This is a genomic window from Glutamicibacter sp. NPDC087673, assembly GCF_044743255.1.
Taxonomy (GTDB): domain Bacteria; phylum Actinomycetota; class Actinomycetes; order Actinomycetales; family Micrococcaceae; genus Glutamicibacter.
The window spans coordinates 115,054-159,441 of sequence record NZ_JBIUWB010000007.1 but is presented as its reverse complement, the minus strand read 5'-3'; the positions used below and the strand labels follow the sequence as shown (position 1 = coordinate 159,441).

Sequence of the window (44,388 nt, the reverse complement as noted above, 5' to 3'; positions counted from 1 at the left end):
GCTACGGCGCGTTCACGAACTTCGGCAGGGTATTTCTTGGGCATGGTTGCTATCTTTCTCTCGAAAGACAGCGGCATCAAATCAGGGACGGTTCAAAATGGGCATAGTGTGGGATGTGAGCGAGGCTGCGACTGACTCATCGACGGTGACTCGACTCGTCTTCCAATTGCGAAAGAGGGAAACCGAACGTGAGAACTTATGTCGTTACTGGCGCTGCTTCCGGTATTGGCGCGGCCACTGCAGAATTGATTCGAGAACGTGGGCACAAGGTCATTGGAGTTGATCTACGCGATGCCGAGGTCACTGCTGACCTATCGACGCAGGCGGGCCGGCTAAGCGCCATCAGCCAGACCCTAGAGCATTCCGAAGGCAAGATTGACGCGGTCATCGCGGCCGCAGGCATCTCGGCTCCTAAGGCGATTACCGTCTCGGTAAACTACTTCGGCGTAACCAGGTATCTGGAAGGCCTGCTGCCTGCATTGGGACTCTCGCAGTCACCACGCGTGGCCGTGGTTTCCTCGATGGCCTCGATCCAGCAGAATTCCGCTGAACTCGTTGATGCGTTGCTTGCAGGCGACGAGGAAGCAGCCCTGGCCATTGGTGCAGCCTTGGAAGCCGCTGGCCCGCGATCCGGTTACCTGAATTACCCGTCCTCCAAGCGTGCGCTGAGCCGCTGGGTTCGCCGCGAGTGCATCTCGGAGAAGTGGGCCGGCGCAGGGATCCCATTGAACGCTGTGGCTCCTGGCACCGTGATCACCAACATGACTCGGGACCTATTGGCGACAGAAGAAGGCAAATCGATGGTTGACCAGAATGTGCCGATGCCATTGAACTACCACTCTGAAGCCGTGGTAATTGCCAAGCTACTGCTGTGGCTAACGAGTGCAGAAAATACTCACGTCACCGGGCAAACGATTTACTGCGATGGCGGTGCCGAGGCTACGTTCCGCGGGGACGATATCTGGAGCTAGCCCAATTAGCCGGGTATGGCGAAGGACACTATTGGTAACGCGTTCTGAAGTGGCGCATCCACTGCGTGCTTGATATAGTTATGGAGTTGTCGCAATCGCGAATGACACCGTAGTTTTCCCATGGCTAGCCATGAGGTATAGAGTTACGGCGATCATAGCGTGGGGGAAACGCCCAGATCCATACCGAACCTGGAAGCTAAGACCCACAGCGCCGATGGTACTGCACTCGGGAGGGTGTGGGAGAGTAGGTCATCGCCGGGCATAATTTGCCGAAGGCCCCGAACTTTTGTTCGGGGCCTTCGATGTTTAACCGGACTCTCGCGCAGCGGACTTAAAGCCAATGGCGGCTTGGAGTTCAATTTCCAAGCCGCCATTGGCGCTAGCCAGTATTAGGCGTTGTCCAAGCGCAGACCGCTTTCCGTATCAAACAGGTGCGCGTGCTGCAGATTTGGTGCAATATTGATGCGCTGTCCACGTGCGGGAGGCGTACGGCCGTCAACACGAACCACGACTATCTGAGTTTCGCCGCCTAGCTCTGCCGAACCGTAGATGTAGGCATCTGCGCCGAGCTCTTCAACAACGTCGACAACAATCTCCACACCTTCGCCGGCACCGACAATCTCGATGTCCTCTGGACGGAAGCCCAAGGTGACTCCACCCTGTGCCCCAGGCGCATCGATAACAGCTGAACCGAAAGCAACCTGTCCATTGGCAGACTGCAACTGCACCAGGTTCATGGCAGGGGACCCGATGAAGCCTGCGACGAAGACATTGCGTGGGCGATCGTAGAGCTCACGAGGAGTGCCTACCTGCTGCAACTCGCCGTCCTTGAGTACGGCAACGCGGTCACCCATAGTCAAGGCTTCCACCTGGTCGTGGGTCACGTACACGGTCGTGACACCGAGTCGGCGGGTCAGCGACGCAATCTGGGTACGGGTCTGCACGCGCAGCTTTGCATCGAGGTTGGACAGCGGCTCGTCCATCAAGAACACCTGGGGTGAACGAACGATGGCGCGACCCATGGCCACACGCTGACGCTGGCCGCCAGACAAGGCCTTGGGCTTGCGGTCCAAGTACTTCTCCAGATCGAGAAGCTTGGCTGCTTCCAGCACGCGCTTCTTGCGTTCCTCCTTGTCGACGCCGGCGATCTTCAAGGCAAAGCCCATATTCTCGGCAACGGTCATGTGGGGGTACAGCGCGTAGTTCTGGAAGACCATGGCGATGTCGCGGTCCTTAGGCGGAACGTTGGTCACATCCTTATCGCCAATGAGAATACGACCGGAGTTTACTTCTTCCAAGCCCGCGAGCATGCGCAGGGTGGTGGACTTGCCGCAACCCGACGGGCCGACCAGGACAAGGAATTCTCCATCTTGGATTTCCAAGTCGATAGCGTCGACGGAAGGCACAAGTGCGCCCGGGTAGATGCGGGTGGCCTTTTCAAAGGTCACAGTTGCCATGATGACAATCCTTTCACGGGCAGGTACGTGCCCGACGATCCGTAGTGAAAGTGAGTTGGGACACTTCAGTGTCGCATGGAAATCAGACTTTTCAAAAGGTGTGGTAATTCACTTGGCGAAAGGATATTATGCGCGGCCGCAGTTGGTCCAGGTCCCACCTTGATGCCCAGATCCGCTGCGCCAAGAACCTTGAATCCGTTCTCGTCGGTCACGTCATCACCGACAAAAAGGACCGCTTGGACGTCGAGTACTTCACGCAACCACTGCAGGCTCTGGCCCTTATCGCCGTGATGCACGGTGGCCTCTAGCACCGCTTTGCCTTCAAGCAGTTTGATGCCGTCCAAATCACGTAGCGCCTGCCGCGCCTGTGCCAGGGCCTTGGCGGCAACTTCAGGTGTTGCCTGGCGGACGTGCAGGACCGTGGCCGACGGTTTGTACTCCACGCTGGCGTTCGCGTGCATCGCAGCAACTCGTTCCAGGCGCTTGGTAATTTGCCCGAGCAGCTCGGACTGCCTAGCGGTCAGCGGCTCATCGTGCCAGATCGCGCCCAGCTGTGGCGGAACCAAGCGCTCGGCACCGTGCGAACCAATGCGAATCTCTGGACGAGGTTCAGGATAGACCTCGCTCAAGGACTGCAGGTTACGCCCCGACACCACCGCGGTGTATACCCCGGGACTGGAAGCCAGCTGCTCGAAGGCAGCAGCAGACTCTTCCAGCGGCCGGGCCTCTTGGGGCCGGTCAACCAGCGGGGACATCGTTCCATCAAAGTCCAAAGCAACTAGTACCCGCTGATGGGCAGCAAAATCAGCGAGCGCGGCCTGCAGGGCAGGGTCAAGGTCAGGCAATGGTATTCCTCATCGGAGATCAGGATTCCTGTCGGAATCTTCTAGCGAACGATTTCGTGCACGGAGGTGGCCGCGTTGATCTCGGCCAGCTCGGCTAGGAAATCCTCGGACCACTTCGAGACGTCGTTGAGCGCCAAGTGGCGGTTCATGCGTTTCATCCGGCGTTCCTGCTCTGCCTCATTCATCTGAACCGCTTCAACGATCTTGGCCTTCATCCCGTCGATGTCGTGCGGGTTGACCAGGACAGCCTGGGTCAGCTGATCGGCAGCGCCGGTGTACTCCGAGAGCACCAGTACGCCGCGACCATCCTGGTGCGCAGCGACGAACTCCTTGGCCACCAGATTCATCCCATCGCGCAGGGCCGTGACCAGCAGGACATCGGCTGCCAGATACATGGCGATCATTTCGCGCAGCGGATAGGACTGGTGCAGGTAGCGCAGGGTGGTGTGGCTCAGGGTGTCATGCTGGCCGGTGATCTGCCCGACCATGAGCTCGACCTGGTCACGCAGCTCGATGTAGCTGTCCACATTTTCCCGGCTGGGGCTGGCTACCTGGATCAGGCAGACATCACCGGCGCGCAGAGTCTGGTCGGAGAGGAGCTCGCCATAGGCCTTCAGGCGGTGGCGAATGCCCTTGGTGTAGTCCAAGCGGTCCACGCCCAGCATGATGGTTTTCGGATTGCCCAGCTCATGGCGGATCTGGGCGGCACGGGCAATGATTTGCGGATCGCGCGCGAGCTTGGCGATTTGCTCGGTATCGATGGAAATTGGATGCGCATTGGCGCGGCAGAGATTCTGCATGTCGTTACCGGCTGGGGGCGAAGCCACATCCCCCTTGGTGGAGTAGTCGGTGAACCGGCGCAAGCAGCGCAGGAAATTGCTCGCATCGGTTTCGCGCTGGAACCCGACCAAGTCCGCGCCGACCAGTCCCTGCAAGATCTGGGTGCGCCAGGGCAGCTGCGAAAACAGGCTGGCCGCCGGGAACGGTATGTGCAGGAAGAAGCCGATTTTCAGATCGGGTCGCGCCAGCCGCAGCATCTGCGGAACCAGCTGCAGCTGGTAGTCGTGGACCCACACGGTAGCGTTCGGGGCCGCGATTTCCAGTACGGCATCGGCGAATCGCTGGTTGATCCTCTTGTAGCGGTCCCACCAGGTGCGGTGGTACTCCGGTGGCACGATGACGTCGTGGTAGAGCGGCCAAAGCGTCGAGTTGGAGAAGCCCTCGTAGTAGAGGGTCAGGTCATCCTCATCCAGGGGGACCGGAACCAGATGGATGTCGTCCTTGTCGAAGCTCTCCAGCTTCTCGCCGATACCGCCATGCCAGCCTACCCAGGCACCTTCGGACGCAGCCATGACCGGTTCCAAGGCGGTAACCAGACCGCCGGGCGAACGCTGGAATCCTTGCGATCCGTCAGGGTTGGTGATGCGGTCCACCGGAAGGCGGTTGGCTACAACCACAAAATCGTAGGAATTTTCGGTCTTTGTACTCGGCGCTGGGGTACCCACTGCAAACCTCCTGGTTTGTTCAATCTGGTTCACCGGCGTGGTGCAGATTCGTCGGTTCTGAGTGAATGACATCTCGTCAAATTTCCTCGCTCTTGCTATTTAGCCTAGTGAAAACTGACTGCTAAGGGAACGAAGGGACGGATTTCTCCGTCATATGGGCTACTTCTGCGCATGTGCCGCGTGGTCAGCAAAGAACCGGCAGCAAAGAAACGATATCCGCCGATGACTTGGTTTAACGCTCAACTTAAGGTTTTCGAAGCACTTTGGGTGCTGTATGCGAAAGATATGTGAGTCCTGTGAAGGTGGGGGAATCTTGAGTTTTCAAGGATATTGGCGCTCGGAGTTGGCTAAGCTTGACTCCAGATGATAGTTGTCCGCTGACCAAGGAACCGCCAAATTTATGTCTACAAATAACCCGCGCCCATCGAAGGCAGAGCGAACCGCGAGTGCCCGAGAGAAGGCGGCGCAGATGCGTGCCGCTCAAGATGCCGCTCAGAAGCGCAAGTCGCTTTTCGTGAAGCTGGGCGTATTGGCCGCAGTCATTGTGGTCATCGCACTGGTAGTTACCTTGATCGTGCAGAACAACAACGCAAAGGTGGCAGACTCCGGCGCCGTGCCGCAGGGCGCTACCGCAGCCGGTGGCATCATGGTCACCTCGCCGGACACTGTCGCAGAGAAGTCCATCGAGAATGTGGATATCAAGACGCTCGAAGCACCTGCCGAGGCGCCATCGCCTGCTACCCCACGCGACCTGACGGTGGCTGAAAAGGGCGAACCGATCAACATCGCCATGTACGTTGACGCCAACTGCGTTCACTGTGCAGACTTCGAGGCTACCTACGGGGACCAGATCGAGGAATGGCTGGCCAACGGCGACGTCACCGTTGAATACCGCAACGTCGGCTACCTTGACCGTGGTTCAGCAACTAACTTCTCCTCGCGCGGCGCCAACGCATTGGCTTGCGTCGCCGACGAAAGCCCAGAAGCCTACATGGGCTTCGTCAAGGCGCTGTGGGGCCACTACCCAGAGGGCGAGATGAAGAACGCCGAGCTGGCCGATCTGGCGATCCAGAATGGCGCTGCGCAGTCCGTTGAAAGCTGCATCGCAGATGACAAGTTCCGTCCATTCGTCCAGTACACCACTACTGCCGGCCAGTACGATGGCGTGGCTGGCACCCCATCGATCTTCGTCCAGGGCAAGGTAGTCGATCTGGCAAAGGAAGACTTCCCAACCGCAGTGAAGGAAGCAATCGCTGCCAACAAGTAAGTCGAACCGGTAGCCTCTGGACAATTGTTCGGGATCCGGTAGTATCCTTATTGATCTCGCACCCCGACCGATGGGAAGGAAGCCAATGCTGGCTTCCTTCCCATCGGCATTTAACTCGGAGCATCGCCAATTCGCAGTGCCGCAGGGTTTTCGGATATTCTTATTCGGTACGCCCCCTTAGCTCAGCTGGCCAGAGCGTCTGTCTTGTAAACTGAAGGTCACCGGTTCGAATCCGGTAGGGGGCTCCACTCTTTCACCCTCGCCTACGGGCGGGGGTGTTTCGTTTAACTGGCCGGTTAGCAGCCACTCGGCAGGAACCCCGGTAATTAGGGCAATTTGGCGCACCTTAGCAAGCGACGGCTCGACGGCATCATTAACCCACCGGCTCACGGTTAGGCGCTTCACTCCCATTTTCTCGGCTAGATCCTGGGCTTTCATGTCCGATGCATGAAGCGCTTTCCTAATGCGGTCACCGAGTGTGAACCGCAACATTTCATTGTGTATTGGTTGTGTGCTCATGCATCAAAATATACGCGCGGTGTCACTTTCATGCAATAAGTGATACATAGAAACATCTCACAGTCACGAAATGATAACTTGCATCATTTGTTGCGATCCGGTAAAACTTAGATCATGCAAACATGCAATGTATCTTTAGAGCCTCGATTGATATCACCTGGTGATCTAATCGGCGCTAGCACCGTAGCTGAGATCCTGGGCATTAGCCGCACTCAAGTAGTTCGCCGTGTGCAAACCGGCGCGTTGCTGGCTTTCGCCAAGCTGGACACCTCACGCGGGGCTTATGTATTCGATCGCAACGACATTCAAGCCGAGGCCAAGAAATGACCGGGCCTCGTTATGTCACGATCTCCCAAGCGGCCGCCATGGTGCGCCGATCTATCGACACCATCCGCCGCTGGGATAAGTCCGAGCTGCTCCCGAACACTCGCCGAGGGCCGGGCGGCCGCCGCCTGATCTATACGGCGGATCTCGATAAGGTCATGGCCCACAAGGGGGCGACCGTATGAGCCTCGTGTTTGCTCTCGCTGCGGATCTCCACCGCGAGATCCAAGCCGCCTATCGTGCGCAGATCGAAAACGACTTTCGCGCCGCCGATGATGCTTGCCATGGCTACCTGCTGAACAAGATGGGCAAGGCCCTCGATCTCGACGCTTTCAGCCTCTTTACTGGCTCCGAAACCCGAGCTTACAAGTATGCCGCCCCCGAGCTCGTGAAGCACTGGGCCGAGCGCGGCCGACTCACTCGCGCCGCTTTCGAAGCGCAATACCTCGCCGCCCTCGGCGAAACCATGGCACTCGTGGAGAGGAACTACTAATGAGCGTTCAAGCTATGACCTGGGCGCTATACGAGGCTCCCGGCATCGACCCGACAGCACGCCTCGTGCTGGCCGTGCTGGCCGATCACGCGCACATGGACGGCACCGCCGCGTTTCCATCGAAGCAAACCATTGCCGACGTCGTGGGGATCGCACCGGGCAACGTAAGGGCGCACCTGCGCAAGCTCGAAGCACAAGGCCTGATCCGCAAGGGCAATCAGCTCCACGTGGAATACATCCGCAAAGACAAGCGGCCTACCGTGTACGACCTCGCAATGAGTGACGGCCAGCGCGTCGCAAATATCGCTAAAAATATCCACCAGAACAAGCTTCCCGGCACTAATCCACGCGGGGGGACGCCAGCGACCCCCCGCAAATCTGTGGATAAAACTGTGAACAAATCGTCCGAAACTGTGGATAAGACTGTGGATGAAAATGTGGACAACTTTGAGCGGGGGTACGCACAGGGCCCTAGCGGGGGTACGCACGGGGGTATGCCAGCGTACCCCAAACCATTAACCCAAAAGATAACCCATGGTGGCGGCGGCGATTACGAGAACTGGGCGACTTGTCACCAGTGCGACGTTGCGAAGCCCGATGACCAGATGACCACGGGCGGTGTCTGCCGCGATTGTGTGATGCACGGGCCAAGCACTGCGGGATCTCCCGGCAAGGCTGCGCTTGATGCAATGCGGGCCGAGCTCAAGGCAAAGCGTGAAGCTAAAGAGCAACGAGAGCGAGCCGAGCAAGCGACGCTACAGGCCAAGCTCAAGGAACGTCGTGCAGGGCTCAACGCTTCACGGCCCACTGACACGGTGCCAACTCAAAAGATGGCCTATGACGGTGAGACATACCGGGGCGGCTCTCATGTCCAACCTGCGGGGGTCTGGGGCCCATGAGCGCACAAGAAACCCTGTTCGACCTCGGAGGCGCTGAGAGCTCCGCTAAGCCACGTAGAAAGCGCTGGGGCGGGAATAGGTCAACCGAAGCGCGCAAGCGCGTGCGGGCCATGCTCCCGGCCCCGTGCCGAAGCTGTGGCGGGATCATCACACCCGAAGATCCCGAGAGCACATGGCACGCGGGCCACGACCAAGACCGAGTAGAGACCGAGGCGCTCGGCCTCCCCGAGGCCGGGGTATTCCCCGAGCACGCAACGTGCAACACCTCGGCAGGTGGCCGGGTAGGGGCCGCAATGACCAACGGCGCGAAGCACGGCACGCCAGCAACACAAGTAACCCACGAGCAACGAGAGAGAGAACCGCAATGGTGGTAACAAACTACGCCCCGCAATTCGGAGAGCTTGACCCGATCCGCCTGGATCTGCCCGTCTTGACCGTGGCACGACTCGAAGATGATCACGCCCGGCATGATGCGTGCTACCCCGTGGACGGCGACGGGCTGGCCCGCCGACAGGCTGAGCTACAGCACCGCCGAGCCGAAGACGCCAGCATGACCACACTGCCCCTCGTGCCCTGGGCACAACATCAGCTAGAGATCGACAAGTGCGGGGCAACGGGGCTTTGGCTCCACTCGTGCCGCATCACCGAGAGCGACGGGGGCACCAAGGTAGCTCTGCCCCTTGGCCCGGTCATTCACTCGTATCGACGGTGGGCAGACCAGTGAGCCAAGAGTATAAAGACCTGCTGATCCTGCTCGGCACCTCGGCCCTGGCCTTGGCCCTCTGCTGGTGGCCTCGTGGCAAGGCCCGCCGATGACGTGCATCTACTTCCCGCCGCCCGGCCTCGGCCCCTTGGCCCCGGCCTTGGCCGCCGTGCTCTCGGCTTGGTGCTGGCTCAACACTTGGCTGTGAAGTTCCCCGGCTCGGCCGCCCGGCTCCGGCCCGCTAGCTCGGCCGCTCGGCAAGCCGCTCGCAATAATTTTTTGCGAGCGGCATCAAAGCCCACGTTTACCGTCCGCTCCCATTTTCTGCGTAGATTCACGCACTGACTAGCAATTAGGAAAAACTGACATGGCAATGAACACCTATTCCGAGACCTCTTTCACCTGCGATATTCCCTGGTGTGAAGCGCGTAGTGACGGCGCGGCCGACGAGGCAGCGGCCCGCGTTCAAGCTGCCGCCGAGGGCTGGATCTCACAGCCGGGCCTCGACCTCTGCGCCAAGCATCACGCGGTCATGGTGGGGGAGATCTCTAGAGATGCGTAGCGACTTCCTGGAGGTGTCGCCGCCTCGGTACTGCTCGCCGATCCCCGAGGGCACCGACCTGAGCAACGCCGAGCGCGGGGCCGAGCTGCAACGGCTGCCACTGACCCCGCAAGGCCGCATTGTTGCGGGCGTGCTGGAATCGAAGCGGCCGAGCGGGCTGCCTAGTCACCGCTCTGTGGTGGTAGAAATCCCGCGCCGTGCGACTAAGACCACCTCGATACAAAATGTGCTCCTGGGCCGCTGCGTGAATATCCCCGGCTATTTCGTGATCTCCACCGCGCAGGATGGAACCCGCGCTAGTGAGTTCATGGCGGATCTCATGGACTTGCTCGAAACTCACGCCGAGGAAATCACCGACGAGCATAACGCCGAGATCGAGGCGGCCTGGACTGACCCCGATAAAGATCCACCGTTGGAAGATCCGAAAAAGTGGGGGCTCCTACAGCTCGGGATCAAGCAGCTTTACCGCTCGCAAGGCCGAGAACAAATCAAATTCAGCAACGGTTCAAAGTGGAAATCTGTGCCGCCTGAGCCCTCGAAACTGCGTGGCAAGGGCGTCCGCGCTCTCTGGATGGACGAGGGCGGGGAGCTCGACCCGGACGAGGGGCCGAAACTGCTGGGCGGTGCGCTCCCGGTGCTGGACACCTCGCCCGATGCGCAATTCATCATCTCGGGTACGCCCGGCGAAGAACGGCGCGGCTCATTCTGGGAATACCTCACCAAGGGCCGGGAAGATGAAGAAAACCGTGGCATCGTGGATTACTGCGCCGATGACCTCGCCGACCCCGAGGACGAGGGCGAGTGGATGCGGAATCATCCCGGCCTCGCGTGCGGGCTCACGAGCATCGAGATTATCCGCGAGCGTTTCCATGACATGGATCTCGCCGAGTTCAAGCGAGAGTACATGTGTATCTGGCCCGTGGACGCCAAGAGCACTGCCCTGGATCTGCGCAAGTGGGAGGTCACCGGCCGAGATCCGAGGATCGAACCGCCCGCGCTCACCTGGGCTATGGGTTTCGACGTTGACCCGGCCGGGAAAAGTGGCGCTGTGGCCACGGCCTGGATTGACGAGCACAACGCGCCACACGTTCAAATTATGCGGCACCGTTCGGGCGGTGTCTCGTGGATGAATGAATATATAACCCGTGGATTATTAAAGTTCCCCCGTGTCAAGCTTGGGTATGACAGCATCGGGCAGAATGTGGCTATGGCCGATGACCTGCGGGCCAAGCCTCGCATCCGCTCGAAGCAAGTCCAAGCGCTCACCATGAAAGATGCGGGATCGGGAACCGCGCTGATCTCGCGCGGCGTGGACAACATGAGTATCTGGCATGGAACGCATCCGATACTTGATAAGCAAATCAGCACGGCGACATGGCGCGAATCCGGCTCTACGATGCTCTTTCGAGCCTCGGCCGGGGAGATCACTTGCTTACGCGCTGCGCTGGCCGCGCTCGCCCTGGTGAACAAGGAACGCCGCCCGGCGACCCCACAGCCCGCCGATGCGGTACGCACCTCCCGAGTCCGAACGTTCTAGGCGGATGCCTAGCAATGCATAGGCATTGCTAGGCAAAAACCCGAAAAACTAGGCGATGGCCAGCGCCAACGGGTTAGCTGTGAGGCATGGGAATCGCTAATTTGTTCCGCAAGTCGGGGCCGGTCTACAACGCTACAACGGGCGTTTCATCGGGCTACACCTCGATATCTTCCCCCTGGGCAAATTCCGCCCGCCTCGCCGTCGTGCAGACCCCCGAAGCGATTGGAGAGGGGCTCGTCACCCTGGGCGAAGCCATGAAAGTTCCGCCCGTAGCTCGCGGCCTCGGCCTCGTTACCACCGTGGGGGCCTCTTTCGATCTGGTCACCGATACCGGGGCCGGTGGCCCGGTGTGGCTCGATAGCACTTTCGGGGCGATCACCGCCCGGCATCGAACCGCTTTCACATTCCAAGATCTCATGATGACCGGGGCCTCCTGCTGGTGGATCTCACAGCGCGGGGATGACGGTTACCCCTTGGAGCTTGAACGGATCCCCCGAGAGCTGTGGTCACTGGATGAAGCATTCAACGTGCAGACCATCGACGGTACGACCCTCGACCCGCGCCGCGTCGTTTATATACCGGCCTTGGTTCCTGGTGGTTTCCTCGAATACGGGGCCGACTCGGTACGCGAATACGTGTATCTCGGCAAGCAGATCCGCAACCGCGCCCGCGTCGGCAAGCCGCTGCTGAATCTTCACATCGCGGATCAATACGAGCCGACCGATGAAGAACTAGACCAAGTGGCCGATGAATGGGCCGAGGCACGCCAAGCGCCCAACGGTGCTTTTGCGTTCACGCCTTGGTGGCTCGACGTCAAGGAACTGGGCAGCGACGAGGTAAGCCCGCTAGCCGACGCCCGAAACGAGGTGCGCCTGGACGTCGCTAACTTCCTGAACATCAACGCCGCGCTACTTGACGGCAACAACGGCACGAGTGACACCTACTCGAACACGCTGCAGAACATGAATGAGTTCCTAGTCCTGACCATGGGCGCATTCATTACCGCCGTTGAGCAACGCCTAAGCCAAGATGACGTGACGCCGCCGGGCATGAAGATCCGCTATGACACGGCCGGTTTCGATCAAGCCGAGGACGCCAAGGGCAACGCCGGGGCCGCCGTATCCACTCCACACGTAGGGGCAAACAATGAGTAATACAATCAAGCTTTCATCCGAGGGTAGCCTGACCCTGGCCATAGCGCCCGAACCGGCAACCGTGGACATGGAGCGCCGCACCGTCAAGGGCAAAATTGCCGCTTACAACAAGACCTCAACCACGGCCCGTATCCGCCTCGCCGCTGGATCGCTCCGCCCCCGCATGCCATTGCGCGGCGTCAAGATGCTGATCGAACACGACATGAAAAAGAGCGTCGGATACATGCTCTCGTATGATCCCGACACCCTAGAGGCCGAGTTCAAAATCCCCGAGGGCCCCGAGGGTGACGAGGCGCTCAAGAAAGCCGCCGACGGAACCCGCGACGGCCTGAGCATCGGCGTGCACCCCGAGGCCGTCACCGCCCTGGAAAACGGCGACCGGCAACTCGATGACGGCGAACTGTACGAGGTATCACTCGTGGCCGTACCTGACTTTGCAGATGCCCGCGTGCAATCTGTGACCGCCTCGGTCAACGCAACTGACCGACCAACCGAAAAGGAAAAGACCATGGATCTAGACGAAAAGACCCCCGCCCCGGCCGGTTTCGGCGGCATCACGCTCGGCGCTCTGCTGGAGCACGGCCCGGACGCTTTCAAGACGGCGGGCAACGGCCCGGCGCTCAAGGGTTTCCCCACCGGCAAGGAGGGTGTCAAGCTGGGCGCGGTCGAATCGTTCCGCGCCGACCTGAGCTCGAAGAAATCTCTGAGCCTCGCCCTTGACCCCATTATCCAGTCCGACGTGTACGACGCCACGAGCGTACCGCAGTTTGTCGGAGAGCTCTGGGCCGGCCGGGCCTACGTGGAACGTTTCGCGCCACTGACCACCGCCCGCACCTTGACCTCGCAGAAAATCGAGGGCTGGGGCTGGGAGGCCGGTTTCACCCCGGACGTAGGCGATTACGAGGGCAACCTGACCGAGGTTCCTACCAATGAAGTCAAGGCCAAGCCGGTAAGCAAGACCGCCGCCCGCCTCGCCTCGGGCCACAAGGTAGACCGTATTCACGTCGATATGCCTAACGGCGGTTTCTGGGAATCGTTCTACCGCGAGCGGGCGAAGAACTACGCCCGCAAGCGTGATGCCAAGGTACTCGCACACATGCGAACCGCTGGCAACCACACCGCCAAGACCGTAGCGCTTGGTGTCGATGACCCATGGGCCAAGCTGGTACGCGGCGCACTCTGGGTACTCGAGGTGGGCGTACCCCAGTGGGCGATCCTCGGGGCCGACGAGTGGGAGAAACTCGCGTTGACCGTGGACTCCGACAAGCTCGCCTATCTTAATGCCTCCCTGGGCCTTGAGGCCGGGCAGCTTGCAGACTTCAAGTTAGTGCCCGCTCCGATCTCCGACACGGCCAGCAATGGCCGCGTGACCGTGGGCGTCAACGAAGCGACCGAGTTCTACGAATTGCCGGGCGGCCCGATCCGTGTTGACGCGCTCGACGTGAGCAATGGCGGCGTTGACGCGGGGCTGTTCGGTTACTACGGCCTCTTGACCACCGACGCCCGAGGCGTCGTGGACGTCACCACGGCAACCGCCTAAAGGAGGTGTGAAGCATGCCTAAAAGCAACCAGACCAACGCTCTAGACCAGTTGGCGACGGAGATCAAGGCGCAAAACACGCTGCTCTCTGGAATCGTTATCAAGCTGGATCTCGCCCTTGAGCTGCTGGGAGATCCCACCGAGGACGCGCTAGGCAACGATCCCACCGAGGACGTGCCACCGCTCGATCTAGGCGACTAGTCCAATGGCTCTGACCATCGGATATGTCACCTATGACGAGGCTGTGACTAGCGGAACGCTGTATGTCCAATGGCAAGACGCGCTAGACCTCCCTGACGAGCTCTTGCAAGAGATGCTCTGGGCCGGTTACGACGCGGTGCAGCCTATGGCCCCGGCCTCGATGCAAGTCGCGCCAATCTCCGAGGATGACGCCCGCAAGCTCTTTCGGGCGCAAGTGCTCTTAGCCCGCTCGGCCCTGGCCCGCATGCGGCCGAGCGAGCAAGGGGGCGGCGACGAGTTCCAACTACAGGATCTCTCCCGCCGCCTATGGCTCGAAGCGCGAACCCTGCTGAGGCCCCGCCGAATGAAAGGAATCCGCTAGTGAGTGGCGACAGCGTACGAAGCCAAATAGCCGACCGGCTGAAAGAGTTCCTCCCTGATTACGTGATCGACGATTACCCTGCAGATCCTGACCAAGTGCTCCGAGGCCGCCCCTATGTGGACGTCTACGGAACGGAGATCACGGGGCTGGGAGAAAACCAACTCGCACACACCGTAACGATCAACGTTATGGCCGTGGCTGGCACCCCGGCCCTGACCGAGGACGCCCTGGAAACAGCGCGGGATAACGTGCTCATCGTGCTCACCCAACACATGCCCGGTGTGTTCCCGCAACGCGCCGAGCGTCAAACATTCCTTGAGAACACCTATAGCGGTTACGGAATCACTGTGACCGCTTACAGTTCCAACGCATACAAGAAAGCTGAGGTTACACCATGATTAGTCCATTCATCAAAGAGGCCCACGTGGTCATTGACGGCGTGCAGTACCGTGACGAGGTAAGCAACGTTACTTTCACGCCGACCACCGCGAACCAGTCGTGGAATCCGCTCTCGGGCAACTCGGTAAGTACCGCGCAGGTGACCGCGTGGAACGTGGCATTCACCTACGGGCAGGACTACGACACCGCCGACTCGCTGGCCAGCTACGTTCAAGCCAACCAAGGCCAGCCCTGCGATATCCAGTTTGTTCCCACCGACGGATCTACCAAGGCATGGGCTACCACGATCTCCGCCCTTATGCCGGGCAACATCGGCGGCGCTGCGGGCGTGGCCGAAGCGACAAGCACGAGCCCCTGCGTCAAGCCGGTGCACGAGGCTTACACCCCGCCAGTGGGCTAACCATGGGCTCTCTCTTTCAAGTGCGGGCCGCTGACTTGGCCGAGCTGCGGGGCATCATCCTGGCAACCAAGGCCGCGCCGCGCGAGGTGCGCAACGCAATCAATCGAGAGATGCGAGCCAACCTCAACCCAATTTGGAGAGAGTCCATCAAAGCGAAAATGGCCGGGCTCCCCGACGTGGATCGAACGATCCTCGGCAAGGGGGCCCGCGTCAAGGCGGGCAATTCTGCGCAACTTATCGCCGGTAACAGCACTAAGGCGCTCTCGGGGGGCCTCGTGCCTAACCGCTGGGCCAAGTCCTGGGAGTTTGGCACGTATGACCGCGAGAAGAAAAAAACCTACACGCGCCGCAACCGCCGCAACTCGGGCACCCACACCGTGAGCCGACGCACGCGCCGCCAGCTCCCCGCCCTGGCCCGCCAAGGGCATGCAATTTGGCCAAGCGCCGCCGAGTCAATCCCGCGAGTGATCTCGCTACAGGTGCAAACCGTCGTGAGAGCACTCAATGAGATGTTAGGAAACTGAGCCGATGGCCGTAAAAATCAGCCTCACCTCTGACGCCTCCGAGGTGATCCGAGACGCTGGGAACGTAGGCGACGCACTACGCGACGTCGCCGACGAGCTAGAGCGCACCGGCAACGCCGGGCAGGGTGTGGGCGACGAAATCAGCCAAGGCATGCGCGAGGGTGAACGCGCCGCCGATGGGCTGAAATCCGAGCTCAAGGACACCGAGCGGGCCCTGGACAACACCGGGGATACCGGCAAGGACGTAGGCCGAGGTATCGAAGCGGGCATGCGTGACGGTGAACGCGCCGCCGATGGGCTGAAATCCGAGCTCAAGGACACCGAGCGATCCCTAGAGAAAACCGGGGATGCTGGCAAGGATCTCGGCCGCGACCTTGAAAAAGGGCTGAAAGACGGTGAGAAAGCCGCTGACAAATTCGAGGATCAAGTACGCGACGCACTCCGCAAGGCCGCCGATCATGCGGATAGCTCCGGCAAGAAAATCGGCGACACCACTAAAAAGGGTTTCGACCGTGCGGGCGAGGGGGCCGAAGAATTTCGGGATGAAGCCGACAGCGTGGCGCGTGAAGCGGCAACGAGTTTCGACGGCTCGGCCGAGTCAATCGCTGACGTTTTCCGAGATCTCGCGGCCAACGCTTTCGCCGGTTTCGGCCCGGCCGGTGTTATCGCGGGCGTGGCAATCGCTGCGGGCATCGGCATCGGCATTAAAGCCGCCGAGGACTTGGCCGAGGAAAACGACGAAGCGGGCGAAGCGGTGGCAGCCCTGGCCGAAGAGTATTACGAGCTCGGCGGGCGGATAGACCGCGTGGATCTCGCCGGGAAAATCCGCGAGTTCAATAACACCGTGAACGAGGATAACCCCTGGACTTTCTGGAAAAACGAGGCAGAAACCAACCTCGAGAAATACACGCGGTTACTCGAAGATGCGGGCGTAGATACCGATACTGTGATGCGCGGCATGGCGGGCAGCATGGACGATGCAGAACAAGCATCAGACCTGCTCGATAAGCGCATAGCCGAGCTCACCGAAACAATCCAAGAGGGCACGCACTACACCGCCGACGGTATCCCGATCCGAAGCGAGGACGCCCGCGCGGCGCTCAAGCAACGAGACGCCCTAGGCGAAGCAAAAGAAGAAGTAGATAAGAACCGTGAAGCCCAAGAGCGAGCCCAAACGCAAGCCGAGGGCAACACGCGGGCAACCAAGGATCTTACCGGGGCCATTGTTGACCAGATCGAAGCCCTGGACGAGCTCGCCGGGGAGAATCAAAGCTCCCTTGAGGCCAACCTGGATTGGAAAGAAACGGTGGCCGAGGCCACCAAGACGATCAAGGAAAACGGCAAGTCGCTCGATGCGAACACCGAGAAAGGCCGCGACAATCAGCGGGCCTTGATCGACATAGCCGAGGCCGCACGAGACAAGGCGGCCGCCGATGCTGCGGCCGGGGAATCCTCCGAATCACTGGCCCGCGATATGCAGGTAGCCCGCGATAAATTCGTGGATACCGCGCTCGCTGCGGGGGCCTCGGCCGAAGAAGCGCGACAGCTCGCCGATGACCTCGGGCTGATACCCCACGAGGTGGACACCGATATCACGGCCGACAGCAAAGAAGCCCGCCGTGAGATCAAGGAGGTGGAGGGCCTCCGCCCCTGGGTAGAGGTCGAAGTGACCGGCGACAACGAGCCCGCCAAACGAGAGATCAAGCGGCTGGACGGCTCACGGGTAGAAGTCGATGCGGATGCCCGCACCGGCCGGGCCCGCGACAGCATCGACTCGCTCAACGGGCGCAACGTCAACGCCAACGCGGGCGCACGCATCCAAGACGGCCGCAACGATATCGACAAGCTCAACGGGCGCAAAGTCTACGCCGACGCCGGGGCGCGAACCTGGGATGCGAGAGATGATATCGACTCGCTCAACGGGCGCAACGTCAATGTGAACATCGGGGCCCGCACCGGCAACGCACAACACGCAATCAACATGCTCAATGGACAAAACATCTATGTCGATGTTTACGAACGCTTCGGCGGAAAGTACAGGGTCTAACCATGGCAACACTGACAGTAACCAAGGGCAATATCATCGGCTCGGCCCGGCTAGAGTTCGCCCTCGCGGCCGGTGAAGTAGTCCTAGGGATCACGCGGCGTGAGGTCAAGCGGGATACCACCTACCGGGCAATCGCGGTGAATAGCTCTTATCCGATCTCGGCTAGCGGGAACGTTTACGACTATTCCCCGGCCTACGGCGTGAACATGTACCGGGCGACGATCAGCAACGGCACGACCACGACAACGATCACGGGAGAGTTCACCATGGACTTTACCGGGCTCATGGTCACCAACGAGGGCAGTAACCTCCGCGCGGTCAACGTCGCCGCCCTGCTCAAGTACAGCCGCACCATGAACCATCTCCACGTCGTGCATCAGATCCCTTACCGCTCGGGCCCGCCCCTGGTCAAGTACATGCCCGGCGACTCCCGGCCCGCGTCGGCTGAAATCCTGATCGGCTCGCCCGAGGGCGGCCTGGGCGACTTTGAGGACAAGCTCAACGGCCTGGGCGCTCTGGTGATCCGCCGCCCGAGCCTCTCACAGCCTGACATCATCGCGGCGGTCATGTCCTACGTACTGGATCACGCCGAACCCGATCCGATGAACCAAGACGCCACGCAATGGATCGCCAAGCTGACACTCGCCGAGGTGGTCTAAGTGGCGCTGACAACCTCCGAGAAGCTGGCCCACCGCGACAACGGCGGGCAAATCGTCTATAAGTGTTCGGGATACCTCGCCGGGGTTACTTATCAAGCGGACGCGATGCCCCTGCTCGGGATGAACCTCGTAGAAGATATGCATTTCGAGACGCGCGGGCAGGTGGATATACGCCTTGCCGGGAAGATCCCGGCCTCGCCCTATTCCGCGGATTACGTGACGATCACCGCCGAATATGTGGCCATCGGCGGCGCTGTAGTGGATACCGAGGCGCTGGGCCGGTACTACGTGCGCAACCAGAAATACGATGACTTGTCGGATACGACAATTCTGCGGCTCTTTACCGCTGATTGTTTCCTGACCGATGAAAAGTTTCTAAAGGATGACCATAACGGCTCGGGCTGGACTTATAAATCCTGGATCGAGTTCATCATCACGCGTGGCGGGATCTCGGGGGTATCGCTGACGCCGATCTATGAAACCTCGATCCCCGAAACCGCTATGCCAGTTGACGCCCGGCGCGGTCTGTTCGGCACGAGCTACGCAACGCACGTTGACAACCTCTTGCAGCGGTTCGACGCGAAATACTACGTCAACCGCAACGGCCAAGGCGTCATAGCGCCCCGCAAGGAATCGGGCGTGTCCAACGTGATTAGCTCGACTTACATCAATCCTGGGGCCAAGCGACTCGTGAAAGATATTTCCATCGAGGCCGACCGCGAACGGTGGTATAACGAAGTCGCTTTGCGCTACTGGTGGAGCAACGGCGATACAAGTTACCAAGTGTTCGGCTGTGCTCGCGTGGCCTCCGGCGACATGCACTCAAGCAACGCGGGTAACAAGCAATACATCGAAGAAATCAGCGGCGGCCCGACCCTGGCAGAAGCACAGGCGGCAGCGGTGAACATGCTCAAGGCGCTCACGCGCCGTGCTGAACTGCTCCTAATCAAGGCTGTGGGCATGCCCTGGATCAAGGTAGGCGACCGGCTGACCTATGACGGCCGCACTTGGCTTATCGCCAAAATCCAGATGGATCTCATTACCGACGAGATCGACATACAGGCCGAGCTCTACACCGATCCCGCCCCCGTGGAATCTTTCACCCCGCAATGGTAAACAGATAGGAAATCCAACATGTCAAGCATGGTAAGCCCACTAGAGGGCCGGGCAACCTCTGGATTCAAGACACGCGCCCGCCCCGATCACGCCGGGCAGGATATCGCACCACAGCGCCGAGGGGCCGCCGCCGCCGTCCGCGCCATGTTCGCCGGTACGGTGATCGACGTAGAGCGGGGCCAAGACCCCGGCGACCGGGATACGGGCATCCATCCTGGGCGCACTGGCAACGGCATCCGCATCCGCAACACCGGCAAGGGATCTAGCGGTGATCGAGAGATCCAGCTCTATAACCACGTTTACCCCTCGGTGAATGTGGGCGACGTGGTGGCCGCTGGTGACGTGATCGGCCGCCTGGATGACTCCGGCAACCAGACCGGGCGGCACTTGCACCTTGAAACCTGGGATGCTAACGGGAATCTTTACGACCCGGTGAAGTGCTTCAAGAAATACGGGATCAAGGTAGGCGCCAAACCCGACGTGGACAACGCCGCCCCCGAGAAAGAAACCGCCCGCCCCGCCGAATATGACCCGGCCGTGAAGAAATACCAAGATCGGCAGATCTATTACCCGAACATGTTGCACGACGGCATCGACGGCCCGCGCAACAAGGCGCATAAAGCATGGGTAGAGGATCTACAGCGCGAGCTGAACAAATGGAAATCCGATCTCCCTGACCTGGTGATCGACGGCGATTACTCCGGGAAAACCGGGGCCAAGGTGCGGGAGATCCAGACCCGCAACAAGAGCGGCGCATATCGCCGCGCCGGGGGCCGCAAGGTGGATCGAATCGCCGGGCCGGTCATGTGCAAAATGCTTGGAATGCGTAAGCATCCATCACTCTAGAGAGGTTAGGAACCATGAGCGAGAAAAGAGTTATCGGCCCCGTGTCCAAGTCCGCTGCGGCGGGCGCTGGTGTCGGTTATGCCGTCGCTGAAATCGTCGTTTGGGGGCTCGCGCAGCCGCCGATGCTTATTGACGCCTCCCCGATTCAAGCTGCCCTAGGCCTCGTGCTCACCGTGCTTGGCGGTTTGCTCGGTGGCAAGATCTCGAAGCCTACAGGGGGCGGGGATCATGTTGCCCGATAACGACGTGGTGGGCGTCCGCTTGCAGCTAGCGGAAATCAAGGGCATGCTCACGCGGGCACACCTGGACTATGACAGGCGGATCGAGGTGCTGGAAAAATCGCAATCCGGCCTTGGTGGGCGCATGGCTCAAATCATCTCGCCGATCATCTCCGGCGCGGCCCTGCTTCTGGTGCTCGTGGCCTAGCTAGGCACGAGAAAGCCCGGCCCCGATTACGGGGCCGGGCCCCTGGGCGTTAAGCTGCTGCGGGGAGCGAGATGTTATTCAACGTGTCACGTTGCCGCTCTGGATCGACTTTTGTGTAAATCTGTGTGCTCTGGATATTCTCGTGTCGCATGAGTTCCTGGACTATGCGAACATCGCCCGACTCGTGCAAGAGGCTCGTGCCGTACCAATGGCGCAACTGGTGAGGCGTGGCGCTAACCCCGGCCCGATCCATGGCCCGCCGTATCGCCGTCGAAACGCTCTGGCCGGTCACATGCCCCGATCCGGTTTGATCCGAGGGATACCAAAAGCCTTGCCGGGGATACGCTAGGGCCACTTCCACGAGATCCGCGTGAATCGGCAAGACGGCCGTTTTACTACCCTTGCCGGTAACCCGTAGCGTCTTGGCGTCAAGGTCGAAATCCTCACCGGCAATCTTGGCTATCTCGTGGACTCTGAGCCCCTGGAGCGCCGCGAGCATGATCTTAGTGCGAGTATGCCAGCGTGAAGCGTGCTCAATGGTCGATCTCAAATCGGCATCAGTGACCGGCCTTGGCAGACTCCGAGGCCGCTTGACGGCCGGGATAGTGCGCAATGGATCATCGACCCGCTGGCCAGTCTTGATTAGCCACGCCGCGAACGAGCGCAAGATGCTGTGATAGCTCGCCTTGGAGCTCGGGGCGACACCCTCGCGGCCGAGGTATCTAATTACGTCGCGGTCTGTGAACGTGAGGGGCTCCGAGTTCGTGAGACTAAAAAAGTGAGACAACGTATATTGACGCTCTCTCACAGTTCGATCCGCCAACCCCGTTCCCCGTTGCCAGGCTGACCAGTCCAATATTATTTCGAGTGATGACATGGTTTAATTTTCAACGAATTAAGCCACGAGTGACAAGGGTCGGTAACGATCACCTTGTAAACTGAAGGTCACCGGTTCGAATCCGGTAGGGGGCTCTGACCTGGTCCTGGACCAGCAACGGGAACCGTGTCCATGAATCTTCGTGGCGCGGTTTCTTTTTTTAGCCCCAGATCATGCCCGAGCCAGCGTCGCGCCTATGGCAGGCTCAAAGATCCCGCCGGTAGAATTTTGCGCAGAACCTATATTTGAGGAGCCGACCATGGCCGGAGGCCTTGCAGCACTATTGGACGACGTGGCGGCGCTGGTGAAAGTCACCGCGGCATCGCTTGATGACATCGCGCTGGGCGCTGGCAAGGCCAGCACCAAATCGCTAGGCGTCGTCATCGACGATGCGGCAGTCACCCCGCAGTACGTGGCCGGGCTCTCGCCCAAGCGCGAGCTTCCAATCATCTGGAAGATCGCCGTTGGGTCTATCCGGAACAAGATGCTGTTCATCCTTCCGGTGGCGCTGATCCTATCGCAGTTCGCTCCATGGGCTCTGACCCCGATCCTGATGATCGGTGGCGCCTATCTGGTTTTCGAAGGCGCCGAGAAGCTGCTTGAGGCGATGGGCGCGATCAAGCACCACGCTCCGGGCGGCAAGGAGGGAGTGCGCGACGAGAAAGCGATCATCGGATCGGCAGTGCGCACAGACCTCGTGCTTTCCGCGGAGATCATGGTCATCTCGCTGAACGAGGTGTCCCACGAGCCATTCTTGAATCGCGCGCTGATCCTGATTGTGATCGCCATCCTGATGACCGTCGTGGTCTATGGCGCCGTGGGCTTGATCGTCAAAATGGACGACATCGGACTGCACATGGCCGCCAAGCCGCGCCAGCTCACGCAGAAGATCGGGCGCGGCCTGGTCAAGGCGATGCCCATCGTGATGTCCATCCTGAGCAAGGTCGGCGTGATCGCGATGCTCTGGGTCGGCGGGCACCTGCTGCTGGTCGGCATGGACGAACTGGGCTGGCACGCACCGTACGGCTTCGTGCACCACGTGGAACTGCTGGTCCACGACGCGACCGGCCAGGCCGGCGCCGTGCTGGGCTGGCTGGTGAACACCGCCTTCTCCTGCCTTGCCGGTTTCATCATGGGTACCGTGATTACCGTCATCATCCTGGGCCTCCAGAAGCTGCGCCACAAGGGCAAAGCCGAAGCAGACCACTAGGAACAGGAATCAGCCAGATGCCCGCGCACGTAGAATAGAGAAGTTGCCGCCCGGACTCGGTCTACCGGTCCAGCCCAACTGTCTGGCCTACGTGGAAAGATCGATGCGTGTTGAGTAGAGAATTGACAGATCAGGCCACCGCCCGCCATGCGCGCGGAGCCTACTTCACCCCGGAACCCGTTGCCAGCTTCATGGCGCAGTGGGCGCTGGGGGAGCAAGGATCCAAGGTCCTGGAACCCTCCTGCGGTGAAGCGCAATTCCTTGCCGCTGCCCATCCGGTGCTCGCAGATGGCCGAGACCGGGTCGAGCTGGTGGGCCTGGAACTGCACGAACCATCGGTGCAGGCCGCCCGTGAACGGATGAGCGCCGCCGGGATCGACGCGCGCATCGAGCACGCCAACTTCTTCGAGGTCACCGGCTACGCCGAGTACGACGCTGTCATCGGCAACCCTCCCTACGTGCGCTACCAGCTGCACCGCGGGGCTGACCGGCAGCTCTCGCGCGCCGCGGCCAAAGCCTCGGGCGTGGAACTGAATGAACTTGCCAGCATCTGGGCCGCTTTCGTCGTGCATGCCACCAGCTTCCTTGCCGTCGGCGGGCGCCTGGCCCTGGTGCTTCCGGCAGAGCTGATGTTCGTGAACTATGCCGGGCCTGTCCGCCAGATGCTGCTTGAACGCTTCGCCAGCGTGCACCTGGCCGTCTTCGAAGAGCGCTTGTTCGCCGACGCGCAGGAAGAAGTGGTGCTGCTGCTGGCCGAGGGCTTCCGCGAAGGGGCTAGCGGTTCCTTCAACCTGCACCAATTCCGCAATGCGCTGGATCTGCAAGCCCTGGGCGAAGGCACCCGCCACACCCCGGTGCGCATGAACGAGCGCTGGACCGGTTCCCTGGTCGGCCTCGAAGCCCAGGGGATCTTGTCGGCGGCACTGGCCGCCGGCCGGATGGCGCCGCTGCAGTCCTGGGGCGAAACCTCGCTGGGCGCGGTCACCGGCAATAATAAGTGGTTCACCCTCTCGGCCCAGCAGATCCAGGACCTGGGGCTGGCCCGCGAGGACCTGATCCGGATCTCGCCTCCGGGCTCGCGCCACCTGCGCGGGCTGGAATTGAGCGAGGACGGCTGGGAAAAGCTCGCCGAGCACGGGGCAGCTGCCTACATGTTCCGCCCCGGCGCGGAACCCAGCGGTGCTGGTGCGCGCTTTGTGGCCAGCGGTGAACTGCAGAACGTCGACCAGGCCTACAAGTGCAAGGTGCGCTCGCCGTGGTGGCGGGTGCCGGTGCTCTCGGTGCCGGATCTGTTCATGACCTACATGAACGCCGACACCCCGCGGTTGACCGCCAACGAGGCCGCGGTGCACCACATCAACTCGATCCATGGGGTGTACCTCGGCGCCGATGCGCGCGAGCTGGGCCGCGAGCTGCTCCCGGTGGCATCGCTCAATACCCTGACCATGCTCGGAGCCGAAATGGTGGGCCGCTCCTACGGCGGCGGCATCCTGAAGCTGGAACCGCGTGAAGCCGACCAGCTGCCGGTCCCGGCGATCGGCATGGTGCAGCGCTATGCCCGGCAATTGCGTGCCATCAAGCCGGCGGTGCGTGAACTGCTGGTGCAGGGGCGCAAGCAAGAGGCCACCGACCTGGTGGACAGCGTGGTGCTCGAGCAGCTGCTCGGCTTGGAGCCGGATGCGCTGGAGGCGGTCCGCACAGCGCGAATGAATATGCTCGAACGCCGCAAGGCCAGAAGCAAAGCCGTGAGGGGATGAACGTGGCCAATCCTGCGATCGAAAAGACCTTGGCCTTTGCCGAATTCGATACCACCTTGATGTCAGCGGCGAAGGATTCGCCCTGGCTGGGCAACGGCGCGGTAACCGAGGAATTCAACCCGTCCTTCCCGGTGCTCGAACGCCTGCTGAGCATCCCGGTCCGCAACAAGGCGGTCACCCGATCGGGCCGCTTTGCCCAGGGCGTGGACGCATGGCTGGCCCATGAATTGCGCCGTGCCGGATTCGATGCGGATCTGGTGTGGCCGCGTCCCGAGGCGCCCCGGGTCTTGTCCAGCGACATCCTGGAACTGCTGCGCAAGCTGCCGGAGCGGCTGGCCGACGAGGTGCACGAGTCCATCATGGCGGGCAAGGCGGGCAGCATCGACGCGCGCATCCTGGGCCGCGCCTACATGAAGCAAACCGACGTGGTGATGACCCATTGGTCCACCGGTCCCGAGCTGCTGCTCAGCACCAAGGCGATGACCTCATCCTTCGGCAAGAACCTGGCCAACCGCTATGAAGAGGCCTATGGGGATGCGGCTAACCTGCGGGCCCGCTACCCGCTGGCAGCCGTCGGGTTCTTCTTCGTGCAGCGTGCCACGATCCTGGAATCCGAGCCAGCCGCCTTCCGCCGCACCGTGGACATGATCCGCAAGCTGCGCGACTTCGGCGACGGCTTCGGGTACACCGCCACCGGCCTGCTGCTGGTGGATTGGGATGAGAGCGCGGAGCATCCCGAAGTGAAATGCGTCCACGCTCCGGTGCCCGCGGATATTGCCGCGCCGCAGTTCCTCAACGCCATGGTCGATGCGGTCCTGAAGGTCACCCCGATTGACCTGCACGAGGCCGCTCGCGCTCGCCGGGCCGGAGAAGTTGCCCCGCTGCCGGGCCACGGCTCCGTGGACGAACAGCAGGACGCCCTGTTCTAGGCGGTCACATCACCGGCACGGCGGAGGCCGGATCATCGGATCCGAACTGCGCGGCGAATCCCTGGACCGGGGCCGGGCCGGCCATGAGGCTCGGGGCTGGCATCGCACTTTCGGGAAGGTGGATGGCCACGTGGTCCTCGGAGGCCTGCGGCAATTGCGCGGCCCACTGCCATGCGGCCTCGGTGGCCCGGTAGATGAACTTCAGCTGCCCATCGTGCTCGAAGCTGCGCTCGCGCTGCCACAGTTCCGAGCGCTCGTAGAAGGCCCAGGATGCCGGGTTCTGCGAATCGATGACGCTGATCGGAGTTTTGCCCGAACGCAGCGCGTGGGCAAGGCGCAGCGACGTCGCATGCTGGCGGATGCCCAGGCGGCGGTAGTCCGGGCGCACGGCCATGCAACCGAGCTCCACGGCGTTCATCGAAGAAGTCGGGGCAATGATGGAATCATGCACGAGGCCTGCGGCAACCAAGGTGCCCTGGTCGCGCACGGTCACAAGCAGCGAGAGCCGGTCGAACTTCTGGTTCCAACGCTGGTCGACCAGGGGGTAAAGGGTCGCTAATTCGGCGCGCTGGGCCGGCTGAACGCATAGGGATGACAAGGAAAAGTTCAGGTTTTCAAACACTGGGTACGGTCCTAAATTCTAAGAACGAACGAAAGATGAGGCTTTTGCGCGGTGGAAAAATCCACTGCGCGGTTTCGTTGGCCTTGAGGGGACCGATGCCGGCGGCTTCCGGCAACTTCCTTGTAGGGTCCAGTTTGAGCTCGATGAGCTAGAAAAATTATGGAGTCTAAAGTCCCTTTTTGACAAGTGGAAATGGGTACTTTTAGGTGAATCGCAAATAAACTATTCGGCGCTGTTTTTCTGCTCTACTCATTGCCTGAACCGCGACTGTTTGAACCTGCGCTGGAAGCGGCATTTCGGCGTGTTCCGGGGACGGATTCCGGGCGCTGGAACCGGTGGCCGATTTGGAGTGAGGTCCACGGCCCGGTAGGATTGCTTATGCGCTTGGCTTGCAAGTCAGGGCGCAGATGGATCTTTAGCTCAGTTGGTTAGAGCGTTCGCCTCACACGCGAAAGGTCGCTGGTTCGAGTCCAGTAAGATCCACCAAGAACGAAAGCCACCGCAATGCGGTGGCTTTCGCTGTTTCCGGGACAGCCAGGATCCTAGGCGCCAAGCAGCTGGTGCACCATGGGCTTGACCTCTTCTCCGAGCAACTTGATGCTGTTCATCATCGCCTCGTGCGGCAAGGAACCGGCAGAGTACTTGATGTCAACGCGCGACAAGCCCAGCTGCTGGGCCACCTTGGCCATCTTCCGTGCCACAGTTTCCGGGCTGCCGGCCATCATGGCTCCCTCGGGCCCCATGGAAGCCTGCAAGCGCATCTTGCTGGCCGGCGGCCAGCCTCGTTCGGCGCCCAGCCGATTCATGGTGCGCTGGTAATGCGGCCAGAGGGTTTCCAGGGCCTCCTGGTCGGTGGAAGCCACCAAGCCATGGAAGTGCGCCGAGACCGGCAATTCTCCATGGCCGAACTCCTTCAGCGCACGGCGGTAGAGAGTGGCCAAGCCTTCGAAGGCCGAGGGCTGGCCGCCGATAATGGCCAAGCACAACGGCAAGCCATGCCGGGCCGCGCGGGTGACCGACTGCGGGCTGCCACCCACACCCACCCAGGTGGTCAAGGGCTGGTCTTCCAGCAGCGGGTAGATCTGCTGGTTGCGCAAGGCGGCGCGGTGCTTGCCCTGCCATGAAACCGGCGTGCCGTGGCGGAGCTTGGCCAGCAGATGCAGCTTCTCTTCGAACAGGTCCTCGTAGTCTTCAAGATCCAGGCCGAAGAGCGGGAAGGATTCGATGAAGGAGCCCCGGCCTGCGATGATCTCGACTCGCCCGTTGGAGATCGCGTCCAAGGTGGCAAAGTGTTCGTAGACGCGCACCGGGTCGTCGCTGGAGAGCACGGTCACCGCGGTGCCGAGCTTGATGCGCTGGGTAGTGCTGGCCAGGGCGGCCAGAACGATTTCGGGGGAGGAGATGGCATAGTCATCGCGGTGGTGCTCGCCGACGCCGAAGAAATCAAGGCCCGATGCTTCGGCCTGCTGCCCCTCGGCGATGACATTGCGGATCACCTGGGCGTGGCTCAGCGGGTTGCCCTGGTCATCCTCGGTGATGTCGCCGAAGGTCTCGGCTCCGATTTCTGGCAATGGGAACTGCGTATTCATTGGATCCTCCGGATTATATGCAAACACATCTAACTTCTGCATGGTGCAACCAACTGCCGAGCGCCGGTATTCCAGTGGCCGAAAATACCCTTAAATGTGTTCGGCGATACCTCCCGAATTCGCCACGTTCCCGACAACTTTTCATGCACGGGTTGTATGGTGAATCCCATGGGAAAAACTTTGGATGAGGGGGCATGATTCGTGGCGCATCGATCTAGCGAGGAACAGGCCGCCTCGTCGAATGCCGTCGGCGAGGATCCGGCTCCGCTAGCTGGCGTCTTGCCCCGCATTGCCACTAGTGAGATCAACATGGGCTTCCATCCTGCAGAGCCCGCCGAAGAGCCGGCAACGGCATCTGAACTACCGCTCAATACGGCGGTCAGCGCCAACGTGGCGGCTGCCGATGTCTCGGATATCGAGTGGCGCACCGGCCAGGTCCACACCACCGATGAGGGCATTACCCTCATGCCTACCCGCGCCAACCCGGTGGCCCGTCGGCTGCTGGCGAAAATGTGGATCTCGGATACCCCTCCCACCGAGGCGCTGAACATCGTTGAGCGCCTGCAGGGCACCCCCTACGCCAACCCCAAGGTCAATGTGGACCAGGACGCGTCCAACCGGCGCACCATGGAGTTCGCGCTGGATTTGGGCGAGACCTTGATCCGCTACGGCGCAGGCGCCTTGGAAGTGGAAACCAGCGTGATCGCAGTGACCGCGGCACTGGGCTTGAGCCACTTGGATGTGGACATCACCAACCAGTCCCTGCATTTGAACTACAGCCCGCCGGACGCCGAAAGCTACTCGGTGCTGCGTGTGGTCCGCTCCTACACCTCGAACTACGCCGGCATGGTGCTGGTGCACGAACTCGTCTCGGATATCATTGCCGGCGGCGTATCGCGATCCGTTTCAGCGAAGCGGCTGAAGGACATCACGCGGCAGCCCAAGCCGTTCCCGCGCTGGATCGTCGCCTGCGGCCGGGCCGTGTTCGCGGCCGCGTTCGTGCTCTTCATTGGCGGCTCGTGGGCTGGTGCGCTGGTGGCGATGCTGTCCTCGAGCCTCGTGACGCAGATCGGCCGATACGGCTCGCGCTGGAGAGTGCCCGAGTTCTTCACTATCGCGGCCTCGACATTGGTGGTCACCGGCATTGCCTTGCTGGGGCATCAATTCCACGCTCCGCTGGATCCGGCGCTGGTGGTCTCTGGCGGCATCTTGCTGCTGCTTCCGTCGGGCAGATTCGTTTCGGCATTGCAGGATGCCATCAACGGCTTCCCGGTGACAGCGGTAGGCCGGTTGTTCTCGGCCAGCCTGATCTACGGGGCGATCCTCTGCGGAATTGCTACGGCCCTGGTGATCTCGGATCTGCTCGGGGGAGAGAAGGTCGACGTTCACCAGATCGTCCAAACCGACTATCCGGCCTGGCTGCTGGTGGTCTTGGTGGGCGTGGCCATTGTCGCCGGTGCGGTCACCGAGCAGAGCGCGCTGCGCCTGCTGCTGCCTACCGCCGGCATTGCGGTCGGCGGCTACCTGGTGCAGCTGCTGGCCGAAAGCATTGGACTCGGAGACCGGGCCACCCCGGCGCTGGTCGCCACGGTGATCGGTTTCGCCGCGCGGCTGGCAGCGGACAAACTCCGCTCGCCGCAGCTGGTGCTAGCGGCTCCTGCGGTCATGTTCCTGCTTCCGGGCCTGATGATCTTCCGCGCAATGTACGGCATCGTCATCAATGTCAATGACACCGCCACGGGACTGGTGGAGATGTTCAACGCCATGGCGATCATGCTCTCCATCGCTGGCGGCGTCGTCTTCGGCGATACGCTGTGCCGTCCATTGACCTCCAGCGCCCGGCGTGAGCGCCGGCGGATCCGCCGACGCTAGGCTTTCGGCAACGACCAGTCAATCGGCTTCTGTCCGCTGTCCGACAGGAGCCGATTGATGCTTGAGAAGGGCTTGGAGCCGAAGAACCCGCGCGAGGCTGAGAGCGGCGAGGGGTGGGAGCTTTGCAGCTGCACGGCGTTGGACAGGGACTCGGAGAGTTTCTGCGCATGCTTGCCCCAGAGCAAAGCCGCCGGAGGCCGCGGACGGTCATTGAGCGCGGTGAGGATGGCATGCAGAATTGGCGCCCAACCCAGCTTCTGATGCGAGCCGGCATTGCCAGCGGCTACGGAGAGCACCTGGTTCAGCAGCAAGACGCCTTCGGAAAGCCATGGACTGAGGTCTGGATGCGCGACCGGCTCCAGCCCCAGATCGGACTGCAATTCCTTGTAGATATTGGCCAAGGAGCGCGGCAGCGGACGCACCTGCTTGTTGGCCGCGAAGGCCAAACCGTTTGCGTGGCCGGGTGTCGGATATGGGTCTTGGCCAACAATTAGGACCTTGACTTCGGACAATGGCAGGCTCAGTGCGCGGAACATCACCTCCGGTGCCGGCAGGATCTGTTCACCGGCCGCCGAACGGGCCGCCAAATCGGTGGCCAGGGAACGCAGCAGCGAGTCCTGCTCGCAGAGTGCCGGTACCCAGTCTGCAGCGATAAACCCGTGGTCGGCCATGGATTGGGCACCATGGTAGAACGGGAAATCAGCCGCTTCGTACACTGGTGTCCGAGCTGGCTGGGGTGCATCGAAAAGTGCTGGCTGCAAATCGTCCATAGGGGTAATTGTGCCGTTTTTCTGGCGTGCCTGTGCTCGGCCACACGGTGTTAGGCAAGCAGATTGGTTAGAATATCGGTGGTATGTCTACCGATGGTGGATTACATGCAAAACCGAAACCTGAGAAAACTGGTCCAAGGACAGAGGTGAGAACGTATGGCTGAGAATGAATTGCTGGTGGATTTCGTCATGAACCCGGATTCGGAATTGGACGAGCGTTCGCAACAGATCCTCAACCTGGAAAAGTTGTGGTGGAAGTATGCCGGGGCCAAGGAACAAGCCATTACCAAGCAGTTTTCGATGTCGCCGACGAATTATTACCAGCTGCTGAACCAGCTGATTGAAACCGACGCGGCACTGGCCTACGACCCGATGTTGGTCAAGCGCCTGCGCAGAGCACGTTCCACAAAACGTCGCGTGGGCGGTAAGGTCGGCACGGGACGATAACCCTGCCTGCCGTGACCAATCAGACCTCGAGCAAGGACAAGAATGACCAACTACCCGCGTGACGAATTTGATCGCGTTCCGGAGTTCAGCACCCGTGTGGGTTCGCACCACGCCCACGGATGGGCGCAGTCCGCCGCGTCGAAGTCAACCGGTGGGAAATTGCGCTGGGTAGTGCTGACCGCTGTACTCGTGCTGGTGATCGGTGCCTTGTCCTTCATCTTCGGCCCTCAGCTCAAGGAGACCCTCGCGACTTCCACGGGAAGCGACACCTCGCAAACCCAGGAAGTCACCGCCGAGCCCTCCGTGGAACCCACACCTAGTGAATCCGCATCGCCAACGAGCACCATCGATGACGAAGACGTGCTCTACGGCCAGCTGATTGGCGTGTACAACGCGGCAAGTGTTGCCGGTCTGGCTAATGAAGGCGAAGACGCCATGGCCGAAGCCGGGTTCACCAGCATTGTGGCCGACAACTGGACCAGGCCCGCAGAAGTCTCCACGGTTTATTACATGTCCGAGTCCTACCGCACTACCGCTGAAAAAGCTGCAGAAATCCTGAATATCGACGAAGTTCTGCAGACCAGCAACATTCCGAACCGGGTCACCGTGGTTCTGGGCTCCGATGACACCCTGGGGCTAAACGAATAATTCGTTCAAAATTCCATTCGCTCAGAGCCGATCGGCTTGCACTCGCCATGCGAGAGTGCCAATATTTGTATTAGCACTCATGCGTTGCGACTGCTAACGCCGGTCGGCTTTTGCGTTCTCCAAGAACTCCATGAAGCACCGGACAGCGGATGCAGGGCGTGGGCGTGGAAAATACCTCAGATAGCGAGAGCTGGAACGGTTGCTGGCCCGATGCCGCACCGGTCCACTCGTCCGTCGCGGGCGCTGTCTGTCGGTTGCATTTTCGCAAAATCGTCCCGAAAGGACCGTACGCCACAATGGCTAAGATGATTGCATTTGACGAGGAAGCACGCCGCGGACTTGAGCGCGGCCTGAACACCCTTGCTGACGCGGTGAAGGTCACCCTGGGCCCACGCGGCCGCAACGTTGTTCTGGAAAAGAAGTGGGGCGCTCCTACTATCACCAACGACGGCGTGTCCATCGCTAAGGAAATCGACCTCGAAGAGCCTTACGAGAAGATCGGCGCAGAGCTGGTCAAGGAAGTTGCCAAGAAGACCGACGACGTCGCTGGCGACGGTACCACCACCGCAACCGTGCTGGCACAGGCACTGGTCAAGGAAGGCCTGCGCAACGTTGCCGCAGGTGCTGACCCAATCGCACTGCGCCGCGGTATCGACAAGGCCGTAGAAGCTGTTACCGCTGAACTGTTCGCCGCTGCGAAGAAGGTCGAGTCCAAGGATCAGATCGCTGCTACCGCTTCGATCTCTGCTGGCGATCCGGAAATCGGCGCACTGATCGCTGAAGCTCTCGACAAGGTCGGCGAGCAGGGCGTTATCACCGTTGAAGAATCCAACACCTTCGGCCTGGAGCTGGAGCTGGCAGAGGGCATGCGCTTCGACAAGGGCTACATCTCCGCTTACTTCGTCACCGACGCTGAGCGCCAGGAAACCGTTCTCGAGGACCCTTACGTCCTCATCGTGAACTCGAAGATCTCCTCGGTCAAGGACATGGTGACCTTGCTGGAGAAGGTCATGCAGTCGAACAAGTCGCTGCTGATCATCGCCGAAGATGTCGAGGGCGAAGCCCTGGCTACCCTGATCCTGAACAAGATCCGCGGCCTGTTCAAGTCCGTTGCTGTCAAGGCTCCGGGCTTCGGCGACCGTCGCAAGGCCATGCTGACCGACATCGCTATCCTCACCGGCGGCCAGGTTGTTTCCGAGGAAATCGGCCTGTCCCTGGATAACGTAGGCCTGGAAGTCCTCGGTACCGCCCGCAAGGTCGTTATCACCAAGGACGAGACCACCATCGTTGAAGGTGGCGGCGAAGCCGACGCCATCGAGGGACGCAAGGCCCAGATCGCAGCCGAGATCAAGAACACCGACTCGGACTACGACCGCGAGAAGCTGCAGGAGCGCCACGCAAAGCTCTCCGGCGGTGTCGCTGTGCTGAAGGCCGGCGCTGCTACCGAGGTCGAGCTCAAGGAGCGCAAGCACCGCATCGAAGATGCCGTGCGTAACGCCAAGGCAGCTGTTGAAGAAGGCATCGTCGCCGGTGGTGGCGTTGCACTGATCCAGGCTGGCGCTGCAGCATTCGAGAAGCTGGTTCTGGAAGGCGACGAAGCGACCGGTGCGAACATCGTTCGCGTTGGCATCGAAGCCCCACTGAAGCAGATTGCACTGAACGCTGGCATGGAGCCAGGCGTTGTCGCTGACAAGGTCAAGGGCCTGCCTGCAGGCCACGGCCTGAACGCTGCAACCGGCGAATACGTGAACCTGCTCGAAGCTGGTGTCAACGACCCCGTGAAGGTGACCCGTTCGGCACTGCAGAACGCAGCATCGATCGCTGGCCTGTTCCTGACCACCGAGGCTGTTGTCGCAGAAAAGCCAGCTCCTGCTGGCTCTGCCCCAGCCGGTGGCGACGACATGGGCGGCATGGGCGGAATGGGCGGCTTCTAAGCTTCCCGCATGCACCAAGCACGCACTAAGCACGCAGTAATCGCGCCGATGGCCCGGATCCTTTCGAAGAATCCGGGCCATCGGCCGTTTAACGTGGGACAAGCGTTGCACTACAGCCAGCTGTGCAACAGCTCCAGCTCGGCGCCCAAATTATTCCGCGCGCGCTGCTCCCAGCGCCGGGATCCGGCTTCGGTGCCGTAGATCAGTTCTTTCTCCAACAGGCCGCTGAGGATCTTGCTGCGCCCGGAAGCAAGCACATGGCGGGGAAGATGCCCGTACTCCTTGTAGATCGCCTCGGCGTAGCGCTGGTAGGCCGGAGCGGGGCGGGCCAGGACCTCCAGATCGGCATCGCAGAGGATATGGCCCAGGCGATCGGTTTCTGCCGGGGCATGCTTGGCGGTGAGCATGACCAGCCCGCTGACCTTCGAGACGGCACCAGGGGAGAGGACTCCCCACAGCCGTTCACGGGCCAAGGTGGCCGACTTGAACTCGTCCTCGCTGGTTCCAGCGTAGACGGCGTCGTGGAACCACGCAGCGAGTTGGAGCAGCATGAGCTCTTCGGGATCGGCCTGGCCTTCAGCCAGCCAGTCGATGGCTTCGAGCACCGAGAGCAGATGCACCCGGTCGTGGTAGTGGCGATGGCTCTCGGACCAATAGCCTAACAGCTCGGTTCCGAGCTGAGGCTCGGTGGGCAAGGTGCGGGACCAACGCCGGGTGAGGACGGTGCCCAGCTTCTCCGGACGGTATTTGGCTGGTATCCGAATCCCGGACTTGACCAGTGCGCGGACCAGTTCGGATCCGGAGACTTCAAGGGCGCCAGCTGCCACGAGCCGATCGTAGCGTTCGCGAGGCACATCGTAGTGATCCCGGTCGAAAGCGCGGCGGGAGATTTCTTGCTGCCCGGCGAACTCATGGAGTTCAGCCAATGAAGTATCCGACACCAAGTGGGCAAAGAGCGTGCCGTGGGCAGGCCAGCGCGGCGGGTCGATCAGAATGCTCATAAGGCTAAGCCTACTGATCAACCGGCCGTCGCGTCTGCGGTTTTCAGTAACGGAACAGCGAGGTGTTGACCTGCTCGACCTCTTCGTACTGCATGGAGGCATGGTTCAAGGCCGTGGCAATGCTGCTCAGCGCCTCTTCGATCTGCACATGGGTTGAGCGCCATTCGGCCACGATCGACTGGAAGGAGGCCGCGGCGGAACCCTGCCAGGTGCTTTGCAACTGGTCCAAGTTCATTTGCATGGTCGAGACCTCATTGCGTAGCCGGTCAATGGTGTTCATGACGGCCTGGGATTTAACCTGCATCTCGCCGGTGTTGGTGGAGAACGTACTCACTGGAATCGTCCTTTCTGGAATGAGCGGTTTGATCACTGATGCACTCACCTTAGAAACACCACACCCCGTGCCGGGCAAAACCGGCACGGGGTGTGGAGAAAGCCATCGGCGCTAGTCTTCCGTATCGTCGACTTCCGGTGCTTTCGGTTCGCGCAGCGGCACGTAGGGCATGGAGATGGACATCGTGGCGCCACCGCCAGGGGTATCTGCCAACGCCACCGAACCTCCGTGCTGCTGGACGATGGCCGCAACAATGGCCAAGCCCAGGCCGGAACCGCCGGTCTCGCGTTGGCGCGAGCTATCGGAGCGGTAGAAGCGTTCAAAAATGCGCTTGGAATCCTCGGCCGGGATGCCCGGGCCGTGGTCGCGGATTTCAACGACGGCGTCCAGCGTTCCAGCCACCAATGAACGCACGCCGACGGCAATTTCCAAGGGGGAACCTTCCGGGGTGTAGCGCAGCGCGTTGGTGAGCAGGTTGGCGATGATCTGCCGGATGCGGGCATCATCACCGACGGTGCTCGCTGGGCTGGGGCGTTCGGACACGAGCCCCACAAGTTTGACGGTACGGTCCGGTGCACGGACCTTGGTGTCTTCCACCGCGTCCTGGCCCAGGACCAGCAAATCCACTGGCTGCTTTTCCATGGGGCGTTGCTCGTCCAGGCGGGCGAGCATCAAGAGGTCCTCAACCAGGCGGGCCATGCGCTTGGATTCGCTTTCGATGCGGCCCATCGCCGAGTCCATGGCCTCCGGATCCGCCAGCCCGCCGTAGCGGTAGAACTCCGAGTAGCCCTGGATGGTGACCAGCGGGGTACGCAGCTCATGCGAGGCGTCCTGGATGAAACGGCGCATCTTCTGCTCGGAAGCCTCGCGGTCGTTGAACGCTTTTTCAATTTGGGCCAGCATGGCGTTGAGCGAGCGCGAGAGCCTGCCCACTTCGGTCTCAGCGGGATAGTCCTTCACGCGCTGGGACAGATCGCCATCGGCGATCATCGACGCAGTGCGCTCCACATTGATCAGCGGCTTGAGCGAACGCCCGGTGAGCCCGTAGGCGATCATCGACATCAGCAGGGCCGCAAGCGTGCCGGTGGAGAGCACCAGCACCGCAGTTTGGCTGACGGTACGGTTCACATTATCCAGCGGCATGGACAAGAACAGGTTCAGCTCGCTGCTCTTCAACGGGATCATCACCGTACGCCAACCAGCGGAGGTGGGGAAGGCGCCGGGGACCGTGGCAGGGGAGTTCGGGTGGGCTGCCAGCTGCTGGATCTGTTCCATATTAAGCAGCGGCAGGTCCGTGCCGTTGGAAGGACCGACCCGCGAACGCGGCATCACGTAGACGATCTCGCCGTCCTGGTCGCGAATGTCAGCGTAGGCGCTGCTGAGCCCGAGCAGCGTGGCATCGACATCCAAGGCGTCGTGGCTGCCGTTGTCCTCGTTCAAGGAGTAGAGGTAGGCCTTGTTGAGCCCGTAGGCCATCGTCGACTTGGACACGTTCAGCTGCTTGTCGATCTGGCTGGTCATCGCGATCCTCAGCGTATGCGCTGAACCGATAGCGGTAGCGAAGATCGCGACGATCATCAGTCCAAACATGACCGCGACCAGTTTGGTCCGCAACGAGGTGCGACGCCACTGGGCTCGAAATGACTTCATATGCTGACTTTACAAGGCCTTCAATTATTGGCGCGGACCGTTACGTGTGCCGTTAGCGGCGGTCTGGGGTGCGCATCAGGTAGCCCACGCCGCGCTTGGTCTGGATCAGTGCAGGCCATTCCGGGCGGTCGACCTTGCGACGCAGGTAGGAAATGTAGGATTCCACGATCGAGGCATCGCCGTTGAAGTCGTATTCCCAGACATGGTCCAAGATCTGCGACTTGGACAGTACGCGGTTCGGGTTCATCATCAGGTAGCGCAGCAGCTTGAACTCGGTGGGGGACAGGTCAATGATCTCCCCGGCACGGCGCACCTCGTGGGCGTCGTCATCCAGCTCAAGGTCGGCCACGATGATGGTCGCGTTCTCGTCCTCGCCATTGGCGGTACGGCGCAGGACGGCACGGATGCGGGCGACGACTTCATCCAGGCTGAATGGCTTGGTGACGTAGTCGTCGCCGCCGACGGTCAAGCCGGTGACCTTGTCGCTGGTGTCGTCGCGCGCGGTCAGGAACAGCACCGGGAAGTGGCGGCCAGCGGCGCGCAGTTTACGGGTGATGGTGAAACCGTCCATGTCCGGAAGCATGACGTCCAGGACGGCCAGGTCCGGTTCTTCGGCTTCAACGGCTGCGAGGGCTTCGCGTCCGTTGGCAGCAGCGACAACTTCGAAGCCTGCAAAGCGCAGGGAAGTGGAGAGCAGTTCGCGGATATTCGGCTCGTCATCGACAACGAGAAGTTTTGCCTCAGCAGTTTTTGGACTCATGGATTACAGTGTGCCGAAGAAGTCTGGGAGTCCGCTGAGTGAATGCTGAAGCGAGTGGCTAGCTTTTTCGGCGCCTGGCGACGTTTCCGAAGACCACGATGGCGGCCAGAATGAATGCCGTTGGCAAGCCCAAGCGCGCAAAGAGCATCAGCAGCGGCGGGATGGCGATCTCCTGGAAGTAGAAGACGAGGGTTCCGACCAGCGCCAAGGCGGAAAGGATGGCGATGATGATCGCCAATCGGGAAAGTGCAGTCATGGTTTTGGATGAATCGCTCACGCTACCAAGTTTAGCCCCGGAGCCATGGGCGACAGGCGGAATGCGAAGATTGCCGGGCAAAGATGAATTCACCGCACGAGAGATGACATAATCTTAGATAAAGGACTTGAAGCGATCCAGCAGATTGAGCACCCGGCAAGAAGCAGAGAAGAATTCCGGCAGTGGCTCCGCCGGATCGCACATATGAATATGCATGGCGCTGAGCAGGCCTCGGCCATGCAGCTTAGCTACAAGAACGAACGAGGTAAATGATCATGCCTAGCGGCAAGGTTAAGTGGTACGAAAAGGCCAAGGGCTTCGGCTTCATCACCGCCGAAGATGGCAAAGAGATCTACGTCAATGCCGCGGCATTGCCCGAAGGCGTGCATGACCTGCGCCCCGGAACCCGCCTGGAATTCGGCGTTGCCGAAGGCCGCCGCGGTCCACAGGCACTGAGCCTGCGCTTGCTCGAAGCCGCTCCATCGGTCGCACGCGCCAAGCGCAAGAAGCCCGAAGACGAGGCAGTGCTGATCGAAGATCTTATTAAGCTGCTCGACAACGTTTCCAATAGCTTGCGCAATGGGCGTTATCCTGAACAGGCATATGGCAAGAAGGTTGCTACCGTACTTCGTGCGGTAGCCGACGATCTGGACGCATAAATAATGGCCCGTAAACCCAAGTTGGACACCATCCTCGCCGAGGCAGTGGATACTGCTCGCGGCGCGCTCGCAGAAATTGCCGGTGCGTCAGAAATCGGCGAACACCTAGGCGTCACGGCGGAAGGTGAGCGACTTGTCACCCATCGTTTTGTCTCCCATAAGTCGGGATATCAAGGATGGACCTGGTTCGCCACGCTTGCGCGGGTCTCACGGGCAAAATCCAAGGACCTGACGGTTTGCGAAGTAGGCATTATTGCAGGGGAGCAGTCATTGCTCGCTCCGGCATGGGTGCCATGGGCCGACCGCCTGGCAAAGGAAGAGATTGAAGCGGCCAAGGCCGCCGAAGCCGCAGAGGACTTGGCCGGGACCGGCGGGGAAGCCGACGGTCCTGAAGCCACGGAGCCAGCGAAGGAGCCGGATCCATCGGATCCAGGCGCCGAGGCTCAGGATCCGCAGGCCGAAGTCGAAGCGGACGGCGCCGAAAATGACGATGACGCTGTGCAGCAGCATAAGTCGCCGGCACGTCGCCAGGTACGGCGCCGTCGCACGGCGCAGCGCACCGCAGCCCGTCGCCGGGCAGCGCAGCGTAATCGCACGCGCAAGGAAAACTAGGCAATAGCGGCAAAGACCTTCGCACAACGATGATGAATCGTTGTGCGAAGGTCTTTGGCTTTAATCGAGGGTTCTTAGAGCTGCTCGATCACGTAGTCGATGCACTTGAGCAGTGCTTCGACGTCGCTTGGCTCGATCGCAACGAAGGTGGCGATCCGCAGCTGGTTGCGGCCCAGCTTGCGGTATGGTTCCACGTCGACAACGCCGTTAGCGCGCAGTGCCTTGGCAATTGCCGAGGCATCGACCGAGTCATCGAAGTCAATGGTGGAGATGACGTTCGAGCGGTGCGCTGGGTCGGCCACATAAGGGGAAGCGATTTCGGAAGCCTCGGCCCAAGCCCGGATCATCCCTGCGGACTGTGCCGTGCGCGCTGCCGCCCACTTCAGGCCGCCGTTGGCATTGATCCACTTGATCTGCGCATCCAGGCCCACAAGAGTGGTCAGCGATGGCGTGTTGTAGGTCTGGTTCTTCAAGGAGTTATCCAGCGCGGTCGCCAGGTTCAAGAAGTCGGGGATCCAGCGGTCGGTTGCTGCAATTTCCTCGATGCGGGCAATCGCGGCGGGAGAAACGAAGGCCAGCCACAGGCCGCCGTCGGAAGCGAAGTTCTTCTGCGGAGCGAAGTAGTACACGTCGGTCTCGGACAGATCCACGTCCAGGCCTCCGGCGGCGCTGGTGGCGTCAATGACTACCAGTGCATCGTCGTTGGCGCCAGCAACGCGCTTGATCGGCGCCGCGGCACCGGTTGAGGTCTCATTGTGCGGCCACGCGTAGAGGTCTACGCCGGCTTCGGCTACGGGTTCAGGTACGGTGCCCGGCTCGCCGACAATGATGGAGGAAGGTTCCAGGAATGGAGCCTTGTCGGTGGCTTTGGCGAACTTCGAGCCGAATTCGCCGAAGGACAGGTGCTGCGCCTTGGAACGGACCAGGCTGAATGCAGCGGCATCCCAGAACGCGGTGGATCCACCCACGCCGAGAAGAACTTCGTAACCCTCTGGTGCGCTGAACATTTCCTTCAGGCCGTCCTGAACCGAAGCTACGAGGTTCTTGACCGGAGCCTGGCGGTGGGAGGTGCCCAGCAGTTCGGCGCCGGCATCGACGATGGCCTGGATCTGTTCTGCGCGAACCTTGGAAGGTCCTGCACCGAATCGACCATCGGCGGGCAGAAGGTTTTCTGGAATGTTGATATCCGTGCTCATCGCGCTCCTCTTGTAGCGATAGATTGAAGTGCCATAACGGCCACCATTACCCATGGTTTGGAATATTGACAGATAGCCTTGGCGTTTCAATAGATATCTTCGCAAATAGCGGGGTGTCGTGAGAAAAGCGCGTCGGTCGGTTACGCCGAGGGCTTGGCGGGTTACAGGGCTTTCTGCAGCTCCGACCAAGTAGAGTGGGATATCGACGCCACGTAAATTTCGAGCGAACTTAATTGTTGTGACTTCCAGGAGCGACTGCCGTGTCTGATCTTATCGATACAACCGAGATGTATCTGCGTACCATTCTTGAGCTTCAAGAAGAGGAAATCGTGGCATTGCGCGCCCGAATTGCAGAGCGTCTTGGCCACTCGGGCCCAACCGTGTCGCAGACGGTTGCTCGCATGGAACGAGACGGCCTGGTTATCGTATCGACCGATCGCCACCTTGCTTTGACCGAAAAAGGTCACGAGCTGGCTACGGGCGTGATGCGCAAGCACCGCTTGGCGGAGCGCCTGTTGTCGGACATCATCGGGTTGGACTGGGAGTACGTGCACGATGAAGCGTGCCGCTGGGAACACGTGATGAGCGAACGCGTCGAGCGTCGGCTCTTTGATCTTCTGGGCAAGCCAACAGTGTCGCCCTACGGCAACCCAATTCCGGGCCTGGAAGTCCTCGGTGGCCCCAATGTGGGCGAAATCTCACATGAAGTAGAGAACTTGGATGATGCCCTGCTGTCCGGAAACATCGGCCCGGTGGCAATTGAGCGCCTGGCCGAACCTATCCAAACGGACCCAATCCTGCTCGGACAACTGAACGAAGGTGGAATCCGCCCAGGTGCGATTGTCACCTTGGAGCGCGCCGACGACTACGTTGTAGTGCGCGTGGACGGCATCGAAGGCGCCCTGGAGCTGCCGGTCGAGGTCAGCGCACACGTATTTGTAAAGTCTCAGAAAAGATAACGAAATTGTAACTTTCGGCGTTGACAGGTAGCGTTAAGCCTTGGAGCTAGCGATCTAGTTAGCTCTATCCATTTTTGGTGCGACCGCCTAGTGTTGCCCTGCGCCAGAAACGGTCACCAAATCTTGAGGGCAATAACGGGGGACCCACTTTCCGGCGTGCAAACGCCTTGGGGTGAAGTTCTGCGACAAGCAGGCCGGCTGATTCTCAATAGCCGAACCCGACAGCTAACTTCGTAGGCGCAACAGTGAGAGGAATGTTTTGGTAGAAACCAAGACTGCGGGACGTCGCCGCGCTGCCGGCGTCGAAGTAGATGTGATTGCAGAAGTCACCGCTTCGACTGCTGAGCGTAACGGCGGGCGCCGAGCAGCACGTGCTGCTGCCACCGTCCCGATGATTGCACCGGTCAAGCCGGTACATGAAGATTTCGTTGGTCGACGATTCGACTCCATGCAGCGCTACGGTGTTGCTCCTAACCAGACCCTGCTGGCTGGCAAGGATACCGCGAGCAACGTCGTTGCATTGCCAGGAGCTGTTCAAGCCCCTGCCAGCAAGCCTGCCCCGATCGAAGCAGCAGGCAATGTCGAGTTCATTTCGAGCCTCAAGTCCAAGGTTCAGAAACCCACCCACCGTGGATTCGCCCACAAGGTGGCAGCCGTAGCCGCCGTTTCGGGTTTGGCGCTTGCCGCCGTAACTCCACAGCTCTCCGGCAGCGCGGAGGAGAACAAGGCCGTTGAGGTCGCAGCTCAGCGCACCGCCACTTCCGCAGTTGTAGATGTAACTGCACCAACCGGCAATGCGGAACTGTCCGTGGAGCGTGCCGCTTTGACCTCCGAGCTGAACACCGAAGTTGCCAAGGAAGAGAAGTTCGCCGAGATCATGACCGCTTCGGGCGGTAGCGTCACGGCCATCAAGGACACCTCGGGATTGCTCGGCGCACCGGTCACCACGAAGCGCATCACCTCCACGTTCGGGCACCGCAAGAATCCAACCGGTCCAGGTTTCATGATCCACAGCGGCACCGACTACGGTGTGCCAAGCGGTACCAAGGTCTACGCGGCAGCTGACGGTGTTGTGACTGTCTCGGGTTGGGCTGGGCACTCCGGTAACCGCATCACCCTTGACCACGGCAACGGCCTGGAGACCGGTTACAGCCACAACAGCCAGCTGGTTGTGAAGGTTGGCCAGAAAGTTAAGCGCGGTGACGTTGTTGCGTTGGCCGGCAGCACTGGCAACTCAACCGGTCCTCACGTGCACTTCGAAGTGATCGTTGACGGTCAGTTCAAAGACCCAGCAGGTTGGTTATAACGACGTTCGTCACCATTCCGTGATCAAAACGTGACATTTCAAAAAACTTCCTATAGTCTTGTATGCGTGCCATGGGGATCCCTGGGCATCATTGCGTGAGAACCGAGCACTGCCAACACGCAATGAGTAGTTATACACAACTCGTACGGCAGTGGCGGGGGAACCAATATCGGGTCGTTAGTTTTGGCTAACAACCCTAGGGGTGAAGTGGATAGAGAAGGCAACTTCGAATCCACCGAGGTAACTCCACTTCGAACCCGACAGCTTACCTCGTAGGTATCAAGGAGAGGCAATATTTTGACCAAGAGTCATGCACGCGGACGTCGCCGCGCCGACGTTCCACGCACCAACTCGCTACAGGCGATTTCGCAGGCCGTAGCATCCAACGCTGGCTCGGTAGGCCGCCAGGCCGCCGTTGTAGCTGCAGCATCCGGCTTGATCGTCACTCTGGGCGTGCCTGGCCAGGCAACTGCACCACGTGACGTTTCTGCATCGCCTGTTGACACCATCAATCCAGAGCGTGTTGCAGTCAAGGCAGTAAAGGTAGCTGCTGACAAGAAGGCTGATGTCGCAATCGAGCGCGCCAGCTTCACCGCTGAAGAGAAGCCAGAGCCTGTTGTCATTGCAGTTTCGAATGACATCACCCCAACTACCCGCAGCAGCAACTCGGGTAACTCTGATTCGATGGCCCCGATGACTCGTCAGAGCCGTTCGGGTGGACAGGAATCGGCTCCGCAGCAGAAGGCTCAGCCAAAGGCTGAAACTCCTGTTCAGACCTCCAACCTTTCCGGCATCGCAGGCACCGCTGCCAAGTACGTGGGCGTTCCATACGTATGGGGTGGCAACGGTCCAAGCGGCTGGGATTGCTCCGGCTTCGTCAAGTACGTCTACGCGCAGCACGGCATCAACATTGCTCGAGGCACCTCGGCCATCCTCGGATCCGGCCAGTTCGTCCGCACCAGCAACCCTAAGCCAGGCGACTTGGTATTCCAGAACGGTGGCGGCCACGTCGGCATCTACCTGGGCGGCGGCCAGATGATCGGCGCGCAGAACCCAACCGTGGACACCATGATCCACTCGGTTTCGCGCAACCCGCTGTACGGCTACTACACCCTAGCTGGCTAAGCTTCAAAGCTTTTCATAGGCCATCGGATGAGAAAGACATCCGATGGCCTATGTTCGTTTAACCAGTTGAACTCCGGGCATCAGAACGATGAAAAGAAGACAATTTCTTGGTTAGGTACCCACCAATAATCCGAAGCATCGCATAGGCTAGCGCTTAGAGACACTCCGAGCAGAACGCGAGCTCCATCAATGCCAGATGGTGGCCATCGGTTCATGAAGGTAGTACGAGCAATGCGAACTTTGGTATTAAACGCAGGATACGAACCACTAGCAGTTGTGACGTTCCGTCGAGCACTAGTGCTAGTCATGACCGAAAAAGCGAGCATCGTTCTCCAAGATGATCTCGCCCCCATCCGCAGTTCTCATGGAGATCTACCTCGGCCAACTGTCATCGTTCTGAAACGCTATGTACGACGCCCCTACAGGGACATGCAACATGTCACTCGTAGGGGCGTTCTGCGTAGAGACGCTTTTACCTGCGCGTATTGCGGCAAAGCTGCCAATACGATTGACCACGTGATTCCCCGCAGCAGGGGAGGTCAGAACACCTGGGAGAACCTCGTGGCCGCTTGCCTGCTATGCAATAGCCGCAAAGCGGACAAGATGCTCTCGCAACTGGGCTGGCAACTGCGTATTACACCTCATCGTCCACGCGTTGCTGGCCATCTGGTTTCGGGACTGCAGCACGTTGATGCGGCATGGGACGAATACTTGCACGCAAGCTAGCCGCTGGCCTGATGCTGCTGGGAGGAACCCAGCGGCGCCTATTTCTTGCTGCGTTCAATGGCTAGCGGCAGGACGCGGTCGCGAAGCAACGGAGCTAGATCGTCGCGTTCCAGGGCCACCTGCGGGTCGATCCACAGCAGCTCCTCCAATTCCGCTAACGGGACGAGTTCGCCATCGAAGGCTGCGCTGTATAAAGAGGCGCGGATCATCGTCTCCGCCTCGTTGGCAGCCGGTCCGATCCATTCGCCGTCGTATTGCAGCTCGTCAGCGGTGAAGCTGAGGCCCAATTCTTCACGAATTTCTCGAATGATAGTTTGTAACGCTGTTTCCCCGGCTTCGGGTTTGCCGCCAGGTTGCATGAACTTCGTCGTTCCACGCTTGCGAACCAGGAGAAT

General features: G+C 60.6%; 48 protein-coding genes, 2 tRNA genes, 1 rRNA gene, 1 pseudogene and 2 riboswitches (1 of these 54 only partly in view). Of the genes and pseudogenes, 37 read left to right on the top strand and 15 right to left on the bottom strand.

Annotated elements, in window-relative coordinates; genetic code table 11:
- Window positions 1-188 precede the first annotated feature (188 nt).
- Complete coding sequence (locus ACIOTL_RS16485; protein ID WP_388024931.1) at window positions 189-971, top strand: SDR family oxidoreductase; 783 nt, start codon at window positions 189-191, stop codon at window positions 969-971.
- A gap of 144 nt (window positions 972-1,115) precedes the next feature.
- Window positions 1,116-1,232, top strand: a 5S ribosomal RNA gene (rrf, locus tag ACIOTL_RS16480).
- Between the two features lie 128 nt (window positions 1,233-1,360).
- Here rrf and ACIOTL_RS16475 read toward each other — a convergent pair.
- The 3 genes from ACIOTL_RS16475 to ACIOTL_RS16465 all read right to left on the bottom strand — a co-directional run bounded on the left by ACIOTL_RS16475 (window position 1,361) and on the right by ACIOTL_RS16465 (window position 4,778).
- Entirely contained in the window at window positions 1,361-2,428 is a 1,068-nt protein-coding gene (locus ACIOTL_RS16475) for an ABC transporter ATP-binding protein (protein ID WP_105659109.1), read from the bottom strand.
- A 65-nt stretch (window positions 2,429-2,493) separates the two neighbouring features.
- Window positions 2,494-3,273: a trehalose-phosphatase gene (gene otsB, locus ACIOTL_RS16470; protein WP_400343728.1), complete on the bottom strand. Its 780-nt coding sequence runs from the start codon at window positions 3,271-3,273 to the stop codon at window positions 2,494-2,496.
- Between the two features lie 41 nt (window positions 3,274-3,314).
- On the bottom strand, window positions 3,315-4,778 hold the full coding sequence (locus ACIOTL_RS16465) for a trehalose-6-phosphate synthase (RefSeq protein WP_388024933.1): 1,464 nt from the start codon (window positions 4,776-4,778) through the stop codon (window positions 3,315-3,317).
- Window positions 4,779-5,178: 400 nt separating this feature from the next.
- On the opposite strand from ACIOTL_RS16465, the gene ACIOTL_RS16460 reads away from it, so the two are divergent.
- Together ACIOTL_RS16460 and ACIOTL_RS16455 are read left to right on the top strand one after the other, a co-directional pair.
- Window positions 5,179-6,045 carry a thioredoxin domain-containing protein gene (locus ACIOTL_RS16460; RefSeq protein ID WP_105659112.1) on the top strand — a complete coding sequence of 289 codons (867 nt, stop codon included), beginning with the start codon at window positions 5,179-5,181 and terminating at the stop codon, window positions 6,043-6,045.
- A 171-nt stretch (window positions 6,046-6,216) separates the two neighbouring features.
- A tRNA-Thr gene (locus ACIOTL_RS16455) sits at window positions 6,217-6,293 on the top strand.
- 52 nt (window positions 6,294-6,345) lie between these two features.
- Here the strand turns inward: ACIOTL_RS16455 and ACIOTL_RS16450 are convergent.
- Window positions 6,346-6,537 (bottom strand): annotated as a pseudogene (locus ACIOTL_RS16450) (helix-turn-helix domain-containing protein); the annotation flags it as partial.
- A 350-nt stretch (window positions 6,538-6,887) separates the two neighbouring features.
- Here ACIOTL_RS16450 and ACIOTL_RS16445 point away from each other — a divergent pair.
- The 19 genes from ACIOTL_RS16445 to ACIOTL_RS16355 all read left to right on the top strand — a co-directional run bounded on the left by ACIOTL_RS16445 (window position 6,888) and on the right by ACIOTL_RS16355 (window position 20,754).
- Window positions 6,888-7,073: a MerR family DNA-binding transcriptional regulator gene (locus ACIOTL_RS16445; protein WP_400343724.1), complete on the top strand. Its 186-nt coding sequence runs from the start codon at window positions 6,888-6,890 to the stop codon at window positions 7,071-7,073.
- On the top strand, window positions 7,070-7,381 hold the full coding sequence (locus ACIOTL_RS16440; RefSeq protein ID WP_400343721.1) for a hypothetical protein: 312 nt from the start codon (window positions 7,070-7,072) through the stop codon (window positions 7,379-7,381). The genes ACIOTL_RS16445 and ACIOTL_RS16440 overlap by 4 nt, the downstream gene beginning before the upstream one ends.
- A complete protein-coding gene (locus tag ACIOTL_RS16435) occupies window positions 7,381-8,280 on the top strand; it encodes a helix-turn-helix domain-containing protein (RefSeq protein ID WP_400343718.1) in 900 nt (299 codons plus the stop codon). Before ACIOTL_RS16440 ends, ACIOTL_RS16435 begins: the two co-directional genes overlap by 1 nt.
- A gap of 364 nt (window positions 8,281-8,644) precedes the next feature.
- Window positions 8,645-9,004: a hypothetical protein gene (locus ACIOTL_RS16430; RefSeq protein WP_400343715.1), complete on the top strand. Its 360-nt coding sequence runs from the start codon at window positions 8,645-8,647 to the stop codon at window positions 9,002-9,004.
- Window positions 9,005-9,350: 346 nt separating this feature from the next.
- Window positions 9,351-9,545, top strand: a complete 195-nt coding sequence (locus tag ACIOTL_RS16425) for a hypothetical protein (RefSeq protein WP_400343712.1) — start codon at window positions 9,351-9,353, stop codon at window positions 9,543-9,545.
- The gene (locus ACIOTL_RS16420) at window positions 9,538-11,082 is read left to right on the top strand and encodes a hypothetical protein (protein ID WP_400343709.1); all 1,545 of its coding nucleotides are present in this window, start codon (window positions 9,538-9,540) and stop codon (window positions 11,080-11,082) included. The genes ACIOTL_RS16425 and ACIOTL_RS16420 overlap by 8 nt, the downstream gene beginning before the upstream one ends.
- Window positions 11,083-11,168: 86 nt before the next feature.
- Window positions 11,169-12,236 carry a phage portal protein gene (locus ACIOTL_RS16415; RefSeq protein WP_400343707.1) on the top strand — a complete coding sequence of 356 codons (1,068 nt, stop codon included), beginning with the start codon at window positions 11,169-11,171 and terminating at the stop codon, window positions 12,234-12,236.
- Window positions 12,229-13,776, top strand: coding sequence for an HK97 family phage prohead protease (locus tag ACIOTL_RS16410; protein ID WP_400343704.1), 1,548 nt, complete (start codon window positions 12,229-12,231; stop codon window positions 13,774-13,776). The genes ACIOTL_RS16415 and ACIOTL_RS16410 overlap by 8 nt, the downstream gene beginning before the upstream one ends.
- 14 nt (window positions 13,777-13,790) lie before the next feature.
- Entirely contained in the window at window positions 13,791-13,976 is a 186-nt protein-coding gene (locus tag ACIOTL_RS16405; protein ID WP_400343701.1) for a hypothetical protein, read from the top strand.
- 4 nt (window positions 13,977-13,980) lie between these two features.
- Window positions 13,981-14,337 (top strand): hypothetical protein, encoded by a 357-nt coding sequence (locus ACIOTL_RS16400; protein WP_400343699.1) that lies wholly within the window; start codon window positions 13,981-13,983, stop codon window positions 14,335-14,337.
- Complete coding sequence (locus ACIOTL_RS16395; RefSeq protein WP_400343696.1) at window positions 14,337-14,735, top strand: hypothetical protein; 399 nt, start codon at window positions 14,337-14,339, stop codon at window positions 14,733-14,735. The genes ACIOTL_RS16400 and ACIOTL_RS16395 overlap by 1 nt, the downstream gene beginning before the upstream one ends.
- Window positions 14,732-15,136, top strand: a complete 405-nt coding sequence (locus tag ACIOTL_RS16390; RefSeq protein ID WP_400343693.1) for a hypothetical protein — start codon at window positions 14,732-14,734, stop codon at window positions 15,134-15,136. Before ACIOTL_RS16395 ends, ACIOTL_RS16390 begins: the two co-directional genes overlap by 4 nt.
- A 2-nt stretch (window positions 15,137-15,138) precedes the next feature.
- The gene (locus ACIOTL_RS16385) at window positions 15,139-15,660 is read left to right on the top strand and encodes a hypothetical protein (protein WP_400343691.1); all 522 of its coding nucleotides are present in this window, start codon (window positions 15,139-15,141) and stop codon (window positions 15,658-15,660) included.
- A 4-nt stretch (window positions 15,661-15,664) separates the two neighbouring features.
- The gene (locus ACIOTL_RS16380; protein ID WP_400343688.1) at window positions 15,665-17,707 is read left to right on the top strand and encodes a hypothetical protein; all 2,043 of its coding nucleotides are present in this window, start codon (window positions 15,665-15,667) and stop codon (window positions 17,705-17,707) included.
- Between the two features lie 2 nt (window positions 17,708-17,709).
- Window positions 17,710-18,366 (top strand): hypothetical protein, encoded by a 657-nt coding sequence (locus ACIOTL_RS16375; RefSeq protein ID WP_400343686.1) that lies wholly within the window; start codon window positions 17,710-17,712, stop codon window positions 18,364-18,366.
- Window positions 18,367-19,482 carry a hypothetical protein gene (locus ACIOTL_RS16370; RefSeq protein WP_400343684.1) on the top strand — a complete coding sequence of 372 codons (1,116 nt, stop codon included), beginning with the start codon at window positions 18,367-18,369 and terminating at the stop codon, window positions 19,480-19,482.
- Window positions 19,483-19,500: 18 nt separating this feature from the next.
- Window positions 19,501-20,328 (top strand): M23 family metallopeptidase, encoded by an 828-nt coding sequence (locus ACIOTL_RS16365; RefSeq protein ID WP_400343682.1) that lies wholly within the window; start codon window positions 19,501-19,503, stop codon window positions 20,326-20,328.
- 14 nt (window positions 20,329-20,342) lie between these two features.
- Window positions 20,343-20,570 (top strand): hypothetical protein, encoded by a 228-nt coding sequence (locus ACIOTL_RS16360; RefSeq protein ID WP_400343679.1) that lies wholly within the window; start codon window positions 20,343-20,345, stop codon window positions 20,568-20,570.
- A complete protein-coding gene (locus tag ACIOTL_RS16355; protein WP_400343677.1) occupies window positions 20,557-20,754 on the top strand; it encodes a hypothetical protein in 198 nt (65 codons plus the stop codon). Before ACIOTL_RS16360 ends, ACIOTL_RS16355 begins: the two co-directional genes overlap by 14 nt.
- Window positions 20,755-20,803: 49 nt before the next feature.
- Here the strand turns inward: ACIOTL_RS16355 and ACIOTL_RS16350 are convergent, their stop codons facing one another.
- A complete protein-coding gene (locus tag ACIOTL_RS16350) occupies window positions 20,804-21,631 on the bottom strand; it encodes a tyrosine-type recombinase/integrase (protein WP_400343675.1) in 828 nt (275 codons plus the stop codon).
- 259 nt (window positions 21,632-21,890) lie between these two features.
- Between ACIOTL_RS16350 and ACIOTL_RS16345 the strand changes: the two genes are divergently transcribed.
- From ACIOTL_RS16345 to ACIOTL_RS16335, 3 genes are all read left to right on the top strand, one after another.
- Window positions 21,891-22,841 (top strand): DUF808 domain-containing protein, encoded by a 951-nt coding sequence (locus ACIOTL_RS16345; protein WP_400343672.1) that lies wholly within the window; start codon window positions 21,891-21,893, stop codon window positions 22,839-22,841.
- Between the two features lie 107 nt (window positions 22,842-22,948).
- Window positions 22,949-24,598, top strand: a complete 1,650-nt coding sequence (locus ACIOTL_RS16340) for a class I SAM-dependent DNA methyltransferase (RefSeq protein WP_400343669.1) — start codon at window positions 22,949-22,951, stop codon at window positions 24,596-24,598.
- Window positions 24,595-25,527 (top strand): hypothetical protein, encoded by a 933-nt coding sequence (locus ACIOTL_RS16335; protein ID WP_105661589.1) that lies wholly within the window; start codon window positions 24,595-24,597, stop codon window positions 25,525-25,527. Before ACIOTL_RS16340 ends, ACIOTL_RS16335 begins: the two co-directional genes overlap by 4 nt.
- Before the next feature lie 4 nt (window positions 25,528-25,531).
- On the opposite strand, the gene ACIOTL_RS16330 is transcribed toward ACIOTL_RS16335, so the two are convergent.
- Complete coding sequence (locus tag ACIOTL_RS16330; protein WP_105659116.1) at window positions 25,532-26,149, bottom strand: GNAT family N-acetyltransferase; 618 nt, start codon at window positions 26,147-26,149, stop codon at window positions 25,532-25,534.
- Window positions 26,150-26,558: 409 nt separating this feature from the next.
- On the opposite strand from ACIOTL_RS16330, the gene ACIOTL_RS16325 reads away from it, so the two are divergent.
- Window positions 26,559-26,635: transfer RNA gene (locus ACIOTL_RS16325), tRNA-Val, on the top strand.
- Between the two features lie 56 nt (window positions 26,636-26,691).
- Here ACIOTL_RS16325 and ACIOTL_RS16320 read toward each other — a convergent pair.
- Window positions 26,692-27,738: an LLM class flavin-dependent oxidoreductase gene (locus ACIOTL_RS16320; protein WP_400343666.1), complete on the bottom strand. Its 1,047-nt coding sequence runs from the start codon at window positions 27,736-27,738 to the stop codon at window positions 26,692-26,694.
- Window positions 27,739-27,939: 201 nt separating this feature from the next.
- On the opposite strand from ACIOTL_RS16320, the gene ACIOTL_RS16315 reads away from it, so the two are divergent.
- Complete coding sequence (locus ACIOTL_RS16315) at window positions 27,940-29,610, top strand: threonine/serine exporter ThrE family protein (protein WP_105659118.1); 1,671 nt, start codon at window positions 27,940-27,942, stop codon at window positions 29,608-29,610.
- On the opposite strand, the gene ACIOTL_RS16310 is transcribed toward ACIOTL_RS16315, so the two are convergent.
- Entirely contained in the window at window positions 29,607-30,380 is a 774-nt protein-coding gene (locus ACIOTL_RS16310; RefSeq protein WP_332731160.1) for a uracil-DNA glycosylase, read from the bottom strand. The genes ACIOTL_RS16315 and ACIOTL_RS16310 overlap by 4 nt on opposite strands.
- 156 nt (window positions 30,381-30,536) lie before the next feature.
- Between ACIOTL_RS16310 and ACIOTL_RS16305 the strand changes: the two genes are divergently transcribed.
- The 3 genes from ACIOTL_RS16305 to groL all read left to right on the top strand — a co-directional run bounded on the left by ACIOTL_RS16305 (window position 30,537) and on the right by groL (window position 33,409).
- Window positions 30,537-30,827: a DUF3263 domain-containing protein gene (locus ACIOTL_RS16305; protein WP_105659120.1), complete on the top strand. Its 291-nt coding sequence runs from the start codon at window positions 30,537-30,539 to the stop codon at window positions 30,825-30,827.
- Window positions 30,828-30,869: 42 nt separating this feature from the next.
- Window positions 30,870-31,475 carry a LytR C-terminal domain-containing protein gene (locus ACIOTL_RS16300; RefSeq protein WP_105659121.1) on the top strand — a complete coding sequence of 202 codons (606 nt, stop codon included), beginning with the start codon at window positions 30,870-30,872 and terminating at the stop codon, window positions 31,473-31,475.
- 296 nt (window positions 31,476-31,771) lie between these two features.
- Entirely contained in the window at window positions 31,772-33,409 is a 1,638-nt protein-coding gene (gene groL, locus ACIOTL_RS16295) for a chaperonin GroEL (protein WP_400343663.1), read from the top strand.
- A gap of 110 nt (window positions 33,410-33,519) precedes the next feature.
- Here the strand turns inward: groL and ACIOTL_RS16290 are convergent, their stop codons facing one another.
- The 5 genes from ACIOTL_RS16290 to ACIOTL_RS16270 form a co-directional block, all read right to left on the bottom strand.
- A complete protein-coding gene (locus tag ACIOTL_RS16290) occupies window positions 33,520-34,410 on the bottom strand; it encodes a DUF4031 domain-containing protein (protein ID WP_400343660.1) in 891 nt (296 codons plus the stop codon).
- Window positions 34,411-34,453: 43 nt separating this feature from the next.
- Window positions 34,454-34,744: a WXG100 family type VII secretion target gene (locus ACIOTL_RS16285; protein WP_038990044.1), complete on the bottom strand. Its 291-nt coding sequence runs from the start codon at window positions 34,742-34,744 to the stop codon at window positions 34,454-34,456.
- Window positions 34,745-34,855: 111 nt separating this feature from the next.
- Complete coding sequence (locus ACIOTL_RS16280) at window positions 34,856-36,394, bottom strand: HAMP domain-containing sensor histidine kinase (protein WP_105659124.1); 1,539 nt, start codon at window positions 36,392-36,394, stop codon at window positions 34,856-34,858.
- Between the two features lie 52 nt (window positions 36,395-36,446).
- On the bottom strand, window positions 36,447-37,154 hold the full coding sequence (locus ACIOTL_RS16275; RefSeq protein WP_105659125.1) for a response regulator transcription factor: 708 nt from the start codon (window positions 37,152-37,154) through the stop codon (window positions 36,447-36,449).
- 58 nt (window positions 37,155-37,212) lie between these two features.
- Window positions 37,213-37,431, bottom strand: coding sequence for a hypothetical protein (locus ACIOTL_RS16270; RefSeq protein ID WP_105659126.1), 219 nt, complete (start codon window positions 37,429-37,431; stop codon window positions 37,213-37,215).
- 254 nt (window positions 37,432-37,685) lie between these two features.
- Between ACIOTL_RS16270 and ACIOTL_RS16265 the strand changes: the two genes are divergently transcribed.
- Window positions 37,686-38,069, top strand: a complete 384-nt coding sequence (locus ACIOTL_RS16265) for a cold-shock protein (RefSeq protein ID WP_038990235.1) — start codon at window positions 37,686-37,688, stop codon at window positions 38,067-38,069.
- A 3-nt stretch (window positions 38,070-38,072) separates the two neighbouring features.
- Entirely contained in the window at window positions 38,073-38,681 is a 609-nt protein-coding gene (locus tag ACIOTL_RS16260) for a DUF3027 domain-containing protein (RefSeq protein WP_105659127.1), read from the top strand.
- Between the two features lie 74 nt (window positions 38,682-38,755).
- On the opposite strand, the gene serC is transcribed toward ACIOTL_RS16260, so the two are convergent.
- Complete coding sequence (gene serC, locus ACIOTL_RS16255; protein ID WP_105659128.1) at window positions 38,756-39,877, bottom strand: phosphoserine transaminase; 1,122 nt, start codon at window positions 39,875-39,877, stop codon at window positions 38,756-38,758.
- Between the two features lie 260 nt (window positions 39,878-40,137).
- Between serC and ACIOTL_RS16250 the strand changes: the two genes are divergently transcribed.
- From ACIOTL_RS16250 to ACIOTL_RS16235, 4 genes are all read left to right on the top strand, one after another.
- On the top strand, window positions 40,138-40,836 hold the full coding sequence (locus ACIOTL_RS16250) for a metal-dependent transcriptional regulator (RefSeq protein ID WP_105659129.1): 699 nt from the start codon (window positions 40,138-40,140) through the stop codon (window positions 40,834-40,836).
- 104 nt (window positions 40,837-40,940) lie between these two features.
- Window positions 40,941-41,091: riboswitch (cyclic di-AMP (ydaO/yuaA leader) on the top strand.
- Window positions 41,092-41,095: 4 nt separating this feature from the next.
- Window positions 41,096-42,142: a M23 family metallopeptidase gene (locus tag ACIOTL_RS16245; protein ID WP_133833230.1), complete on the top strand. Its 1,047-nt coding sequence runs from the start codon at window positions 41,096-41,098 to the stop codon at window positions 42,140-42,142.
- Window positions 42,143-42,265: 123 nt separating this feature from the next.
- Window positions 42,266-42,436, top strand: a riboswitch (cyclic di-AMP (ydaO/yuaA leader).
- 3 nt (window positions 42,437-42,439) lie between these two features.
- Window positions 42,440-43,267, top strand: coding sequence for a C40 family peptidase (locus tag ACIOTL_RS16240; RefSeq protein ID WP_105661598.1), 828 nt, complete (start codon window positions 42,440-42,442; stop codon window positions 43,265-43,267).
- A 189-nt stretch (window positions 43,268-43,456) separates the two neighbouring features.
- The gene (locus ACIOTL_RS16235; RefSeq protein WP_400291495.1) at window positions 43,457-43,993 is read left to right on the top strand and encodes an HNH endonuclease; all 537 of its coding nucleotides are present in this window, start codon (window positions 43,457-43,459) and stop codon (window positions 43,991-43,993) included.
- Window positions 43,994-44,031: 38 nt separating this feature from the next.
- Here the strand turns inward: ACIOTL_RS16235 and ACIOTL_RS16230 are convergent, their stop codons facing one another.
- Window positions 44,032-44,388: the 3' portion of an NUDIX domain-containing protein gene (locus ACIOTL_RS16230; protein ID WP_105659133.1), read on the bottom strand. 54 nt of this gene lie beyond the right edge of the window; the window shows 357 of its 411 coding nt (coding positions 55-411); its start codon lies beyond the right edge, outside the window — the gene reads right to left on this strand; it ends in the stop codon at window positions 44,032-44,034.

What these genes read in the sequence shown, in the direction of transcription:
- ACIOTL_RS16475 (WP_105659109.1), bottom strand. Translation starts at nt 2,428, where the DNA reads ATGGCAACTGTGACCTTTGAAAAGGCCACCCGCATCTACCCGGGCGCA.
- ACIOTL_RS16460 (WP_105659112.1), top strand. Translation starts at nt 5,179, where the DNA reads ATGTCTACAAATAACCCGCGCCCATCGAAGGCAGAGCGAACCGCGAGT.
- ACIOTL_RS16445 (WP_400343724.1), top strand. Translation starts at nt 6,888, where the DNA reads ATGACCGGGCCTCGTTATGTCACGATCTCCCAAGCGGCCGCCATGGTG.
- ACIOTL_RS16440 (WP_400343721.1), top strand. Translation starts at nt 7,070, where the DNA reads ATGAGCCTCGTGTTTGCTCTCGCTGCGGATCTCCACCGCGAGATCCAA.
- ACIOTL_RS16435 (WP_400343718.1), top strand. Translation starts at nt 7,381, where the DNA reads ATGAGCGTTCAAGCTATGACCTGGGCGCTATACGAGGCTCCCGGCATC.
- ACIOTL_RS16430 (WP_400343715.1), top strand. Translation starts at nt 8,645, where the DNA reads ATGGTGGTAACAAACTACGCCCCGCAATTCGGAGAGCTTGACCCGATC.
- ACIOTL_RS16425 (WP_400343712.1), top strand. Translation starts at nt 9,351, where the DNA reads ATGGCAATGAACACCTATTCCGAGACCTCTTTCACCTGCGATATTCCC.
- ACIOTL_RS16420 (WP_400343709.1), top strand. Translation starts at nt 9,538, where the DNA reads ATGCGTAGCGACTTCCTGGAGGTGTCGCCGCCTCGGTACTGCTCGCCG.
- ACIOTL_RS16415 (WP_400343707.1), top strand. Translation starts at nt 11,169, where the DNA reads ATGGGAATCGCTAATTTGTTCCGCAAGTCGGGGCCGGTCTACAACGCT.
- ACIOTL_RS16410 (WP_400343704.1), top strand. Translation starts at nt 12,229, where the DNA reads ATGAGTAATACAATCAAGCTTTCATCCGAGGGTAGCCTGACCCTGGCC.
- ACIOTL_RS16405 (WP_400343701.1), top strand. Translation starts at nt 13,791, where the DNA reads ATGCCTAAAAGCAACCAGACCAACGCTCTAGACCAGTTGGCGACGGAG.
- ACIOTL_RS16400 (WP_400343699.1), top strand. Translation starts at nt 13,981, where the DNA reads ATGGCTCTGACCATCGGATATGTCACCTATGACGAGGCTGTGACTAGC.
- ACIOTL_RS16390 (WP_400343693.1), top strand. Translation starts at nt 14,732, where the DNA reads ATGATTAGTCCATTCATCAAAGAGGCCCACGTGGTCATTGACGGCGTG.
- ACIOTL_RS16385 (WP_400343691.1), top strand. Translation starts at nt 15,139, where the DNA reads ATGGGCTCTCTCTTTCAAGTGCGGGCCGCTGACTTGGCCGAGCTGCGG.
- ACIOTL_RS16380 (WP_400343688.1), top strand. Translation starts at nt 15,665, where the DNA reads ATGGCCGTAAAAATCAGCCTCACCTCTGACGCCTCCGAGGTGATCCGA.
- ACIOTL_RS16375 (WP_400343686.1), top strand. Translation starts at nt 17,710, where the DNA reads ATGGCAACACTGACAGTAACCAAGGGCAATATCATCGGCTCGGCCCGG.
- ACIOTL_RS16365 (WP_400343682.1), top strand. Translation starts at nt 19,501, where the DNA reads ATGTCAAGCATGGTAAGCCCACTAGAGGGCCGGGCAACCTCTGGATTC.
- ACIOTL_RS16360 (WP_400343679.1), top strand. Translation starts at nt 20,343, where the DNA reads ATGAGCGAGAAAAGAGTTATCGGCCCCGTGTCCAAGTCCGCTGCGGCG.
- ACIOTL_RS16355 (WP_400343677.1), top strand. Translation starts at nt 20,557, where the DNA reads ATGTTGCCCGATAACGACGTGGTGGGCGTCCGCTTGCAGCTAGCGGAA.
- ACIOTL_RS16350 (WP_400343675.1), bottom strand. Translation starts at nt 21,631, where the DNA reads ATGTCATCACTCGAAATAATATTGGACTGGTCAGCCTGGCAACGGGGA.
- ACIOTL_RS16345 (WP_400343672.1), top strand. Translation starts at nt 21,891, where the DNA reads ATGGCCGGAGGCCTTGCAGCACTATTGGACGACGTGGCGGCGCTGGTG.
- ACIOTL_RS16335 (WP_105661589.1), top strand. Translation starts at nt 24,595, where the DNA reads ATGAACGTGGCCAATCCTGCGATCGAAAAGACCTTGGCCTTTGCCGAA.
- ACIOTL_RS16320 (WP_400343666.1), bottom strand. Translation starts at nt 27,738, where the DNA reads ATGAATACGCAGTTCCCATTGCCAGAAATCGGAGCCGAGACCTTCGGC.
- ACIOTL_RS16310 (WP_332731160.1), bottom strand. Translation starts at nt 30,380, where the DNA reads ATGGACGATTTGCAGCCAGCACTTTTCGATGCACCCCAGCCAGCTCGG.
- ACIOTL_RS16305 (WP_105659120.1), top strand. Translation starts at nt 30,537, where the DNA reads ATGGCTGAGAATGAATTGCTGGTGGATTTCGTCATGAACCCGGATTCG.
- ACIOTL_RS16300 (WP_105659121.1), top strand. Translation starts at nt 30,870, where the DNA reads ATGACCAACTACCCGCGTGACGAATTTGATCGCGTTCCGGAGTTCAGC.
- groL (WP_400343663.1), top strand. Translation starts at nt 31,772, where the DNA reads ATGGCTAAGATGATTGCATTTGACGAGGAAGCACGCCGCGGACTTGAG.
- ACIOTL_RS16290 (WP_400343660.1), bottom strand. Translation starts at nt 34,410, where the DNA reads ATGAGCATTCTGATCGACCCGCCGCGCTGGCCTGCCCACGGCACGCTC.
- ACIOTL_RS16280 (WP_105659124.1), bottom strand. Translation starts at nt 36,394, where the DNA reads ATGAAGTCATTTCGAGCCCAGTGGCGTCGCACCTCGTTGCGGACCAAA.
- ACIOTL_RS16275 (WP_105659125.1), bottom strand. Translation starts at nt 37,154, where the DNA reads ATGAGTCCAAAAACTGCTGAGGCAAAACTTCTCGTTGTCGATGACGAG.
- ACIOTL_RS16265 (WP_038990235.1), top strand. Translation starts at nt 37,686, where the DNA reads ATGCCTAGCGGCAAGGTTAAGTGGTACGAAAAGGCCAAGGGCTTCGGC.
- ACIOTL_RS16260 (WP_105659127.1), top strand. Translation starts at nt 38,073, where the DNA reads ATGGCCCGTAAACCCAAGTTGGACACCATCCTCGCCGAGGCAGTGGAT.
- serC (WP_105659128.1), bottom strand. Translation starts at nt 39,877, where the DNA reads ATGAGCACGGATATCAACATTCCAGAAAACCTTCTGCCCGCCGATGGT.
- ACIOTL_RS16235 (WP_400291495.1), top strand. Translation starts at nt 43,457, where the DNA reads ATGCCAGATGGTGGCCATCGGTTCATGAAGGTAGTACGAGCAATGCGA.